57 protein-coding genes, 1 other RNA gene, 3 pseudogenes and 2 riboswitches (1 of these 63 cut by a window edge) are annotated in these 55,282 nt (G+C 65.8%); of the genes and pseudogenes, 31 read left to right on the top strand and 30 right to left on the bottom strand.

The window, feature by feature from the left end:
* Window positions 1–71, top strand: the 3' portion of a protein-coding gene (gene glgC, locus E0E39_RS08950; protein ID WP_130874431.1) for a glucose-1-phosphate adenylyltransferase. Its footprint begins 1,156 nt before the window's first position; only the last 71 of its 1,227 coding nucleotides appear in the window; its start codon lies off the left edge, out of view; it ends in the stop codon at window positions 69–71.
* 78 nt (window positions 72–149) lie between these two features.
* Here the strand turns inward: glgC and E0E39_RS08945 are convergent, their stop codons facing one another.
* Window positions 150–806, bottom strand: a complete 657-nt coding sequence (locus E0E39_RS08945) for an O-methyltransferase (RefSeq protein ID WP_130874430.1) — start codon at window positions 804–806, stop codon at window positions 150–152.
* A gap of 56 nt (window positions 807–862) precedes the next feature.
* Between E0E39_RS08945 and E0E39_RS08940 the strand changes: the two genes are divergently transcribed.
* The 5 genes from E0E39_RS08940 to E0E39_RS08920 all read left to right on the top strand — a co-directional run bounded on the left by E0E39_RS08940 (window position 863) and on the right by E0E39_RS08920 (window position 4,533).
* The gene (locus tag E0E39_RS08940; RefSeq protein WP_130874429.1) at window positions 863–1,045 is read left to right on the top strand and encodes a hypothetical protein; all 183 of its coding nucleotides are present in this window, start codon (window positions 863–865) and stop codon (window positions 1,043–1,045) included.
* A gap of 3 nt (window positions 1,046–1,048) precedes the next feature.
* Window positions 1,049–1,939, top strand: a complete 891-nt coding sequence (gene dapA / locus E0E39_RS08935) for a 4-hydroxy-tetrahydrodipicolinate synthase (protein ID WP_130874428.1) — start codon at window positions 1,049–1,051, stop codon at window positions 1,937–1,939.
* Window positions 1,940–2,094: 155 nt separating this feature from the next.
* Entirely contained in the window at window positions 2,095–2,682 is a 588-nt protein-coding gene (sigE, locus tag E0E39_RS08930) for an RNA polymerase sigma factor SigE (RefSeq protein WP_165444710.1), read from the top strand.
* Between the two features lie 3 nt (window positions 2,683–2,685).
* Entirely contained in the window at window positions 2,686–4,098 is a 1,413-nt protein-coding gene (locus E0E39_RS08925; protein ID WP_130874427.1) for a hypothetical protein, read from the top strand.
* Window positions 4,099–4,125: 27 nt separating this feature from the next.
* On the top strand, window positions 4,126–4,533 hold the full coding sequence (locus E0E39_RS08920; protein WP_130874426.1) for a sec-independent translocase: 408 nt from the start codon (window positions 4,126–4,128) through the stop codon (window positions 4,531–4,533).
* Here the strand turns inward: E0E39_RS08920 and E0E39_RS08915 are convergent, their stop codons facing one another.
* The 4 genes from E0E39_RS08915 to E0E39_RS08900 are packed head-to-tail and all read right to left on the bottom strand — an operon-like array spanning window position 4,534 to window position 7,845.
* The gene (locus tag E0E39_RS08915) at window positions 4,534–5,691 is read right to left on the bottom strand and encodes an Mrp/NBP35 family ATP-binding protein (protein ID WP_130874425.1); all 1,158 of its coding nucleotides are present in this window, start codon (window positions 5,689–5,691) and stop codon (window positions 4,534–4,536) included.
* Window positions 5,692–5,712: 21 nt separating this feature from the next.
* Window positions 5,713–6,075: a hypothetical protein gene (locus tag E0E39_RS08910; RefSeq protein WP_130874424.1), complete on the bottom strand. Its 363-nt coding sequence runs from the start codon at window positions 6,073–6,075 to the stop codon at window positions 5,713–5,715.
* Window positions 6,072–6,581 carry a DUF1003 domain-containing protein gene (locus E0E39_RS08905; protein ID WP_130874423.1) on the bottom strand — a complete coding sequence of 170 codons (510 nt, stop codon included), beginning with the start codon at window positions 6,579–6,581 and terminating at the stop codon, window positions 6,072–6,074. Before E0E39_RS08905 ends, E0E39_RS08910 begins: the two co-directional genes overlap by 4 nt.
* Complete coding sequence (locus tag E0E39_RS08900) at window positions 6,574–7,845, bottom strand: magnesium transporter MgtE N-terminal domain-containing protein (protein WP_130874422.1); 1,272 nt, start codon at window positions 7,843–7,845, stop codon at window positions 6,574–6,576. Before E0E39_RS08900 ends, E0E39_RS08905 begins: the two co-directional genes overlap by 8 nt.
* Before the next feature lie 55 nt (window positions 7,846–7,900).
* Between E0E39_RS08900 and E0E39_RS08895 the strand changes: the two genes are divergently transcribed.
* Both E0E39_RS08895 and E0E39_RS08890 read left to right on the top strand, forming a co-directional pair.
* Window positions 7,901–8,431 carry a YflT domain-containing protein gene (locus E0E39_RS08895; protein WP_130874421.1) on the top strand — a complete coding sequence of 177 codons (531 nt, stop codon included), beginning with the start codon at window positions 7,901–7,903 and terminating at the stop codon, window positions 8,429–8,431.
* Between the two features lie 14 nt (window positions 8,432–8,445).
* Entirely contained in the window at window positions 8,446–9,267 is an 822-nt protein-coding gene (locus tag E0E39_RS08890; protein WP_130874420.1) for an alpha/beta fold hydrolase, read from the top strand.
* Between the two features lie 72 nt (window positions 9,268–9,339).
* On the opposite strand, the gene E0E39_RS08885 is transcribed toward E0E39_RS08890, so the two are convergent.
* Window positions 9,340–10,797 (bottom strand): aminopeptidase P family protein, encoded by a 1,458-nt coding sequence (locus E0E39_RS08885; RefSeq protein WP_130874419.1) that lies wholly within the window; start codon window positions 10,795–10,797, stop codon window positions 9,340–9,342.
* 57 nt (window positions 10,798–10,854) lie between these two features.
* Between E0E39_RS08885 and E0E39_RS08880 the strand changes: the two genes are divergently transcribed.
* The 3 genes from E0E39_RS08880 (at window position 10,855) to rnpB (ending at window position 13,440) form a co-directional block, all read left to right on the top strand.
* Entirely contained in the window at window positions 10,855–11,595 is a 741-nt protein-coding gene (locus E0E39_RS08880) for a zinc ribbon domain-containing protein (RefSeq protein WP_130874418.1), read from the top strand.
* Window positions 11,595–13,037, top strand: a complete 1,443-nt coding sequence (locus E0E39_RS08875) for an RNB domain-containing ribonuclease (RefSeq protein ID WP_130874417.1) — start codon at window positions 11,595–11,597, stop codon at window positions 13,035–13,037. Before E0E39_RS08880 ends, E0E39_RS08875 begins: the two co-directional genes overlap by 1 nt.
* A 32-nt stretch (window positions 13,038–13,069) precedes the next feature.
* An RNA gene (gene rnpB, locus E0E39_RS08870) (RNase P RNA component class A) lies at window positions 13,070–13,440 on the top strand.
* Between the two features lie 155 nt (window positions 13,441–13,595).
* Here the strand turns inward: rnpB and E0E39_RS08865 are convergent.
* From E0E39_RS08865 to E0E39_RS08845, 6 genes and pseudogenes are all read right to left on the bottom strand, one after another.
* Window positions 13,596–13,937, bottom strand: coding sequence for a hypothetical protein (locus tag E0E39_RS08865; RefSeq protein ID WP_130874416.1), 342 nt, complete (start codon window positions 13,935–13,937; stop codon window positions 13,596–13,598).
* Between the two features lie 292 nt (window positions 13,938–14,229).
* Window positions 14,230–15,084: a type I methionyl aminopeptidase gene (gene map / locus E0E39_RS08860; RefSeq protein WP_130874415.1), complete on the bottom strand. Its 855-nt coding sequence runs from the start codon at window positions 15,082–15,084 to the stop codon at window positions 14,230–14,232.
* Between the two features lie 55 nt (window positions 15,085–15,139).
* Entirely contained in the window at window positions 15,140–15,718 is a 579-nt protein-coding gene (locus E0E39_RS16390) for a hypothetical protein (protein WP_245988260.1), read from the bottom strand.
* Between the two features lie 354 nt (window positions 15,719–16,072).
* A pseudogene (locus E0E39_RS16780) lies at window positions 16,073–16,156 on the bottom strand (DUF2510 domain-containing protein); the annotation flags it as partial.
* Window positions 16,157–16,209: 53 nt separating this feature from the next.
* On the bottom strand, window positions 16,210–17,178 hold the full coding sequence (locus tag E0E39_RS08850) for a DUF2510 domain-containing protein (RefSeq protein ID WP_165444708.1): 969 nt from the start codon (window positions 17,176–17,178) through the stop codon (window positions 16,210–16,212).
* Between the two features lie 70 nt (window positions 17,179–17,248).
* A complete protein-coding gene (locus tag E0E39_RS08845; RefSeq protein ID WP_165444707.1) occupies window positions 17,249–18,097 on the bottom strand; it encodes a DUF2510 domain-containing protein in 849 nt (282 codons plus the stop codon).
* A 128-nt stretch (window positions 18,098–18,225) separates the two neighbouring features.
* Here E0E39_RS08845 and E0E39_RS08840 point away from each other — a divergent pair, with 128 nt between their 5' ends.
* A complete protein-coding gene (locus E0E39_RS08840) occupies window positions 18,226–19,518 on the top strand; it encodes a glutamine synthetase family protein (RefSeq protein WP_207302551.1) in 1,293 nt (430 codons plus the stop codon).
* Here E0E39_RS08840 and E0E39_RS08835 read toward each other — a convergent pair.
* Window positions 19,505–19,981 carry a sterol carrier family protein gene (locus tag E0E39_RS08835; protein ID WP_130874410.1) on the bottom strand — a complete coding sequence of 159 codons (477 nt, stop codon included), beginning with the start codon at window positions 19,979–19,981 and terminating at the stop codon, window positions 19,505–19,507. The two genes, E0E39_RS08840 and E0E39_RS08835, sit on opposite strands and share 14 nt — an antisense overlap.
* Before the next feature lie 50 nt (window positions 19,982–20,031).
* Between E0E39_RS08835 and E0E39_RS08830 the strand changes: the two genes are divergently transcribed.
* The 4 genes from E0E39_RS08830 (at window position 20,032) to E0E39_RS08815 (ending at window position 26,649) form a co-directional block, all read left to right on the top strand.
* Window positions 20,032–22,953, top strand: a complete 2,922-nt coding sequence (locus E0E39_RS08830) for a bifunctional [glutamine synthetase] adenylyltransferase/[glutamine synthetase]-adenylyl-L-tyrosine phosphorylase (protein WP_130874409.1) — start codon at window positions 20,032–20,034, stop codon at window positions 22,951–22,953.
* A gap of 35 nt (window positions 22,954–22,988) precedes the next feature.
* A riboswitch (FMN riboswitch) is annotated at window positions 22,989–23,127 on the top strand.
* Between the two features lie 69 nt (window positions 23,128–23,196).
* Window positions 23,197–24,036 (top strand): ABC transporter permease, encoded by an 840-nt coding sequence (locus E0E39_RS08825; protein WP_130874408.1) that lies wholly within the window; start codon window positions 23,197–23,199, stop codon window positions 24,034–24,036.
* On the top strand, window positions 24,033–25,028 hold the full coding sequence (locus E0E39_RS08820) for an ABC transporter substrate-binding protein (RefSeq protein WP_130874407.1): 996 nt from the start codon (window positions 24,033–24,035) through the stop codon (window positions 25,026–25,028). The genes E0E39_RS08825 and E0E39_RS08820 overlap by 4 nt, the downstream gene beginning before the upstream one ends.
* A 328-nt stretch (window positions 25,029–25,356) precedes the next feature.
* Window positions 25,357–26,649 (top strand): dicarboxylate/amino acid:cation symporter, encoded by a 1,293-nt coding sequence (locus E0E39_RS08815; RefSeq protein WP_245988258.1) that lies wholly within the window; start codon window positions 25,357–25,359, stop codon window positions 26,647–26,649.
* A gap of 53 nt (window positions 26,650–26,702) precedes the next feature.
* Here the strand turns inward: E0E39_RS08815 and ptsP are convergent, their stop codons facing one another.
* From ptsP to glnA, 8 genes and pseudogenes are all read right to left on the bottom strand, one after another.
* Window positions 26,703–28,379 (bottom strand): phosphoenolpyruvate--protein phosphotransferase, encoded by a 1,677-nt coding sequence (gene ptsP, locus E0E39_RS08810; protein ID WP_130874406.1) that lies wholly within the window; start codon window positions 28,377–28,379, stop codon window positions 26,703–26,705.
* An 8-nt stretch (window positions 28,380–28,387) separates the two neighbouring features.
* Window positions 28,388–28,660 carry an HPr family phosphocarrier protein gene (locus E0E39_RS08805; RefSeq protein WP_130874405.1) on the bottom strand — a complete coding sequence of 91 codons (273 nt, stop codon included), beginning with the start codon at window positions 28,658–28,660 and terminating at the stop codon, window positions 28,388–28,390.
* A 35-nt stretch (window positions 28,661–28,695) separates the two neighbouring features.
* Window positions 28,696–29,625 (bottom strand): 1-phosphofructokinase, encoded by a 930-nt coding sequence (gene pfkB / locus E0E39_RS08800; RefSeq protein WP_130874404.1) that lies wholly within the window; start codon window positions 29,623–29,625, stop codon window positions 28,696–28,698.
* The gene (locus E0E39_RS08795) at window positions 29,622–30,413 is read right to left on the bottom strand and encodes a DeoR/GlpR family DNA-binding transcription regulator (protein ID WP_130874403.1); all 792 of its coding nucleotides are present in this window, start codon (window positions 30,411–30,413) and stop codon (window positions 29,622–29,624) included. The genes pfkB and E0E39_RS08795 overlap by 4 nt, the downstream gene beginning before the upstream one ends.
* Window positions 30,414–30,424: 11 nt before the next feature.
* Complete coding sequence (locus E0E39_RS08790) at window positions 30,425–31,471, bottom strand: zinc-dependent dehydrogenase (protein ID WP_130874402.1); 1,047 nt, start codon at window positions 31,469–31,471, stop codon at window positions 30,425–30,427.
* Window positions 31,472–33,404, bottom strand: a pseudogene (gene mtlA, locus E0E39_RS08785) (mannitol-specific PTS transporter subunit IIC).
* Window positions 33,405–33,578: 174 nt separating this feature from the next.
* Window positions 33,579–35,702: an MMPL family transporter gene (locus E0E39_RS08780; protein WP_130874401.1), complete on the bottom strand. Its 2,124-nt coding sequence runs from the start codon at window positions 35,700–35,702 to the stop codon at window positions 33,579–33,581.
* A 26-nt stretch (window positions 35,703–35,728) separates the two neighbouring features.
* Entirely contained in the window at window positions 35,729–37,150 is a 1,422-nt protein-coding gene (gene glnA, locus E0E39_RS08775; RefSeq protein ID WP_130874400.1) for a type I glutamate--ammonia ligase, read from the bottom strand.
* A gap of 216 nt (window positions 37,151–37,366) precedes the next feature.
* Between glnA and E0E39_RS08770 the strand changes: the two genes are divergently transcribed.
* The 3 genes from E0E39_RS08770 to E0E39_RS08760 are packed head-to-tail and all read left to right on the top strand — an operon-like array spanning window position 37,367 to window position 39,298.
* The gene (locus tag E0E39_RS08770; protein ID WP_130874399.1) at window positions 37,367–38,236 is read left to right on the top strand and encodes an ABC transporter ATP-binding protein; all 870 of its coding nucleotides are present in this window, start codon (window positions 37,367–37,369) and stop codon (window positions 38,234–38,236) included.
* A complete protein-coding gene (locus tag E0E39_RS08765) occupies window positions 38,233–39,072 on the top strand; it encodes an ABC transporter permease (protein ID WP_130874398.1) in 840 nt (279 codons plus the stop codon). Before E0E39_RS08770 ends, E0E39_RS08765 begins: the two co-directional genes overlap by 4 nt.
* 37 nt (window positions 39,073–39,109) lie before the next feature.
* A complete protein-coding gene (locus E0E39_RS08760) occupies window positions 39,110–39,298 on the top strand; it encodes a helix-turn-helix transcriptional regulator (protein ID WP_130875672.1) in 189 nt (62 codons plus the stop codon).
* On the opposite strand, the gene E0E39_RS08755 is transcribed toward E0E39_RS08760, so the two are convergent.
* From E0E39_RS08755 to E0E39_RS08745, 3 genes are read right to left on the bottom strand one after another with little or no spacing between them, the layout of a single operon-like run.
* A complete protein-coding gene (locus E0E39_RS08755) occupies window positions 39,260–39,862 on the bottom strand; it encodes a TetR/AcrR family transcriptional regulator (RefSeq protein WP_130874397.1) in 603 nt (200 codons plus the stop codon). The genes E0E39_RS08760 and E0E39_RS08755 overlap by 39 nt on opposite strands.
* A 4-nt stretch (window positions 39,863–39,866) precedes the next feature.
* Complete coding sequence (locus E0E39_RS08750; RefSeq protein WP_130874396.1) at window positions 39,867–40,640, bottom strand: ABC transporter permease; 774 nt, start codon at window positions 40,638–40,640, stop codon at window positions 39,867–39,869.
* Window positions 40,637–41,365: an ABC transporter ATP-binding protein gene (locus E0E39_RS08745; RefSeq protein ID WP_130874395.1), complete on the bottom strand. Its 729-nt coding sequence runs from the start codon at window positions 41,363–41,365 to the stop codon at window positions 40,637–40,639. Before E0E39_RS08745 ends, E0E39_RS08750 begins: the two co-directional genes overlap by 4 nt.
* Window positions 41,366–41,724: 359 nt before the next feature.
* Here E0E39_RS08745 and E0E39_RS08740 point away from each other — a divergent pair, with 359 nt between their 5' ends.
* A complete protein-coding gene (locus E0E39_RS08740; protein ID WP_130874394.1) occupies window positions 41,725–42,273 on the top strand; it encodes a GNAT family N-acetyltransferase in 549 nt (182 codons plus the stop codon).
* A gap of 23 nt (window positions 42,274–42,296) precedes the next feature.
* On the opposite strand, the gene E0E39_RS08735 is transcribed toward E0E39_RS08740, so the two are convergent.
* Entirely contained in the window at window positions 42,297–44,057 is a 1,761-nt protein-coding gene (locus E0E39_RS08735; RefSeq protein ID WP_130874393.1) for an ABC-F family ATP-binding cassette domain-containing protein, read from the bottom strand.
* 77 nt (window positions 44,058–44,134) lie between these two features.
* Between E0E39_RS08735 and E0E39_RS16625 the strand changes: the two genes are divergently transcribed.
* Window positions 44,135–44,440 (top strand): maltose acetyltransferase domain-containing protein, encoded by a 306-nt coding sequence (locus E0E39_RS16625; protein ID WP_130874392.1) that lies wholly within the window; start codon window positions 44,135–44,137, stop codon window positions 44,438–44,440.
* A gap of 7 nt (window positions 44,441–44,447) precedes the next feature.
* Here the strand turns inward: E0E39_RS16625 and E0E39_RS08725 are convergent, their stop codons facing one another.
* The 3 genes from E0E39_RS08725 to lipB form a co-directional block, all read right to left on the bottom strand.
* Complete coding sequence (locus E0E39_RS08725) at window positions 44,448–45,251, bottom strand: DUF4191 domain-containing protein (RefSeq protein ID WP_130874391.1); 804 nt, start codon at window positions 45,249–45,251, stop codon at window positions 44,448–44,450.
* Window positions 45,251–46,204, bottom strand: coding sequence for a lipoyl synthase (locus E0E39_RS08720; protein ID WP_425470633.1), 954 nt, complete (start codon window positions 46,202–46,204; stop codon window positions 45,251–45,253). The genes E0E39_RS08725 and E0E39_RS08720 overlap by 1 nt, the downstream gene beginning before the upstream one ends.
* 72 nt (window positions 46,205–46,276) lie before the next feature.
* Window positions 46,277–46,939 (bottom strand): lipoyl(octanoyl) transferase LipB, encoded by a 663-nt coding sequence (gene lipB, locus E0E39_RS08715; RefSeq protein WP_130875671.1) that lies wholly within the window; start codon window positions 46,937–46,939, stop codon window positions 46,277–46,279.
* A gap of 61 nt (window positions 46,940–47,000) precedes the next feature.
* On the opposite strand from lipB, the gene E0E39_RS08710 reads away from it, so the two are divergent.
* The 8 genes from E0E39_RS08710 to E0E39_RS08675 all read left to right on the top strand — a co-directional run bounded on the left by E0E39_RS08710 (window position 47,001) and on the right by E0E39_RS08675 (window position 53,296).
* A complete protein-coding gene (locus E0E39_RS08710; RefSeq protein ID WP_165444704.1) occupies window positions 47,001–48,131 on the top strand; it encodes a precorrin-3B synthase in 1,131 nt (376 codons plus the stop codon).
* A 5-nt stretch (window positions 48,132–48,136) separates the two neighbouring features.
* Window positions 48,137–48,787, top strand: a complete 651-nt coding sequence (locus E0E39_RS08705; RefSeq protein WP_130874388.1) for a precorrin-8X methylmutase — start codon at window positions 48,137–48,139, stop codon at window positions 48,785–48,787.
* On the top strand, window positions 48,784–50,280 hold the full coding sequence (gene cobJ, locus E0E39_RS08700) for a precorrin-3B C(17)-methyltransferase (RefSeq protein ID WP_130874387.1): 1,497 nt from the start codon (window positions 48,784–48,786) through the stop codon (window positions 50,278–50,280). Before E0E39_RS08705 ends, cobJ begins: the two co-directional genes overlap by 4 nt.
* Window positions 50,268–50,394, top strand: a riboswitch (cobalamin riboswitch). It overlaps the preceding gene by 13 nt.
* A gap of 33 nt (window positions 50,395–50,427) precedes the next feature.
* The gene (locus tag E0E39_RS08695) at window positions 50,428–51,105 is read left to right on the top strand and encodes an energy-coupling factor ABC transporter permease (RefSeq protein ID WP_130874386.1); all 678 of its coding nucleotides are present in this window, start codon (window positions 50,428–50,430) and stop codon (window positions 51,103–51,105) included.
* A complete protein-coding gene (locus tag E0E39_RS08690; protein WP_130874385.1) occupies window positions 51,102–51,416 on the top strand; it encodes an energy-coupling factor ABC transporter substrate-binding protein in 315 nt (104 codons plus the stop codon). The genes E0E39_RS08695 and E0E39_RS08690 overlap by 4 nt, the downstream gene beginning before the upstream one ends.
* Window positions 51,406–52,164, top strand: a complete 759-nt coding sequence (cbiQ, locus tag E0E39_RS08685) for a cobalt ECF transporter T component CbiQ (RefSeq protein ID WP_130874384.1) — start codon at window positions 51,406–51,408, stop codon at window positions 52,162–52,164. Before E0E39_RS08690 ends, cbiQ begins: the two co-directional genes overlap by 11 nt.
* Window positions 52,152–52,961, top strand: a complete 810-nt coding sequence (locus E0E39_RS08680) for an energy-coupling factor ABC transporter ATP-binding protein (protein WP_130874383.1) — start codon at window positions 52,152–52,154, stop codon at window positions 52,959–52,961. The genes cbiQ and E0E39_RS08680 overlap by 13 nt, the downstream gene beginning before the upstream one ends.
* 95 nt (window positions 52,962–53,056) lie before the next feature.
* Entirely contained in the window at window positions 53,057–53,296 is a 240-nt protein-coding gene (locus tag E0E39_RS08675; RefSeq protein WP_130874382.1) for a hypothetical protein, read from the top strand.
* 286 nt (window positions 53,297–53,582) lie between these two features.
* Here the strand turns inward: E0E39_RS08675 and E0E39_RS08670 are convergent, their stop codons facing one another.
* Together E0E39_RS08670 and E0E39_RS16620 are read right to left on the bottom strand one after the other, a co-directional pair.
* A complete protein-coding gene (locus tag E0E39_RS08670; protein WP_130874381.1) occupies window positions 53,583–54,131 on the bottom strand; it encodes a DUF1707 and DUF4870 domain-containing protein in 549 nt (182 codons plus the stop codon).
* A 408-nt stretch (window positions 54,132–54,539) separates the two neighbouring features.
* Complete coding sequence (locus tag E0E39_RS16620; RefSeq protein ID WP_281275588.1) at window positions 54,540–54,668, bottom strand: hypothetical protein; 129 nt, start codon at window positions 54,666–54,668, stop codon at window positions 54,540–54,542.
* Here E0E39_RS16620 and E0E39_RS08665 point away from each other — a divergent pair.
* Window positions 54,655–55,065: a hypothetical protein gene (locus tag E0E39_RS08665; protein ID WP_245988254.1), complete on the top strand. Its 411-nt coding sequence runs from the start codon at window positions 54,655–54,657 to the stop codon at window positions 55,063–55,065. The genes E0E39_RS16620 and E0E39_RS08665 overlap by 14 nt on opposite strands.
* A pseudogene (locus tag E0E39_RS16145) lies at window positions 55,062–55,282 on the top strand (hypothetical protein); the annotation flags it as partial. The gene E0E39_RS08665 and the pseudogene E0E39_RS16145, both read left to right, overlap by 4 nt.

The following is a 55,282-nucleotide window of genomic DNA, read 5'->3' as shown; positions in this document are numbered from 1 at the left end:
AACGCGGCTTCCACGTCTCACCCAGTGGGGTGGTCGTCGTCGGCAAGGACAAGGTCGTTCCGCGCGACTGAGAAAAGAACAGGCGAGTGGTAGTCCGGACGAAACCTCCGGGCTGCCACTCGTGCTGAGCGGACACGGATTCCGCTCGTTCAGTTCTTGACAGCCACCAACAGCCCGTTCCCCGTTGTGAGCAGGGTGGTCGTGTAACTCTCGGCCGCCTGCACCGCATCGAGGGCCTCACGGATGATGATGGTCTCGTCCCCCTCCCTGCCCGGGTTGGCGACTGTGTTGTACCAGAGCACGTCATGCAGGATCAGAAGCCCACCCCGACGCAGCAGGCGCAGAGCAGCGGCCACGTACTCGACATATTCCAGTTTGTCGCCATTGATGAAAACAATGTCGTAGGCGCCATCGCGCAGTTTCGGGAGGATCTCCAGGGGAGCGCCCGCGATCAGCCGGCAACGTGACGGCGGGTAGCCTGCTGCGTTCAGGAAGGTTCGCGCCGGCAGCTGATTGTCCGCCTCGGAATCAATGCTCGTCAGTACGCCGTCGGAGGTCATACCGGCGAGCAGCGGTAGTGCCGAGGTGCCCAGCGCAGTGCCGATCTCGACCACGGTTCGCGCTTTCACGGCCTTGGCCAGGACGGTGAGGGTGGACGCAACGCCCGGGCTGACCGGGGTGAGCCCGGCCTGAACAGCCTCCGACCGGGCCTGCTGAAGGCCATCGGCAAGGGGGGAGTGGGCCTCGGCGAAGCTCCAGCTCTCCGCCGTCGGTGCCGGGATGGGAGAATCAGCTATGTGAGTCACACGGCAACTCTACCCAGTTCGATGCCCTTATCCGCGGAAGCTCTATCCTGAACCGCATGAGTCATGTGGCGAGCGCTGAGGGACCGTGCGGCACGCGGCGGACGGTCGGTGCAACCGGCCGCTGTGTGAGGTTTGTCGATGCCGCCACATCATCGGGATTCGGCCTGGTGACGCTGACGAAAACTGGGCAGAGGAACGTCCACGACGAGGAAATCCTCGTCAATTTCGAGGAGGCCTGAACCATGTCTGCAAGTCCGGAACAGCCCATTTTCGGGCGATTGCTCACCGCCATGATCACCCCGATCGGGGCGGACGGGAAAGTGAACCTCGCAGAGGCGGCCCGGCTGGCCCGGCACCTGGTCGATGATCAAGGACATGACGGACTGGTCATCAACGGAACCACCGGGGAGTCACCCACCACCAGCGACGGCGAGAAGCGGGAGCTACTCGGTGCGGTGATCGAAGCGGTCGGGGAGCGCGCCTCGGTCGTGGCCGGGGTGGGCACCTCCGACACGCGCCACACGATCGAACTCGCGGAGCAGGCCGCCGAGGCCGGTGCCGATGGGCTGCTGGTGGTGACTCCCTACTATTCGAGGCCACCCGTCGATGCGCTCGAGGCGCATTTCCTCGCAGTGGCCGATGCCAGTGAACTTCCCGTCATGCTCTACGACATTCCCCACCGTGCCGGTATCCCGATCCCGGAGGCCTCCCTGATCCGTTTGGCCGACCATCCCGGGATCGTCGCGGTCAAGGATGCCAAGGCAGACATCTGCTCGTCCTCGGTGGTGATCGCCAACACCACGCTGACCTACTACGCGGGCGATGATGCCTACCTGTTGCCGCTGCTGGCAGTGGGGGGCGCCGGGGTGGTCGGGACGTCCACACATTTCTCGGGCCTTCGGGTTCGAGCGCTTCTGGAGGCCTTCTTCGCAGGTGATCTCGAACAGGCACGGCAGGCCAACGCGCAGCTGCTGCCGGTGTTCCGTGGGGTGTTCGCCACCCAGGGGGCGATGATGGTCAAGGCGACCCTGAACCGTCGAGGCTTCGACGTCGGGTGCTGTCGACCACCCATGGGAGCTGTCGCCCCGGACGTCCTGGAACGTTTTCTGAGAATTCTGGACACCCAACTCTGAGTGTTCCCCGGAGATGTCGCAGCGACCCGACGGCCCTTGCGATGTGATGGAAACCTTTGGGAACAAAGCCTCGTCGTCGTGCGTTGAAGGTGTACAAGAGGTGTGGAATGCTTCACACACAGGTTCCTCACAGGATGGGGTGCCAGATTGTTCCCATGGAGAGGCGAGGCGTGTTCCGCAACAAGGCGAGGCCGAATGAGTCGGATTGGGCTGCGCCCACATGGGCGGAACTCGTCCGGGACCACTCGGCGCAGGTCTATCGCCTGGCCTACCGGCTCACCGGCAATCGCCACGATGCCGAGGACCTCACCCAGGACGTGTTCGTCCGGGTGTTCAAGTCGATCCACAATTTCCAGCCCGGCACTCTCGAGGGTTGGTTGCATCGCATCACCACCAATCTGTTCCTGGACTCCGCGCGACGTAGGCAGCGGATCCGCATGGACGCACTGAGTTCTGCGCCGGAACACGTCTGGGGGCAGGACCGCAGCCCCGAGGAACTTCACACCGATGGTGCCCTGGACGCCGATGTGGCGAATGCCCTGGCGGCCCTGAAACCCGAGCAGCGCGTCGCCGTGGTGCTTTGCGACATCGAGGGAATGAGCTACGAGGAGATCTCGCGGGTGCTGGGAGTCAAGCTCGGCACCGTGCGCAGCCGGATCGCCCGTGGGCGCGCCCAGTTGCGCGATGCGCTCGCCCACCGCGCACCGAACGAGGACCATGCACGATACCTCGGGGTGTCATAGGAGGTGCGGGGAAACGACTGCCGCCGCTACGAGGACGACCTCTCGGGGTTCGTCGACAGGACGCTGCCCGAACGTCGCGTCAATCAGGTCAGTGAGCATCTGATCCGTTGTTCGTGCTGTGCTTCCGTTGTCGAGGAACTTCGGCGGGTACGCTCCAGGCTGAGTTCCTGCCAGGCGGCCACCCCCCTACCTGACTCCCTGGCCGAACGACTTCAGGGCATCGCAGGAAATGAGTGCGATCAGCCCCTTTACTTGGTCACCGAGGATGGCGCACGGCGCCGCAGCATCGGTGGGCGGCTGATCCGGGGAGGTGTGGCCGCAACCCTCGCGCTCGCGACGTTGATGATGCTTTCCCTGGCCCTGGCAAAGGAGCCCGCGGTCGTGGGGGATCCGATCAGGGCGGCGCGGGAGCAGTACTCCTTGGCCCTGACCACGATCAGCGTCGGCCAGGGCGTCGGGGCCGTGCAGTGGGCACGTGAGCGAGGAGCTCGTCCCGGCGCGGCCGCGCAGCTCACTCCCCGTTCCATCGATCTCGGTCAGGCCGTTCCGATCGACGAGAGCAACGCGATGACCCGCCTCGGCAGCAATGGCCAGAGCATCACCTACTCCGGGCGGCAGAGAGTCTGGCTCATGGACGGCGACGGCGCCCACCGGTCGAATGACGTGGAGGTCGATGTCGTTGCAGGGGAGGGAGCCAGCCTGACGGTTCTCGATGCGACCGGGGAGCGCTTCCTCTCGTGGTTCGTTCCAACGATGGGGTGCTGCTCATCGCTTGCCGGTACCGGGTGGCAGTTCTACACCTATCAGAGTTCGGACGAGATCGCTGGACGCAGCGCTTCCGTGGTCGAGGCGCATGGCGACGGGTATCTCGTTGCGCGCTGGTGGCTCGACGATGAAACGGGGCTTCCGTTGTGGGTGGAGCGCTACAACACGATGGGGCGCCCGACACTGGTCTTCGGATTCGTCAGCGTCAACATCGGGACGGCACAGCTGGCCACGGATTCCACCCAGCCCTACCCGATGGAATCCGTCTCCAGCACCAGCACCTCTGGGTGGTGCGTGGGCCTGCCGGAGTGTCCGCTGGAACTGGGAGGGCTTCCCCTGGTGGCCCATGCCAGCTCTGGTGAAGGGGAGAAATCATACCAGCGGCTGGTCTATTCCGACGGCGTCCGCACCCTGAGCGTCTCATGGAACCCGGGTGTGCTGGCGGGTGGAAACCGGGTCACTGACGACTCGCCGGGACTTCCCCAAGTGGCCGTCTGGCAGGTGGGCGAAGGCGTGGTCTCCGTCGCGACCAACGGCCCGCGAACTCTGATGGCGGATGCGTGCAGGATCCTGCCACAGATGCGGAAGAACGAGTTCGGCCTGATCGAACGCGTGGGAAGTGGCCTGGGACGACTGGTCGGGATTGGCTGAGAGCCTCCTCACGAGTAGCCTGAGCCTGTGTTCAACATCGACGCTTCCGAGCTGATCCTTCTTCTGGTACTCGGCGTCGTCATGTTCGGTCCCGAGAAACTCCCCCTGTTCGCCCGCAAGGCAGCCCGGGTGTTCGTGGCGGTCAGGAACATCGCGAACAACGCCCAGACACAGTTGCGCGAAGAACTCGGTCCCGAATACTCCGACCTCAAGATCGAGGATCTCAACCCGAAGAAATTCGTCGCCAAACACATGCGCCAGGAGATCGCGGCCATCGAGGAGGCCAGACGCGAGCTCTCCACAGCGGGCAGCACCGCGAAGGCCGCCGCCGCGGAAGCGACGACCATTGCAGCAGCGAAGAACGACCCGGTGGGTGATGCGGGCACATCAACGCCTGCTCTCCTGACAGCCCCCTATGATCCAGAGGCAACGTGATCAGACCGGGCTCACGGGAAGCATCCGCCCCAGCAGGTTCCGGCTGCGACTCGCCAGTTCCTCACCCAACTTCAACAAGGCCTGAGAAGCCGGGTGGTCCGGGGCGCTGAGCACGATGGGCTCGCCCCTGTCGCCGCCGGCCAGGAGAGCCTCGTCGAACGGCACCTGCGTCAGCAGAGGCACGTCGTATCCGAGCCGCTCACTCAGCGCCTCCGCGACGAGGGCGCCGCCGCCGGAACCGAACAGCTCGATCCGGTAGGACTTCCCGGTATCGGGGGCGGTGAACTCCATCCAGCTCATGTTCTCAACCACGCCCAGCACCCTCTGCTTGAGGATGTGGGCCATGGTGCCGGCCCGCTCGGAAACCTCGGATGCGGCCAGCTGCGGGGTGGTCACGACCAGCACCTCGGAGTTCGGGATCTTCTGCCCCAGGCTCATCGCGACATCGCCCGTGCCCGGGGGGAGATCGAGGAGCAGGAAATCCACGTCACCCCAGAAGACATCGGTCAGCAGCTGGGTGAGAGCCCGGTCCAGAATGGGGCCACGCCACGCCACGACCTGATCCCGGGACGGTTTCAGCATGCCCACCGAGATCACCTTCAACCCCTCGGCTGCCGGGACCGGCAGAATCATGTCGTCGACGACCGTCGGGCGTGCATCGCCCAACCCCAGAAGATCCGGCACGGAGTGACCATAGATGTCGGCGTCGAGAATGGCGACGCTGCGTCCCGCTTTCGCGAGAGCCAGGGCCAGGTTCACCGTGACCGAGGATTTCCCGACACCACCTTTGCCGGAAGCGACCGCGATCACCTTTGTCAGGTTTCCCGGTTTGGCGAACGGGATCTCGCGTTCCGGCTGGCCGCCGCGCAGCACCTGCCGCATCGCGGATCGTTGCTCATCGTCCATCACGCCGAGCTCGACGTGTACGCCCGTGACACCCTCGACGGTTTCCACGGCCTCGGTCACACGCGTGGTTATCTCGGCGCGCATCGGGCAGCCGGGAACGGTCAGCAGAACCCGGATGAAGATCTGGCCCTCATCGGTGGCTGCCAACTCATCGACCATGCCCAGTTCCGTGATCGGGCGGTGAATTTCGGGATCCTCGACCGTGTGCAGGGCGGCACGGACCAGAGGAAGCAGGGGGTTCTCATTCGTCACCCCTCCATACTCCCGCACAGTTCAGCTGGTTTCCAGCCCTTCCTTCTCGGCGCGGGCGGCCAGGGCATCTCCCAACAGGACCATGCTGATACCCGCCAGGGCGGGTAGCCAGATGGATGTGAGAACGGCCAGCACCACGACGGCGGGCCCCAGGATCAGGTGCACCGTCAGTCGTTGCCGGTAGGTGAAACGGTTGTGCGCGGCGGGGGCCAGGCGGAGCCGCCACACGAAGCCGTAGGCGACCAGAGTCAGAAGGGCGGCGCCGGCTCCGATCCAGAGGCCCGAACCGAGCACCCAGAGTGACCACGTGGCCACTGTCGCCATGACCATGTGCCCCGCGAGCAACACCACGGAATACCAGCTGATCGACTGGGGTCCGCTCATGGTTCCTCCCTTTTCTCGCTGACGGTCTGTTCCAGGCGTTCCGTGAGTTCACGCAGCTCGGAACGCAGCTCCGAACGGACGAAGTCGCGGGTTGCCAGCTCCCCCAGGTGCATCCGGATGGCGGCGATCTCCCGTGCCAGGAAATCCATGTCGGCGCGTGACTGGGCCGCCAGACGACGGTCCTCGTCGAGACTCAGCTTGTCCCGCACCTCCTGCCGGTTCTGTGCCAGCAGGATGAGGGGGGCCGAGTAGGAGGCCTGCGTCGAGAAGAATAGGTTCAGCAGGATGAAGGGGTACTCGTCCCAACGGAAACCGTAGATGCCGACCACGTTGAAGATCACCCACGCCCCGACGAAAACCGTCATGTAGGCGATGAACTTGCCGGTACCCATGAAACGAGCGGCGGCCTCCGCGAACTCGCCGAAGGCCTCCGAGTCGAGCGTCACCTTCGGCAGCAGCCGGCGCCGTCTCGACCGCGGTTCCGACAGGGGGCTGCGCTCAGCCATGGGTCACCTCCACGGGTTCATCCATCTGGGTGCCGCGCCAGTCGTCGGGCAGCATGTGGTCGAGGACGTCATCCACCGTCACCGCCCCGACGAGTGCCCCGTCGGCATCCACCACGGGCGCGACCACCAGGTTGTAGGTGGCGAAGAAACGCGAAACCTGCGCCAGTGGTGAGTCGGGGCTCAAGGGTTCCAGGTTGTGGTCCAACATCGTCGCCACCATCAGGGTGGGGGCGGCCCGCAGCAACTGCTGGAAGTGCACCGCGCCCACGTAGCGGCCCGACGGGGTCTCCAGCGGTGGTCGAGTGACGAACACCATCGAGGCCAGGGCCGGGGTCAGGTGCTCCTCCCGGACGTGGGCCAGGGCCTCCGCCACCGTCGCGTCCGTGCCCAGCACCACCGGTTCCGGGGTCATCATGCCACCGGCGGTGAACTCGCCGTAGACCAACAGCCGGCGCACGTCGGAGGCGTCCTCGGGTTCCATGTGTTCGAGCAGATCCTCCGCGACCGCCTCGGGAAGGTCCTTGATGAGGTCCGCGGCGTCGTCCGGGTCCATCTCCGCCAGCACATCGGCGGCACGATTCGTCTCGAGTTTCGAGATCAACTTGATCTGCTCGTCCCCGGGCAGCTCCTCGAGGGCCTCCGCCAAGGTCTCGTCGTCAAGTGCATCGATGACGTCGACCAGACGATCCGGGTCGAGGTCGTGAAGCTCCTGGGCGATGTCCGCGGGTTTCATGTCGGAGAACTTCGCCACCAGATGTTCCGGGGATCGGCCCGTGGTCAGCACCAGGTCCGGAACCTGGTTCCACTGAATGATGTCGGTGACGCGGCGGCCACCGAATCCGAAACGGCTCACCCGTGTGCGGCTCGTGATGGCGATCTGGAACAGTTCCCACTCGCGGTTGCGCACCTGAACCATCGAGACGTCGTAGATGTGGGTCGGGACATCGCGGGGAACGGGACGGTCGAACAGGTCGGCGGCCACCAGCCACTCCGTTTCACGCTTGCTGAAGCGGCGGGTGTCGACCTGACCGAGAATCGCCACCTGGTTGACTGTTATGTTGTGGACCCGGATCATGGGAACGAAGATCCGTTGCCGGGCGAACAGCTCGACCGCCAGGCCACGTACCCGCGGTGCAAGGTTTCCGGTGCGTAGATGGAAAACCACGTCCTTCACACGCCCCACCTGATCGCCCGTCGCGTCGACCACGGGCAGGCCGATCAGACGGGAGATGAAAACCGCTGATTCCTTGGCGCTCATGAACATGAATCTACACTTGAGCAGCGCGTGAGCGCTTGCCGGACACCGACCAGGAGCCAAGATGACCCCCGCTGTTCCACCGCGACGATTCACCCCGATCGTCTCCACCAGCAGGTTGTTCGAACTGGATTATCCTCAACGCGTTGGGAGCTACGGCACTTACGAGGAGGCCCAGGCCGCGGTTGATTTCCTGTCGGATTCGAAATTTGCGGTGGCCAACCTGATGATCGTGGGAACCAACCTGAAATCAGTGGAGCGGGTGACGGGGCGACGTACCTGGGGATCCGTCCTGATCCAGGGAGCCATCTCTGGTTTCGGCACCGGGATCGTCGTGGGTTTGATGTTCTACCTGTTCATGCAGAGCGAGAGTACGTTCCTGTCGCTGATCCTTGCCGGGCTCGGGCTCGGGGTCACCTTCGGGATGCTCTCCGCGGCCCTGGCCTATGGGCTGAGTGGGGGACGCCGTGATTTCGAGTCGATGCGTCAGGTGGTCGCCACCGGCTACGAGGTGTTGTGCGAGCACAAGGTTGCGGATCGGGCACGTGAGCTGCTCGCCACGTGGCCCGGCCACAAATCCGCCGGGATTGACTGAGTAGGGTTCTGGGCATGGACTTGACTTGGGATCTGTACAACCCCGCCAGCCGCGCTGATCGTGTTCTCGTGGTCGCTCCCAGCCTTGGTGGGAATTGTTCGCACCAATGGGCGAAAGTGGCGGAGCTGCTGACGAGTGATGCCCGAGTGGTGTTCGTCGACTACCCCGGACACGCGCTGGGTGAGGTCTGGGACGATGCGGACGAGCCGACCCTGGACGTGGTCGCATCGGCCATCATGGACGTGATTCGCGAGGCCCGGAAACGGGTCGGAGAGCTTCCCGTGATCTTCGCAGGGCTCTCCATCGGCGGGGCGACGGGTCTTCACCTGGCCCGTGATCACGCAGATGAACTGGCCGGGGTCGCGGTGCTGTGCTCGGCGGCCACGGTGGGGGAACCTGACAGATGGATCGAACGTGCCGAGCAGGTGGAGACCTCCGGAACCCAGCAGCTGGTGGAGGAGACCTCGAAACGCTGGTTCACCCCGGCCTTCAAGGCCGCCAATCCTCGCGTCACGACCGCCATCATGGAGGGCCTGGCGGCAGCCGACGACCATTCGTACGCGCAGCTTTGCCGTTGCCTGGCCCATCACGACCTGCGAGCCGACCTGACCGACATTCGGTGCCCGCTGCTCCTGATCGCGGGAGAACGCGACAGTTCCACACCGATCGCGAACCAGGAACTGGTCGCTGAAACCGTGCCCGGGGCACAGCTCTCCGTGATCCCGGAGGTTTCCCACCAGGTCACGGTGGCGGCCCCGGACACCACGGCCAATCTGTTGCGCGCATTCATGGACCGGGTGGCACGGCAGCCCAGGAAGGAACTTCCCGACGACTGACGAGACGCACCTTCCGAACCTGGGAAAGGCCCGCCTCGATGGGATGATTCCACCGAGGCGGGCAGTTGGCGGTCAGCCCTGCAGGCGGGCCAGCCAGGCCTCCACGTCCCTGCTCGCGCGGGGCAACGAGGCTGACAGGTTCTCGGGATCACCCTCGGTGATGAGGATGTCGTCCTCGATGCGCACCCCGATGCCGCGGTACTCCTCGGGAACGAGAAGGTCGGTCGACTTGAAGTAGAGCCCCGGCTCCACCGTGATCACCATGCCCGGCAGCAACTCCGCGTCGCGGTATTTCTCCCGGCGGGCGGCGGCGCAGTCGTGAACGTCCAGACCCAGGTGGTGTGACGTGCCGTGCACCATCCAGCGCCGATGATAGCCACCCTCGTCGGCGAGGGTTTCCTCGACCGAGCAGGGCAGCACGCCGATCTCGGCCAGGAACTCCGCGATCACCCTGATGGCCGCGCGGTGCGGATCCAGGAAACCGTTGCCCGCCCGGCAGGCCGCGATGCCGGCCTCCTGGGCCGCCAGAACCACTTCGTAGACGCGACGCTGCGCATCGGTGTAGTGATCGTTGACCGGCAGCGTGCGCGTCACGTCCGCCGTGTACAGCGAGTTGACCTCGACCCCGGCATCCAGCAACAGCAGATCGCCGTTCAGGATGTCGCCGTCGTTGCGGATCCAGTGGAGGGTGTTGGCGTGGTCACCGCCCGCGGAGATGGTGTCGTATCCGACGTTGTTGCCCAGATGGCGGGCGTGCAGGCTGAAGATTCCCTCCACCCAGCGTTCGCCGCGGCCGCCTGCAACGGCGGTCGGGAGTTCGCGAGCAACCGCCTCGAAACCCACCCGGGTGGCCTCGCAGGCACGACGCAGTTCGTCGATCTCGAAGTCGTCCTTGACCAGACGTAGTTCGGAAAGCGTGCGGAACAGCTCCGCGTCGGCGTCCTGCGCCTGGCCGCCACGCAACTCGTCGATGAGGGCGGTGATTTCCGGATCGGCCTCACGCACCACCCGCAGCCCGACAACCTCGGAAAGATCCTCCCTCAGCCGGCGCAGATCTCGGCAGGGGAAGCCGACCCGGGAGGTCATTTCCTCCAGCGAGTCGCGTTGGCCGACCCACATCTCTCCGTACCGGCTGGAGGCGTAGAACTCCTCGTCCGTTCTGGGGCAGCGGGGTCGGAAGTACAGGCAGACATCGGTGGGGGAGACCACGGCGACCGCATCGGGCTCCCGATCCTCCCCCAACCCGGTCACCCAGGCGAAGGTGGAGTGGGGACGGAACCGGTAGTCGCAGTCGTTGGAACGAACCTTGTACGGCCCGGCCGGGATCACGAGGGTCGCGCCCGGGAAGGCCTCGCGCAGCGACGCCCAGCGTGCGGGGGTCCAGTCGGCGGCCGCCAATCGTTCGGGTGGAACCTCCGAGTAGGGTTCCCAACCCGAGACGATGAACTTCTTGAAGGCCTCCGAATAAGGAGACTTGCGGTTGTCTGTGCGATCTTTCGCCTCGTGGCTGCCCACCTGCTCTGTACTCATGGGTCAAGAGTCTAAATCCCCGGTAGATTGGCGTTCCAGAACGTTGGAAGGAAACCCATGCTCGCAGACCCCGCTGACCAGCAACGCCTGCTCACCCTGGCTGAACTCGACTCCGAGATCGGGCGTTTGCAGCACACCGCCAAGAAGCTGCCGCACCACGCCCGCATCGCTGAGCTGATGAAGAATCGGCAGGCCATCACCGATGATCTGGTGGCCGTCACCACCCGGGTGGGGGATCTGGAGCTCTCGGTTCGTCGGGCGGAATCCGACCTGACCCCGGTGAGAACCCGGTTGGACAGGGAAAGCAGACGGGTTGAGGACGGTTCCATCACGGACCCGAAGGTGCTTCGGGAGCTCATGGAGGAGGTGGAGCGCATCAAGCGGCGGATAACCGAACTGGAGGATGCCGAGCTCGATCTGTTGGGGCAGCTCGAGGAGGCCACCGCTGAACGCGATGAACTTGCCAGCCGGAAGAAGGAGGTCGAGGAGACGATGCGTGCCGAGGTCGCCGTTCGTGACGCCGAGGTCGGCAAGTTGAGCGCAGAAGCAAAGGCCATCACATCCAGCCGGACATCCGAAGCCGGGAGGCTTCCGGCCGCGTTGCTGGCCCTCTACGAGAAGATCCGCGCGCACAGCGGGCTCGGGGCGGCCAGGCTGTATCGTGGCCGGTGCAGCGGATGCCAGCTGGAAATCACCGTCTCGGATCTCGACACGTACCGCAAGGCGCCGGAGAACGAGGTTCTCAGATGCGTCGAGTGTGACCGGATTCTAGTTCGGACGGCTGATTCGGGCCTTTGATGCCGAGCCGCGAACTCAAGGTCTCCCCGGCGCCTCCCCACGATGTTGTAGAGGGACTCGATCTGCTTCGCAGCAGGCTGGGGGTGACGGTCGGTTTCCCCAGCGAAGTGCTCGCCGAGTCGGAGAACCTCCGGAAGGACCCTCCCGATTTCCCTCGGCACGTCGACCGGACCAGCGTGGAGTTCGTCACGGTTGACCCCGCATCCTCGAAGGATCTGGACCAGGCCGTTCGGGTCGAACGGAACGGATCGGGATACCGGGTGTACTACGCCATCGCGGATGTCGCGGCGTGGGTGAGACCGGGATCCGCCCTGGAGGCCGAGGCGAAGCGACGTGGGGAGACGTTGTACGCGCCCGGGGCCAGGGTGCCGCTGTATCCCGATTCCTTCTCGGAGGGCGTCGGATCCCTGCTGGCCGATGGTAGACCCCGTCCGGTGGTGCTGTGGACCCACGATCTGGACGCTGATGGGGTGTCCACGGGGGTGGGCGTCGAACGGGCCCTGGTTCGTTCGCACGCGCAACTCTCCTATGAGGAGGTCCAGGCGGATGCGAACGCGGGCCGGGTTCACCCGAGCGTCGCATTGCTGTCCGTCGTCGGCGAACTGAGGCAACGCCTCGAGGCCGAACGTGGGGGTGTCTCCCTCAACCTGCCCAGCCAGGAGATCATCGCGGAGAACGGAACATGGCTGACGAGGTTTCGTTCGCCGCTCCCGGTGGAGAGGCACAACGCCCAGGTCTCGCTCCTGACCGGTATGGCTGCGGCCGAGCTCATGGTGGGTGCAGCGGTCGGGATCCTGAGAACCCTGCCGGCTGCTGCCCCTGAGGCGATCGATCGCCTTCGTCTCAGCGCCGGGGCGCTGGGGGTCGACTGGCCCGTCACGCAGCCGTACCCGGATTTCGTCCGGGGTCTGGAACCGGGGGAGCCCGCGGAGCTCGCGGTGCTCGCCCGCTGCACATCGCTGTTCCGGGGAGCCGGTTACCGAAGTTTCGATGGGTCGTTGCCCGGCGACGACCTGGGACACGCCGCCCTGGCGGCCCGCTACACCCACGTCACCGCGCCCCTGCGGCGTCTGGTGGACCGCTTCGCGTCCGAGACCTGCGTGAGCATCGGGCTGGGGGAGTCGGTTCCCGGGTGGGTGCGTGAGAACCTCGCCGGGCTGCCGGAACTGATGGCGGCCAGCAACCGCCGCGCTCGGGCCTGGGAACATGCGGTGGTGGATCTGGCGGAGGCGTTGGTCCTCCAGGCGCGGGTGGGGGAGGTCTTCGACGCTGTCCTCATCGATGTCAATCCGAGGTCCGGGATGGGAACCTTCCAGATCGCCGCCCCTGCGGTGGAGGCGAAACTGTCCGCGGAGGGTCGTGAACCCGGCCGGGCGGTTCGGGTTCGGCTGGAAGAGGTCGATCTCAGCGAGGGCAGGACGGTGTTCTCCCATGCCGCTTGAGGAGCGATGGAGAGCTAGACTTGCCTCCCGGACGAGTCGGCCGGGTGATCGCGGCCCGGGAAACCGGGCTGAGGAAAGTCCGGACTCCGCAGAGCAGGGTGGTGGGTAACACCCACCCGGGGTGACCCGCGGGACAGTGCCACAGAGAACAGACCGCCCGGCCCAGCGGCCGGGTAAGGGTGAAACGGTGGTGCAAGAGACCACCAGTGCGCCGGGTGACCGGCGCAGCTCGGTAAACCCCACCCGGAGCAAGACCAAGAAGGCCGGTTCGCCGGCCGCGGAAACCGCCTGAGCGCTGCTCGCGCGAGGTTTCCGGGTAGGTTGCAGGAGCCCGTCGGCAACGGCGGGCCTCAGATGGATGATCATCGTCAGACAAAATCCGGCTTACAGGCCGGCTCGTCCCCGAACGGCACGGTGGTGAGCCCTTGGCATCACGTGGTGGAAGCGCCGCACGGCGGGGCGGCCAACGACCGGGGCCTCAACGTTCTCGGTGCAGGTGATGTCGGCAACCGGCGTACGGGCCGGCCGCCTGACCGGCCAGCCCGTAGCAGTCGAGATTCACTTCTCACTGACCAAATGGCTGGAGCACTCCTCACGTACCTGGTAGACGCTCTCGAAGCCGTCCTCGGAGACCTTGCCGTTCAGGTCGACCTTGCCGTCGGCGAGTTTCTGGAGAGCTGAGTCGTTCAGGCTGTCATAGGTCTTCTCGACTATGCACCCGGCGTAGTTGTTGATCGCGTCCTCGTTGGTGACACCACCTCCGTTGTCCTTGTAGGACTTGGCCACTCCCGCCTTGACGGCATCCTTGCTCGGTTTTCCTCCACCGCAACCGGTCACACCAAAAACGATGGCGGCCGCGGCCAGAACGGCCACCGACCTCTTGAGCAGTTGAGATTTCACGCTGTCGCTTCCTTTCCCGGCGCCGGGACGGCACCGCAGAGCAGCAGGTTAGTCTCCGGCAGGGTCGTTCCGGCCCCGGCCATCAGCAGCGGTAAATGCCGGTTTCCCACTCGTCCCGGGATTGCCACGGTAAACCGATGCGGCGCCGGGACATCTTCGTCGTTGGAGGGCACCACCATGCCCCCCGATCGCGACAGGGACCGTACCGGGGTTGACGGGAGCGACTCATCACCTCACGTTCACATCTTTGGACATGTCGGAGAACTGACCCCTCCGCCACACAGCCGGACGGTCAACCACGGGGGGCCGTGATGATCTCGGCTCCGGTATCGGTCACCACCAGCGTCTGCTCGAACTGGGCGCAGCGTGAGCCGTCGAGGGTGATGACGGTCCAGTCGTCCTTCCAGACCTCGGACTCGGGGGAACCCAGGGTCAGCATCGGTTCGATGGTGAAGGTCATTCCGGGGCGGATTCGGGTGGAATAACGGGGCTCGTCGTAGTGGAGGATCACCAGCCCCGAGTGGAAGGCGGTGTGGACGCCGTGCCCGGTGTACTCGCGCACCACCCCGTAGCCGAAACGCTTCGCGTAGGACTCGATGACGCGTCCTATCACCGAGGTGGATCGCCCTGGTTTGACAGCCTTGATGGCACGGTTCATGGCTTCCTGGGTGCGTTCCGTGAGCAGGCGCGACTTCTCGTCCACGTCACCGCAGAGGAAGGTGTAACAGTTGTCGCCGTGGACCCCGTTCTTGTAGGCCGTCACGTCGATCTTCACGATGTCACCATCCTCGAGGGGCCGCAGATCCGGGATGCCGTGGCAGATTACCTCGTTCACGGACGTGCAGCAGGACTTCGGGAAACCCCGATAGCCGAGAGTGGACGGGTAGGCGCCGTGATCCAGGATGTAGGTGTGGACTATCCGATCCAGTTCGTCGGTGGTGACTCCGGGTTGCACCGCCCTACCGGCCTCGTGCATCGCTTCGCAGGCGATTGCTCCGGCCTCCCGCATCGCCTCGATGATCTCCGGGGGCTGGACGTCGTCGCCCTCGTAGCGTTTCGGGGCCCGTTTCCCGACGTACGGAGGCCGCGCGATCGTTGCCGGGACCTCCAGGCGGGGGGTGATCTGGTGGGGGGTTACTGGACTCACGCGGCCACAGTATCAGCGACTAGATCGCTGAGTCCTGCGGCCCGTGAGCGAGTGGTCAGGATGGCAGCCTCATGTCCTGGAAAGCGGCCCAGATGGCGTCGTAGCTTTCCGCGTCCTGTTTCGTCACGTCGAGTAGGTCGAGCAGGGCAACATGCATGACCCCATCGCGTAGGCAGGTGAAAACAGAAACGTAATTCTTCTTAAGGCCGGGGAATCGGTCGGGTGGAAGATCGACTTCGATGCTCAGCCAAGCTGCATTTGCCTCGGGCATGTACCTGACATCTTCGATCCGTGTGGTTCTGCCCCCAGCCAGGTAGGATGCGACGAGCACTGCCGAGTGGAGTACCTCTGTGAATCCTTCATCTGCTTTCAATGTGCCGAGAGTCACCGTAGACCCGGGAGTTTGAGCACCGGCCTTGAATGCGTCGTATTGCTTGGCGAGGGTGTTTCCTTGATAGATGTATTTTTCAGTAGCGCCTTCTTGCCCTGTCGTTGAGAAACCTTTAATTTCAGGGATACTGAGACCGGGCTCGGCTTGGGAGGTGAGACGTCCGTCTCTTATCTCGCTCTTAGCCTCTCCCCCTGTCGCTGTTTCAGGGTTGGGGATAACAGGTATGGGATCGCCTATCTTCAAACTTTCGGGGTTCTCCGTGCTGGTCGGGTCTGCTGCGATCTGCTCCGGGGTCCGGGGGCGTCCGTCCCCCAGTGAGGCCTGGGTGGTGTGGACCGCCGAGGGAGCAGGGTCGGCCGCTGGCGAGGAACCCGATTCAGTTGGTGAAGTCGCCCCAGCAGTTGTCGAGGGGGGCTGCCCACCGGGTGAGTCCGGGTGTGGGGCCGAGCTGCTCTGATTGACGTTCGTCGACAACCACCAGCCGCTCCCGACGAGTAGACAGAGCACCAGCACCAGCACGCTCCATAAAACGGTGTTGCTCCGCCGGATGGACGTCGAGGGGAGCAACACGGGGCGCGCATCCCCGTCCTTCGTCCTGATCTGTTCCGTCCACTCGGCGCCGTTCCAGAAACGTTTTTGCGTATTGTCCTGCGGGTCCGGGTACCAACCTGGTTCTGACATGGTCCTCATCCTATGTGCCGGGGCAGTCACCACCCCGGGACGACGATGTGTGTTTATGAGTTCAGGCTGAGCTCGCCCAGAGCGGCGTTGACGGCTCCCAAGGTGGCAGGGTCATCCTGAGGAACGAGAGAGAGGACCACCTGCTTGCGCGACTTCTCCGGGTAGATCGCCACCGCAAGCGTGTCACCCGCGCCACCGGCTCTGCCCTCGACCGGGACGTGAACCTGGAGAACGACGGTGCCGTCGTCCCGGTTCTCCGTGATCCGGGTCACCTCGGCGGCGGGCTTGTTGTTGTAGAACGTCGGGCTGGCTATCACGCATTGGATGACCCGGACCGCGCTGCTGACAGCGCCGTCGAAGCCATCCTCCTTCCTGAGGGTGCCGACGGTCACGACTGCCTGCCCATCGTGACCCGGGTAGCTCTTCGTCATCGAATTCGACTGATGGATGAAGCCGTAGCTGACCGGTGAGGGGGAGAAGTCCTGTATAGCCGGATAACTGAGCCCTCCCGGTGACATGATGCGTCCTCCGGTCAGCACCCCTTGGGCATCGTTGGCAGTTGCCGGACAGTTGCTCTCCCCGCGCAACACATCGCCCACCTTGACTCCCGCACCGGAACTTCCCGAGGCATCGGGGGTCGTCGAAGCACCGGGGGAGGCCCCCGAGGCCGTGCTCTGTGATGCGGGAGAACCGGGTTGGCTCGTTGGCTGTGGCCTGTTCAGCAGCAGCAGCAGACCGCCCCCGATGAGCAGGGTGATGACCATGCCCATGGCCATCCACAAAACGATGTGCCGGGATCTCCTGGGCGATGAGGACGCGGCGGTCGAGGGGATGTGGGCCTGCGGGTAACCGGACGTCTCGGAGTACGTCTGTGGTTGCGTCGGGTAACCGGACTCTGGCTCGGGTGGTGTGGCCGATGAAGTTGGTGGGTTCTGCACGTGCACGGTCCAGCGGACGCCGTCCCAGTAGCGTTTGCGGTGGGGATTCTGCGGATCTGGATACCAACCGGGGGGAGCAGCCATGGGATCCATGGTAGAGGGAGACTCGGATGCTGTCGGGCGAACCCACGAAAGGCGGTTCGCCGTCATTTCGTCAGGAGCGGCTCAGGGAATCCAGGCTTCTTTTGACCAGTTCCTTTCGGGAGGAATCATCGATGGGAGCCTGGGTGTGGAAGAGGGTGACGGTGTCGGTGACTCCTTGATCCAGGATGACCACCACCACCTCGTCGCCGAGCACTTCGTAGTAGCCGGGTTCATTCCAGAAGTTGGCCCGGATCAGCCATCCCTCCACGCCGTCCGTGGTGCGATAGGATTTGTCCTCCAGGACCTCGACCCGTTCCAGATGGCTGTAGTAGTAGGAGGTTGACAAGCAGCTGATGAGTTGCTTGGCAGCGGTACGGGCGTCCGCGCTGTAGTCCTTCTTCGACAGCTGCCCGATCGCGGTCACCGCCACCCAGGAACCTGCCACAGGATCGTCCTGTCCGGAACGCTCCGAGGTGAAATCAATGAAGTGGCCTCCGTTCTCCCGCCAGCCGGGCACCCCTTGGTATTTCACGCCTCCGGAGAAGAACCAGCCGTTCTGGGAGGTTCTCGAGCTGACCTCCCGCACTATGGGGCATGCGATGGGGCGTCCCTGACCGTCGGCCGGCTGGGGAGACGTGGGGGTCTCGGAGGGTGCGGTTTCATCCCACTGACGGCCGGTTGGACGGGCCGAATTCGTGTCCGTGGGGGCGCTCCAGGGATTACTCCTCCACGGCTGCCAGAGGATGACGGAAACCACGATCAGGAGAGTGAGGATTCCTGCCCCGAGAATCCACGCGCCGCTCCGGAACGGGGAGCCTCCCTCGGTCTTCGCGGTGGCGAGGTCTTCCCAGCTTTCTCCGTTCCAGTAACGGGGGTTCTCGGAACCGTCGGGATCGGGGTACCATCCGGGCGTCGCCATGAAACCCATTATGAGGCTCCGGTTGAACACGCTCATTCGGGGTTTCCGGCAGGGCGTGGCCCCGGAAGCGAGGCGGGCTGCGGCACACTAGTGCCATGGACAGGCAGACAGAGTTCGTGCTGCGCTCGATGGAGGAACGAGGCATCCGGTTCGTGCGCCTCTGGTTCACCGATGTGCTGGGATCACTGAAGTCGGTGGCCATCGCACCCGCCGAGGTCGAGGGAGCCATAGCGGAGGGAGTTGGTTTTGACGGCTCGGCCATCGAGGGATTCGCCCGGGTCTACGAATCGGACATGGTCGTCCATCCGGACCCGTCGACCTTTCAGGTGCTGCCGTGGCGGCAGACCGATGGTGGCACGGCCAGGATGTTGTGCGACATCCAGCTGCCCGACGGTTCCCCGAGTTTCGCGGATCCCCGGCACGTGTTGAAACGCGCGCTGAAGAAGGCCGCCGACATGGGGTTCACCTTCTACATCCACCCGGAGATCGAGTTCTTCCTGCTCGGCCGGCTCAATCCGCCGGTTCCCCTCGACGACGGCGGCTACTTCGACCACACCACCCTCGGCGACGGAACCGATTTCAGGCGCGACGCCATCACGATGCTGGAGCAGATGGGCATCTCCGTGGAGTTCAGCCACCACGAGGGATCACCGGGGCAGCACGAGATCGACCTTCGCTACGCGGATGCCCTGACCATGGCGGACAACATCATGACCTTCCGGGTCGTCATCCGGGAAGTTGCCGTCTCCCAGGGCATCCATGCCACGTTCATGCCGAAACCCTTCACGGAGCACGCCGGATCCGGCATGCACACCCACATGTCACTGTTCGAGGGGGACACCAACGTCTTCCACGACGGCGCCGACGAGTATAGGTTGTCGAAGACGGCCCGGCAGTTCGTCGCGGGGCTGCTGAGACACGCCCCGGAAATCACCGCCGTGACCAACCAGTGGGTCAACTCGTACAAACGCCTCATGGGAGGTTCGGAGGCGCCGACCTGTGCATGCTGGGGCCGGGCCAACCGGTCCGCTCTGATCCGGGTTCCACAGTTCTCGCCGGGCAAGGCCAGCTCGGCCCGCATCGAATACCGCGCCCCGGACCCGGCCTGTAACCCCTACTTGGCCTTCGCGCTCATGCTGAACGCCGGGCTCGCGGGAATCGAGAACGAATACCCGTTGCCGGAGGAGACCGAGGACGCGGTGTGGCGGCTGACCGAGAAGGAACGCCGGTCGATGGGAATCAAGTCCCTGCCGCGCAGCCTCGACGAGGCGCTGCGGGTGATGGAGGGCTCGGAACTCGCGGCGGAGACGCTCGGGGAACACGTCTTCGACTACTTCATGCGAAACAAGCGTGCCGAGTTCGAGGCCTATCGCAGGCAGGTCACCGCATGGGAGGTCGAACGGCACATCAGGGTGTTGTGAGCGGAAACGCCGCAGCCACCCGCTCCGCCTGGGCTCCAGACACCTTCACATCGGCCTCCGCCCAGCAGAGCCGTCCGGTTGCCAGACCCAGAAAGGTTGAGGGCTCCATCTCCACCACGTTCGGGGGTGTTCCCCGGGTGTGTTTCGGGCCGTCCCCGAAACTCACCTGAACCGCGGCCCAAGGGGGAACCCGTACCTCGATCGCGGCACCCGGGTGAAGTTCGCCCAGCCGTGCGCAGAAGGCGCGGCAGCAGGCAGCCGTCAAGGTGCGCCCCAGAGCCAGGCCGTGTCGGCCCGCGGAATCCGCTGCCCTCAGCAACACCCTTGTCAAATCCGGGGCATGTCGGTTCAACTCGCCGTCCAGGGACAGCCCCAAGGTGGTGGCCTCGGCGGAATCCACGGCGGCCAGGCACTCGCGGAGATCCCGCAACTCTGCGATGGTCTTCTCGTCGGCGCTGAACATGCGGCAATCCTAGACGGGGCCTGGGGGGTGCGGGTCGTTAGGGTGGACATGTGAACAGGGTCAGCACCACGGTGGGTGAGTTCGCGAGACGTGGTTTCGAACATCCCGGGAATGCCGCGAGGACGTGGCAGGACTGGCGTGAGCGGCTGGACTCCGAACCCCCGGTGCCCTTGCACGCGTTCAGTCGCGCCGCCGACAGGGATCAGGCCCTGGAATGCATGGTGGGCATCGGTGAGCGGGAGCCCGCCCTGCTCGCACGAATCGCAGTCGCCCCGGAATGGCTGGAGCGGGCGCTGCTCGTGCTCGGAGGTTCTTCCGTGCTTGCGCGCTTCCTGGTGAGGAATCCCGGAGAGCTCGAAGCGCTCGAAACCGCTCCCGGGCCACGGAGAGAGGGCTGGAAGGAGTACATCCGGTCGCGGGCCGTGGATGAATCCGGTCAGGTCGACGCGGATCTGCTCCGGCGGGCGAATCATGCCGCCCTGGTGCAGATCGCGGCCAGGGACCTGGCCAGCGAGGATCCTCTGTTTCTTGTCGATGACATCGCAGCCGAACTGAGCCACGTCGCGGATGCGGTTCTTGAATGCGCTCTCGAACGTGCGCGAGCCGAGGTGCCCGGATCCTCCTCGGTGCGGATAGCGGTGGTCGCGATGGGAAAGGCCGGGGCCGAGGAACTCAACTACATCTCAGATGTCGATGTGATCCACATCGCCGAGCCCGTTGACGGTGGTGACCACGACGAGGCCATGCGGCTGGGGACGAAAGTGTGCGCAGCCATGGCCCGGATCTGTTCGGCACACACATCGGAGGGCACCATCTGGCCGGTCGACGCCGCCCTGCGTCCCGAGGGCAACGCCGGTCCTTTGGTGCGCAGCCTCGCTTCCTGTGCCGCCTACTACGGCAAGTGGGCGAAGAACTGGGAGTTTCAGGCCCTCCTGAAGGCGCGCCCCGCTGCGGGGGACCGGGAGCTGGGACAGGCTTTTTGTGACATGGTGTCTCCTCTGGTGTGGGAGGCGGCGCAGCGTCCGGGATTCCTGCCGGACGTGCGCGCCATGAGGAACCGGGTCATCTCCCTGATCCCCACCAAGGAGGCCGACCGGGAAATCAAACTCGGTGTCGGGGGGCTGCGGGACACCGAGTTCACCGTGCAACTCCTGCAGCTCGTCCACGGCCGGGGTGACGAACGGGTGCGCGCGCGCGGCACCTTCGAGGCGCTGCGCGCCCTGGTCGCCTTCGGCTACATAGGACGTGAGGACGGCGCCGACATGGCCACGGCTTACCGGTTCCAGCGGGTCCTGGAACACAGGGTTCAGCTCCGCAGGCTGCGTCGCACCCACCTGGTGCCGGACGATGAACCGGGGTGGACCCATCTGGCCCGCACCACCGGTAGAACTCCCGACGAGGTCAGGGACATGTGGCGCGGAAGCACCCGTGCGGTGGAGAAACTGCAACAACGCATCTTCTTCTCCCCCCTGCTCGATGCCGTGTCCGCCATCCCCACAGCAGAGCTGCGGCTTTCCACGGATGCTGCCCAGGAACGCCTGCGGGTGCTCGGATTCGAGGATGCCCGCGCGGCTCTGGGACACATCCAGGCCCTGACGAACGGCTCGACCAGGGCGGTCGAGATCCAGCGACAACTCATGCCCGCCATGCTGGGCTGGTTCGCCGAGGGTCCGAACCCCGACTACGGCCTGCTCGCCTTCAGGCAGCTCTCCGAGGCGCTGGGCACCAGCTCCTGGTATCTGCGGGCGTTGCGTGACGAAGGGTGGATGGCGCAGCGGCTTGCTCACATCGCATCCTCCAGTCGATACGTGGTCAACCTGCTGATGCGGGCTCCCGAGATGGTGCAGATGCTCGCCCGCAGCGAGAACCTGGAGCTTCGACCACGAGAGTTGCTCTCCAGGTCCATGAGCCGGGACATCGGGCGTTCCTCTGACAAAGCCGCCGCGGTGGCCTCGGTCCGGGCACTGCGTCGGTCCGAGTTGTGCCGCATAGCCCTGGCCGACGTCCTGGGAGCCGCGGACGTCACCACGGTGGGACTGGCGCTCAGCGACCTCGCGGGAGCCACCTTGGACGCGGCACTCGAACTCGCCCGCCGGGAGGTGGATGCGCCTCCTGTCGGGGTGATCGGGCTGGGACGCTGGAGCGGCTGTGAACTCGGCTACGCGTCTGACGTCGACGCGATGTTCGTCATCCCTGACGGAACCGGGGTCGAGGAACAGGCAGCGGCGATTCGGCTCGTTCGTTTGGCGTGCGATCTCGTTGAGAAACCCGGGCCCGATCCGGCAATGGTGGTGGACACCGGTCTGCGTCCCGAGGGGAAGGGCGGACCACTCGTGCGAACCGTGTCCTCCTACCTCGCCTATTACGCGAAGTGGTCCTCCGTTTGGGAGGCGCAGGCCCTGTTGCGGGCCCGTCCCGCGGCGGGGGAGCAGGAACTGGCCTCCGCCGTGCTCGGGGGGCTGGGAGGGCTGCGGTACCCGGACGGGGGTCTCAGCGCCGCGCAGGTGGCGGAGATCCGTCGATTGAAGTCGCGGATGGAGACTGAACGCATTCCCAGCGGTATGGGTAAGGAACGTCACCTCAAGCTTGGTTCCGGTGGTCTGTCGGATGTGGAGTGGGCCGTGCAACTGCTCCAGCTTCAACATGCCGGGGCCCGGCCCGCGTTGCGCACGTCCTCCACTCTCCAGGCCATTGACGCGGCGGAGGGACTCGAGTTGCTGACCGCCGAACAGGCCACCGACCTGAGACAGGGATGGTTGCACGTCAGCCGGGTGCGCAACGCCATCATGTTGGTGCGTGGCCGGCCCGGTGATGCCCTGCCCGTCGACTACCGGGAGCAGTCGGCCGTCGCCGAACTGTCTGGATACGGCCCGGGCCAGCGCTCCAGGCTCGTCGACGACACGATCCGGGTCATGCGACGCGCGTCCAGGGTGGTCAACCGGGTGTTCTGGGACGAGATGCCCGAGGAGTGAGCTCGCGGCCCTGTCCGGGATGGGATAGGGTGTTGCCGACGCATCCGGGGTCGGTGAAAGTCCGAACCGGCGGTGACAGTCCGCGACCCTCGCGGCCCAGTTTGAACGGGCCAACAGGTTGATCCGGTGAAACTCCGGGACCGACAGTGAAAGTCTGGATGGGAGGAGCGCGTCGACGGTCCACACCGGCAGGGATGTGGGCGCTGTGCGTGCACCCCGGGCCGAGAAAGGACCGAGGTTTTCTTGACCGAGCAGCAAACGCGACGTGGCCGGCTCGTCGCCCGGGCCGGGCTGTGGTCCGCCTATCCCGCCCGCACCCGGCCGGTTTCACTCGTAGCGCGTGTCCTGCCCCCCCTCGTGGCCGTGCTGGTGGCGCTGCTCACCTGGTGGCTGCTCACCCGGGTCACCCCTGCGGTATTGCTCCCGGACCCGGTGGCCGTGGTCTCTCGTGCCGCCCGCTGGGTGGGTTCCGGAATCGCATGGCGCTACGTCGAACCAACCCTGGTGGCGGCGCTTCTCGGATCCGCCCTGTCCATTGCCGTCGCCCTGCCGCTGGGATTCACGATCGCCCACTCACGGCTGCTCGCGGCCGTCGCCGAACCCTTCATAGCCTTTTCCCAGACGGTTCCGCTCGTGGCCGTCGCACCGCTGCTGGTGCTGTGGATCGGGTACGGAACCATTCCCGTCGCAGTCCTCTGCTCGGTGATCGCGTTCTTCCCCATGGTCACCACCACCGTCGTGGGATTGCGTGGCCTGGACATGCGCGTGATCGAGACCGCTTGGCTCGACGGGGCGGGAGCTTGGCGGCGCCTCGTCCACGTCGAGGCTCCGATGGCCGCTCCTGCCGTCCTGGCCGGGGTGCGCGGGGGAGTGGTGCTGTCCATGACCGGCGCGATCGTCGGTGAGTTCGTCATGGGTGGACAGGGGCTCGGAGTCCTGCTCACCCAGTCCCAGCAGGCGGTGGACACCGTCGGGGTTTTCACTGTCCTGGCCCTACTGGCGATCATCGCAGCCGTTCTCGTGTCCCTGATGGGTCTCGTCGAGCGCGTCGCCAACCGAAACCTGCAAGGAGAACACCCATGAAACCGAACCGTCGCTCTTTCCTCCTCGGTATCGCCGCCCTCGGCGGGACGACCCTGGCCGCCTGTGGCGGGCAGGCGGGGCAACAGAACACCACCACGAACGGGACGACCATCACCGTGGGGCTCACCTACATTCCGAACATCCAGTTCAGCCCCTTCTACGTAGCCGAATCCGAGGGACTCTTCAAGGACGCCGGAATCAGCCTGACTCTCAGGCACCACGGAACCCAGGAGGGCCTGTTCACCGCACTGGCGGCGGGAGAGGAACAGGTGGTGTTCGCATCCAGCGACGAGGCCGTGGTCTCGGCCGCAGGGGGAATGCCTGAGCTGCGTACCTTTGCCACCTGCTACCGGCAGTACCCGGGGGTGATCCTCGGCTCCGGTGACATCACGGATCTTTCCGGTCTCGCCGGGAAAACCCTGGGGGTGCAGGGGCGGTACGGAGCAGGTTGGTACACAACCCTCGTCGCGCTGGACCGTGCAGGTCTCAGCGAGGACAAGGTGGGCATCACCGAGATCGGGTGGACACAGGTAGCAGCCCTTACCACCGGCAAGACGGATGCCGTCGTGGGGTTCAGCAACAATGAGGCCATTCAGTTGAAGGCCGCGGGGTTCCCCTACAACCAGCTCGACGTGGTCGACAAGGAGAAACCGAACCTGGTCGGTCCCGGGCTGATCACTCGGGAGGGCGTCCTTCCCGTTGAGCAGCTCGGATTGATCACGGGGGCTGTCCTCGAGGCGGAGAACCGGATACTGAGCAACCCGGAACTGGCCATCAGGGCCACCGAGGCGCAGGTCCCCGCCCTCGCGGAGGAAGCCCAGCGGAAACAGGCGGAAGCAGTCCTTGAAGCCACCAGCAAATTCTGGATCGGACCTGACGGGAAGGCTTTGGTGGCGGTCGAACGGGATGACTTCATTCGTATGGGTGAGTTCCTGAGCCGGGTGGGAATCATCGACTCGGTCCCCGATGGCATGGTGCTGGAAGTGGGGTGAAGCCTCCGCCTTGTCTCCGACAGTTGTAGACAAGGCCCGGAACAGGCTCTTGGTGTGGGTCTGTTTTGGTTTCCAAGGTGCTGTGTGGCAGTCTTTCGAGCATGTTCCTGCCGCTGACCACCCGTGCGTGGGTCGATCTGCGTCTGCAGGCGAGCTGCAACTGTTGAGTCCTGCGACTCCAGTAAACCTTGTCCCCGGTTTCATCGTGGTCCAGCGATCTCGTGTGCCGGATCTCTAGATTTCCCATCAGGAGTGATTCTTGTCAGAAGTAGTATCTGAAGCCCTGCCCGATACCGATGCCTCGGTTCCGCCAAAGCGACAGGGCCCGTTGTCACGTTTCAGCGTTCAGATCGTTCTCGGTTTCGTGGCCGGTGTGGTGTTCGGTGGCATTGCCATGGTCATTGGCCCTGATGAAGCGGGGCCGAACTGGCTCACCATCACCTTGACCCAGATCGGGAACGCCTACGTCGTGTTGTTGAAACTGCTGGTGACACCGCTGGTATTCACGGCCGTCATATCCTCCATCGCACGACTTCGGGAGGTCGCCAACGCTGCCCGGCTGGCGGTCGGTACCCTGATCGGGTTCGCTGTGACGGCGTTCGCTTCCGTGGTGGTCGGCATCCTGGTCGGGGTGATCTCTCGTCCCTGGCTCACGGCCGGTGTCAATACCACGGCCTCTGAGCCGGACCGGGTCGGTTCCTGGACGGCTCTCCTCATGGGATTGATTCCCGACAATTTCCTTGGCCTCGAGATCGACCTCGGCGCCAAGGATGGCGTGATGAACGCCACTCCCGGCTTCAACGTGCTCCAGATCCTGGTGCTCTCCATCGTCCTCGGGATCGCTGCGCTCAAGGTCGGGGATGCTGCGAACGGTTTCGTGAACTTCGCCGAGTCCACTCTCGCAGTGGTGCAGAAGGTGCTGTGGTGGGTCATTCGGCTGGCGCCGATCGGAACGGCGGCCCTGATCGGCAAGGCCATTGCGTCCTACGGCTGGAGTTCGATGGCGTCGCTGGGAGTTTTCATCATCGCCCTCTACGCGGGACTGGTCCTCGTCTGGGTCCTGGTCTACCCCGTGGTGCTGAAGCTCAGCGGCGTGCCAGTGGTGCAGTTCTATCGCAATATTTGGCCGGTCATCACCCTCGGTTTCGTCACCCGCTCGTCGATGGGCGTGATGCCTGTCACCGAACAGGTGACGGAACGCAATCTGGGCGTACCCCGCAGCTACGCGGCCTTCGCCGTGCCGCTGGGAGCGACCACCAAGATGGACGGTTGTGCCGCCGTCTATCCTGCGCTGGCAGCCATCTTCGTGGCCCAGTTCTACGGAAGGGAACTGAGCTGGAGTCACTACCTGCTCATCATCGCCGTCTCGGTGCTGGGATCCGCCGCCACCGCGGGGACGACCGGAGCCACCGTTATGTTGACCCTCACTCTTTCGACGCTGGGGTTGCCGCTCGCAGGAGTCGGCCTGCTGCTCGCGGTTGAACCCATCGTTGACATGGGGCGTACCGCATTGAACGTGACCGGGCAGGCACTGGTTCCCACGGTGGTCGCCAGGCGCGAGGGCATTCTGGATCAAACGGTTTTCGATGCCGACCCCGCCTTCGATGGTGTGAATGCCTGAATGGTGAATGGTGTTGTGCGCGCGTTGCGCGAGTACAACACCATTCCATGTGCTCAGAGGCCGAGAAGCTCGCGCAGCTCCGGGTGGGTCAGAGCGGCGACGGCAGCCCGGGCCCCGGTGGCGTCCACGCAGTCCCTGGCGGCCTCCGCCATGGCGCGGCAGGTGGCCAGTTCGTGCAGGCCGAGGGCGAACCGGACCAGGGGCATCCGGCCGGGTGACATGGAGAGCGAGGAGACCCCCAGGCCGGTCAGCACCAGGGCCATCAGCGGGTCACCCGCCGACTCGCCGCAGACCCCCACGGGCCGCTCATTGATCCGGCCACCCTCGCAGGCCGCCGCCACCAGGTCGATCACCGCGGGCTGGAACGGGTCCAGGAGATCCGCGAGTTCCCCGACCATCCGGTCAGCGGCCATGGCGTACTGCGCCAGGTCATTGGTGCCGATGCTCGCGAAATCACAGCCAGCAAGGAGGTGACGGGAACGCAGCGCGGCGGACGGCACCTCGATCATGATGCCCGCCACGGGCAGCCCCGCTTCGTGGGCGGCCTCCACGAAGGCCCGTGCCTGATCCGCCGTGGCGATCATGGGGGCCATCACTTTCACGCTCGCACCGGTGCGGCGCCGCGCCTCCGCCAGAGCGGCGAGCTGGTCCCTCAAAAGATCGGGGCGTTCCTCCATCAGACGGTAGCCCCGGCGGCCCAACGCGGGGTTGGGCTCCGGCCCCAGATCCGCGAACGCAAGTGGTTTGTCGGCCCCGGCATCGAGGGTGCGCACCGTGACGGGCCGGGTCCCGAAAGGCGCCAGTACCGCCTCGTACAGGTCCGCCTGCTCCGCCACACCGGGCGCGTCCTGGGCGTCCAGGAACACGAACTCGGTGCGGAACAGACCAACCCCTTCGGCGGCCGTGAGCGCGGCGGCCCGGGCGTCGTTGACGTCCCCTATGTTGGCCAGCAGCGCCACCGGGTGCCCGTCGGAGGTGCTGCCCGGCGAGGTCAGCTCATTGAGCTGCGCCAGGCGTTCGCTCCGGGCCCGCAGCCTCGTCTTCACGGTCTCGTCGGGATCCAGCACCACGGCCCCGGACTCGCCGTCGAGGGCCACGGTGGTTCCATCGGGGATCTCGAGCGCCCCGGCCACTTGGACGGCAGCGGGCAGGCCACGCTGCGCCGCGAGGATCGCGGTGTGACTCGTCCTGCCTCCCTCAGAAATGATGATGCCCAGCACCAGTTCCGGGGAAAGCATGGCGGTTTCCGCGGGAGCCAGGTCCTCGGCCACCACGATGCTCGGTTCCGTGAGCTCGGGAACCTCCGGAACCGGGCGGCCCAGGAGAACCGCCTCCGCCCGGAGCCCGACGTCACGCAGATCAGCGACCCGCTCGGCGAAATACCCGCCGATGGCCTCGAACTGCTCCGCATAGCTGGCGACCGCGGCCTGCAGCGCATGAGCGGGGCCGGTGCGTCCGTCGAGGTTCTGCTCGACGGCATCGATCAGCCCCGGGTCACGGGCGATCATGGCGGCGGCGGCAACCATTTCCGCGGCGTCCCCCTCCAGCTTCGCCGCCTTGGCGTCGAGATCATCCGCGACGACGGACAGGCTATCCGCAACCCTTGTCAGGTCCTGTTGCGGATCCGCCGAGCAGGGTTCGGTCGCGGGCAGGGGCTGGGGTGGCCGGACGATGACTACCGGGCCGATGGCGTTGCCGGGGGAGACCCCGATTCCGGTCAGGGTGCGCATGGTACTGGTCATCCCTTCGCGTCGTGATCCACGGCGAGGAAGGCCACGAGCTCGTCGAGGAAGGCGTCGCCGTTCTCCGCGTCGCAGGAGAGCTCGACCTCCTCCCCGCACTTGACGCCCAGGGCCATCACCGCCAGCATCGATGCCGCGTTGACGGGTTTCCCGCCGGGGCGGGCGATGGTCACGGGCAACCCGGAGCGGGTGACCTTCTGGACGAACAGGCTCGCCGGGCGGGCGTGAAGTCCGACGGAGGAGGCGATGATTGCGGTACGGGTGGTCATGGGTTTTTCCTTGTCTGTGTTCGGGTTGTCCGTACTCAGCCGGTGAGCACGGTGTTCAGGTCTGGTTCGGGAGTGCTCGTGACCGCCACGGCTGCGATCTCCTCAGGGCCCGGCATGGCGCTGCCGGGCAGGGCAACCGCGGCCGCCCCCCACGCGACTCCCCGGCTCAGCGCGGTCGCCGGGTCTCCCCCCGTGGTCAGGGAGCTGAGCACCCCTGCCAGCAGGCAGTCGCCGGCGCCCACCGTGGAACGCGGCTCGGTGACGGTGGCCTTGGCGTGGTGGACGACATCGGGGTCCACCCACAGGGCGCCGTCGGAGCCCAGGCTCACCACGACCACTCCGATCCCGCCCGCGACCAGTTCGCGGGCGGCGTCGACCACGGCGCTCAGGGTGGGGAGTTCCCGGCTGGTCAGCTCGGAGAGTTCCTCCCGGTTGGGTTTGATCAGCCAGGGTCTGGCCGCAACGGCGGCGGCCAGCGGGGCCCCCGACGTGTCGACGACGACCCTGCCGGGGTGCCGGGCGATCATCCTGGCGAGGAACGAGTCGTCCGTTCCCGGCGGTAGGCTGCCGCACAGAACCACGGGGCCGGTTGCCCCACCGGCGGTTTCGCCGAGCCGTTCCACCTCGTCGGGGGACAGCGCGGGCCCGGGTTCGTTCACCTTGGTGGTGACCCCCGTGGGGTCGACGATGGCTATGTTCGTCCGCGTGGTCCCCGCTATGGGGACGGCGTCGAAGGGAACCCCCGCGTTCTGCAGCAGGCGGGCCAGCAGTTCGCCGTCCGGACCGCCGAGCGGCAGCACGGCGCGGGCGGGGTGGCCGTTGCGGATCAGGGCGTGGGCCACGTTCACCCCCTTGCCTCCCGGGTCGATGCGGCTGCTGGCGGCTCGGTTCACCTCGCCCGGCAGCAGGTTCTCCACAAGCACGGTGCGGTCGATGCTCGGGTTCGGTGTCAGGGTGACGATCATGCGCGGGCCACCTCCATGCCTGCGTTGTCGAGTGCCTCGGCGGTTTCGTCGTCGAGGCGGGAATCGGTGATGAGGAGCGAGATCTCCTCGATGCCGGCGAAGCGCTGGAAATGGCTCAGCCCGGCCTTGCTGGCGTCCGCCAGCACGATTCGGCGCCGGGAGGCCGCAACCATGGCCCGCTTCGCATCGGCCTCTGCCAGGTCCGGGGTGGTCATTCCCCGCTCCAGGCTGAAACCGTTGGTGCCTAGAAAAGCGACGTCTATGCACGTCTCGTTCAGAGCCCGTTCCACCCAGGACCCCACCGCGGCGCCGGTGCGGGTTCTGACCTGCCCCCCCAGCAGGTGCAGCTGGAGATCGGGGTGGTCCGAGAGCACGGCCGCTATGGCCACCGAGTTGGTCACCACCGCCAGCCCCAGGTCCTTCGCAAGCAGCCGGGCCAGCGCCAGGGTGGTGGTTCCGGAATCCAGCAGGATGGTGCCCTGGCCGGGCAGCTCCGCCAACGCCCGTTCTGCGATGCGTTGCTTCTCACCCGCCCCGACCCCGAGGCGCTGCAGGATGCTTGGTTCCCGGTCGGTCTGGGCCACGGGCAGGGCCCCACCGTGGACGCGCCTCACCAGGCCCCGTTGTTCGAGGGCGGTGAGGTCGCGCCTCACGGTTTCGGGGGTGACACCGAGCCGCTCCGAGATCTCCGTGACGTCCACGCGCCCCTGTGAACGGGCTGCGTCGGCGATGGCCTCCTGCCTTTCGGCGGCGTAGCGGATCCGGGAGGTCGGGGCGGTGGTGTTCATCAGGGCTCCTGTCAGGGTTCCACGGTGACCTTGATGGCCTCGCCGCGCTCGACGATCCCGAATGCGTCCATCACGTCGCTGAGCCTGATGCGGCGGGTGATGAGGTCGGCCACGGGCACCTCACCACTGGCAATGTAATCCAGGGCCCGGCGGTTGTGCTCGGGGGACGAGCCGTTCGCTCCGTGGATGTGCAGCTGACGGTAGTGGACGAGGTTGGAGTCCAGCGTGATGGTCGGGTTCGTCTTGGGAAGTCCGCCGAAGAAACTGATCCTCCCGTTGCGGGCCGCCATCGAGACCGCCTGTTCCTGGGTGATGTTCGCGGGGGTGGCGGTGATGATCACGTCCGCGCCCCGCCCGTCGGTGAGTTTCATGATCTCCTCGACGATGTTCACCTCGGATGCGTTGATCACGACATCCGGCTGCACCGCGTCGGCCGACATCTTCAGCCGTTCGGAGTTGATGTCGACCAGGGTGATGCGCCCGGCCCCGTGGACCCCGCGGGCGATGCGCACGTGCATGCAGCCGATGGGTCCGGCGCCGAAGATCACCACGTCGTCGCCCGGTTCGATCCCGAGCTGCTCCTGTGCGTTGATGGCGCAGGCGAAGGGCTCGGCCGCGGATGCCTCCGCGAAACCGACCCCGTCGGGGATGCGGTTCATGCCGTCGACCGCCAACACCTCACGGGGCACGATCATGTACTCGGCGAAACCTCCGTCGTACTGGTAGCCCACGGAGGTCTGGTTCTGGCAGACGGCCATCCATCCCTTCCGGCACTCGTGGCACTTCCCGCAGGGAACCGCGGCTATGACCTGGACCCGGTCGCCGGGTTTCCAGCCGCCGGCGACACCGGGGCCGACCTCCACCACCTCGCCCGCGATCTCGTGCCCGATGATGCGGGGCGGGGTCAGGTTCTGGTGCCCGTTCTTGCGGATCTTCACGTCGGTTCCGCAGGTCGAGCAGTTCTTCACCCGGATTTTCACCTCGTCGGTTCCGCAGGTGGGTTCCGGGACGTCCTCCAGGCGCAGGTCCTCTGGGGCGTGGAAACGCAGGGCGAGCATTCAGTTCTCCTTTCCGAAGGCGCCGAGCAGGCGCAGGACGTCGTCAGGGTTTGTGGTGGTGCGCAGCTGGGCTGCGGCGTCGGGATCCATCAGCACCTCGGCGAGGGCGCCGAGGATCTCGACGTGTTCCTCGCCGCGGCTGGCGATCGGGATGCAGACGAAAACCCGTTCGCCGTCCCAGTCCACCCCGCCCGGGAACTGCAGGAAACCGAGGCAGGTGCGCTGGATGTGTTCCCGTGATTCGTTGGTGCCGTGTGGGATCGCGACCCCCTCCCCGAGGTAGGTGGGCACCTGGTGTTCGCGTTCGAACATGGCGTCGGCGTAGGGCTGGGTCACGGCTCCGACGGCGACGAGCAGGGAACCGCACTGCGTGATGGCATCGGTTTTGTCGGTGGCGTTCAATCCGAGGCGAATGGTCGCGCGGGACAGGATCTCAGACAAGGTTCTCTCCTGATTTGATGGCGTTCTCAACGCGGGCGAAGGCCGGGTCGCCGAGGAACTGCTCGAAGGTGATGACGACGGCGTTGGGGGCGATGTTGCGGGCCCGGTCGGCCAGGCCCGACTGGCACATGATCAACTCGGTCTCCGGGCTGACCTCGTTGACGGGGGAGTGGGACACCTCGACGCCGTAGGGAGCGAGGCGCTTCTTCATGGAACTGGCCACCATGACGCTGGAGCCCATCCCGGCGTCACAGGCGATGACCAGTTTTTTCACGTCGCGGCCGTTGAGCACGCGGGTGCCGGTGGCCGGGGTTCCGGCTTCCTCCTCGGTTTCCTCGGCGGGGGATTCCGCGGCATCGGACGGGTTCCGGGTCTCGGCCGCATGCTCTGGCCCGGATTCCCCGGAACCGGCCGGGGCCTCGGGTGCCTCGGTGTTCCGGCCCCGCCCGAAACCGAGCAGCAGGGCGGCGACGAGGAAACTGACCACCGTGGCGGCGATCACGGCAGACAGCACCGCGAAGTACCCGCCCCGGGGCGTGACCGCCAGGTAGGCGATGATGCTGCCGGGGGAGGCCGGGCCGACGAGACCGGCTCCCGTGATGCTGCCGACGAGCAACCCGCTCACACCACCCGCTATCGAGGCGACGATGAGAACCGGCTTGGCCAGGACGTAGGGGAAGTAGATCTCGTGGATGCCGCCGAAGAAGTGGATGATGACGGCGCCGGGAGCGGTGCTGCGCAACGCTTTCTGGCCGAAGAACCACACCGCCAGCAGGACACCCAGGCCGGGTCCCGGGTTCGATTCCACCATGAACAGGATGGACTGCCCCACCTCCTGCGCCTGCGCCGCACCCAGGGGGGACAGGACACCGTGGTTGATGGCGTTGTTCAGGAACAGCACCTTCGCGGGCTCCACGACGACGGAGGCCAGCGGAAGCAGGCCGTTGTCCACCAGGAGCTGGACCCCCTGGCCGAGCAGGTTGACCAGGAAACCGACCACGGGCCCGATCCCGAGGCGGGCCAGGGTGGCCATGATCATGCCGATGATGCCGAGGGAGAAGTTGTCCACGAGCATCTCGAACCCGTTCGCCACCCGGCCGTGGATCGTGCGGTCGAACTGCTTGAGGACCCACGCGGCGAGCGGCCCCATGACCATGGCGCCCAGGAACATGGGGGTGTCGCTGCCGACGATCACGCCCATCGTCGCCAGGGCACCGACGACCGCGCCGCGTTGCCCGTGGACCATCCGGCCACCCGTGTAGCCGATGAGGACGGGAAGCAGATAGGTGATGATCGGGGTCACCATGGTGGCCAGGGTCTCGTTGGGTGCCCACCCCTCCGGTATGAAGAGGGCGGTGAGCAGGCCCCAGGCGATGAATGCACCGATGTTAGGCATGATCATCCCGGCAAGGTGACCTCCGAAGCGCTGGACGCGGGCACGGAAGCCACTGCCCTCGAGATTCTTGTTGACACGCGCATCCGGTAGGGACATGCGAATCACCCTTTCTGACTCCGATGTCTGAATGTGTGGTTTCGAGTGGGTTTCGAAGCCGATACCAGAACAATACGGGCAGATGCGGAGGGAGTCAACCTCTAAAACGGGTGGAAACAGAAATAACTTCGGACTGTTTCGGATCGAAACGGGCGGATCCAGCGAAGGGGCTGGTCAGGGCCGGTTCCTGAGCAGCCGGGACGGCCACCACGCCGCGGGGCCGATGTCCTGGACCAGGGCGGGGACCAGCAGGGTGCGCACGACGAAGGTGTCCAGCAGCACCCCGAAGGAGACGATGAAGGCGATCTGCAGCAGGAACAGGATCGGGAGGACGGCCAGCGCGGCGAAGGTTGCCGCCAGTACCAGGCCGGCCGAGGTGATGACCCCGCCCGTGACCGCCAGTCCGCGCAGCATGCCCTCGCGTGTCCCGTGCACCAGCGCCTCCTCACGCACCCGGGTCATGAGGAAGATGTTGTAGTCGATGCCCAGGGCCACCAGGAAGACGAACCCGTACAGCGGCACCGACGGGTCGGCTCCCGGGAGGTTCAGGACGTGATTGAACACGACGGCAGCAACCCCCATGGCGGTCCCGAAGCTGAGGGCCGTGGTCGCCACCAGCAGTACGGGGGCCAGCAGGCTGCGCAGCAGCAGGACGAGGATGACCAGGATCACCACGAGCACCAGCGGTATGATCAGGGCCCTGTCGTGTTGTGTGGTGGTTCTGGTGTCCAGATCGGTGGCGGTGGCGCCTCCGATGCGTGCGGTCCCGGACAGGTCCGCCCGCAGTTCGCGCACGGTTCCGATGGCCTCGTCGCTGTCGGCCGGGGTGCTCAGGGTGGCCAGCAACATGACCTCGCCGTCGTCCACCGTGGGAGCCGGGGGTGGTGTTCCCGGCCGTCCGACGGGCTGGATTCCCGCCGTCGTGACGGGTACGGAGCCCGAGGGTGAGGCCTTCGAGACGACGCTGACGGAGGCCACGCCGTCGTTGTTCAGCAACCGGTTCGCCACCGTTTGCAGGTTGTTCTCGGCGGTCAGGACATAGGCGGGGGAGCCGGCGCCGCCCGGGAAGTGACGCGACACAACCTCCTGGCCGGTCCGGGCGTCGGAGGCTCCCAGCACGAAACTGCTGACGGGAACCCCGTCCGCCTTGAGGCTGGGAATGAAGGCGGCCCCGATGCCCAGCAGGATGATGCAGGCGATCCATACCGCGCGGGGGCGTTCCGAGACGAACCGGCCGGTTCTCGCGTACACGCCGGTGTGGGTCTGCTGCTCATCCGTGCGGTCGGGGTCGAAACGCGGTACCCGGGGCCAGTAGGAGGCCCGGCCCAGGAGATGGGTGAGGCTCGGGAGCAGGGTCAGCGAGGCGAGTACCGCGAAGGTCACGCCTATGGCGGCAACCGGTCCCAGGGAGCGGTTGGAACCCAGGTCGCTGAACAGCAGGCACAGCAGCCCGGCGATCACGGTGCCGCCGGAGGCGAGGATCGGCTCCAGGACACCGCGCAGCGCGGCCCGTGTGGCCTCCGTTCTCGATTCGTGGCGCCGCAGCTCCTCCAGGTACCGGGCCGTGTACAACAAGGAATAGTCCGTGGTCGCGCCTATCACCAGGATGAAGAGGATTCCCTGGGTCTGCCCCGTGATGGTCAGCACACCCCATTTCGCCAGCCACCAGTTGGCCAGGAGCGCGACGGCGAGGGCGAACACACTCGTCAACAGCACCACCAGTGGAAGGAGCACGGCTCGGTACACGACCACCAGGATCACCAGCACCAGCCCGAGGGCCACGAGCAGCAGCAGGCCGTCGATCCCGCTGAAGGCCCGCGAGAGATCGCTGGTGAATCCCGCCGGACCCGTCACGTGGAAGTCCAACCCTGCAAGGTCGTGTGCCGAGATTGTTTCCCGGACCGAACTGACCGTCCTGGAGACGTTTGCCGTCGCGTCTATTCCGATGAAGACCTGGGCGGCCATGGAGTCCTCGGAGGTGATCGGTGGGGAGACGGCGGCCACGCCATCCATGGCCCCCAGGTCCTGCCCGAGGGCCATGATGGCCCGCCTCTGGGCTTCCGTCAGAGGATTCTCCCCGGCGAACACGGCGATGGCGGGAATCTGATCGTTGCCCACGAAATCGCGGTACCTCTGCCCGACGACGGTTGCCTCAGCATTGGTGGGAAGGAAGCTCGCCTGGTCGTTGCGCGCGACCTCGCTGACCTTCCCGAAGAACGGACCACCTATCCCACCCGCCAACAGCCAGCACAGGATCAGAGCGATTGGAGTGATGAGACGGGTCGTTCGGGTTCTCATGGGGTGAGCCTACGGCTCACGGGTACTCAGAGGGCGTAGTAGAGCTCGAATTCGTGTGGATGTGGCCGAACGGCGATGGCCTGGATCTCCGCGCGTTTGAGCTCCACCCACGTTGCGATCAGATCGGGGGTGAAGACGTCTCCCGCCAGCAGGAACTCGTGGTCCGCCTCCAGGGCCTCCAGTACCGCGCTCAGGCTGGCGGGCACGGTTGGGACCTCGGCGTGCTCCTCGGGGGGCAGCTCGTAGAGGTCCTTGTCGATGGGGGTGGGGGGCTCGATGCGGTTCTGGATGCCGTCCAGTCCTGCCAGCAGGATGGCGGCGAAGGCCAGGTAGGGGTTGCTCGACGGGTCCGGGCAGCGGAACTCGATGCGCTTGGCCTTCGGGTTGGAGCCGGTGATCGGGATGCGGATGCAGGCGGAACGGTTGCGCTGCGAGTACACCAGGTTGACGGGGGCCTCGAACCCCGGGACCAGCCGGTGGAAGGAGTTGACGCTCGGGTTGGTGAAGGCCAGCAGCGCGGGCGCGTGCCTGAGGATGCCGCCGATGTACCAGCGGGCCATGTCCGACAGGCCCGCGTAGCCGCTCTCGTCGTAGAACAACGGTTTCCCGCCGCTCCACAGCGAGGAGTGGACGTGCATCCCGGAACCGTTGTCCCCGAAGATCGGTTTCGGCATGAAGGTGGCGGTCTTGCCGGCCTCCCAGGCGGTGTTCTTGACGAGGTACTTGAACTTCATGACGTCGTCGGCGGACTTCAGCATGGTGTCGAAGCGCCAGTTGATCTCGGCCTGGCCGGCTGTGCCGCACTCATGGTGGGCGCGTTCAACGGTCAGACCCGCGTTCTCCATGTGACGTACGATGTCGTCACGCAGGTCGCCGAAGTGATCGACCGGGGCGACGGGGAAGTATCCGCCCTTGTATTTCACCTTGTAGCCCCGGTTGCCGCCGTCCTCGACGCGGCCGGAGTTCCAGGCCCCCGCCTCGGAGTCGATGTGGTAATAGGAGGCGTTGGGGGTGGAGTCGAAGCGGATGTCGTCGAAGACGTAGAACTCGGCCTCGGGGGCGAAGAAGGCGGTCTCCGCGATGCCCGTCGAGATCAGATATGCCTCGGCCTTGCGGGCGATGTTGCGCGGGTCGCGGGAGTAGGGCTCCTTCGTGAGGGGATCGTGGACGAAGAAGTTGATGTTCAGGGTCCGCGACCGGCGGAAGGGATCGACGAAGGCGCTGGTCGGGTCCGGGAGCAGGGCCATGTCCGACTCGTGGATCTTCTGGAACCCTGCGATCGAGGAACCGTCGAAACTCAGACCCTCGGTGAAGACCTCGGGGCCGAAGGAGCCGGCCGGAACGGTGAAGTGCTGCATCACGCCCGGCAGGTCGCAGAAGCGGCAGTCGATGGTCTCGATGCCCTCCTCCTTGACGAAGGCCAGGAGCTCCTCGGCGCTTGTGAACATGAACCCTCCAGTTGTCTTGTGAACTGGGACCACCCTATGGGGCCCAGATTGCCCAGATCTTCCGCCATCGTAACGGCGGTGTTACAGCACAGGGGATGGGCTCTGCCGGTTCCCGGGGTTCGTGCCGGACGGTCCTCGCGGTGGCTGTCTTGCCGGGAGCGAATCCAAGATAGTATGGAGATGCTATGATATATAGCATTCCTGCTATGATATCTGGTGTCTTCGCTGCTGAGGGAGGGCGTGATGGACGTGGTTGTGGCCGAGCAGGTCGAGTTCGCCTACGGAAGCCTGCCGGTGCTCCGGGGAGTGGATCTTGTGATCCGGCCGGGTGAGGTCGTGTTCCTCCTGGGGCCCAACGGGGTGGGCAAGACCACCTTCGTCGAACTGTTGCTCGGTTTTCTGCCGCCCGATTCCGGAACGATCCGGGTGCTGGGCGTGGATCCCGGAAAAGCGGGTGCCGGGTTCTGGGGCAGGATAGGCCTCGTCCAGCAGAGCTGGTCCGATCACGCCCGGTGGCGGGTGTGTGATCACCTGGAATGGGTGCGCGCCATCCAGGCCACATCGGGGCGGCCCGGTTCAACCGTCGACGAGGTGCTGCGCATGGTCGGTCTGGGGGACAGGGCAGGGGCCCGGCTCGGGCGGCTCTCGGGAGGCCAGCGCCGGGCCGTCGACCTCGCTGCCGTCCTCCTGGGGAAACCGGAGCTGCTGATCCTCGATGAACCGACCGCGGGCCTGGACCCGGCATCCAGGGCCCGGGTGCATGACCTCATCCTCGAGCGCGTCGACGACGCCGCCACGGTGCTGATGACCAGCCACGACCTGGCGGAGGCCGAACGGCTCGCGTCAAGGGTGGTGATCATGGGTCGGGGCCGGGTCTTTGCGAACGGCACCGTCACCGAGCTGCGTGAGCGTTTCTCCGGCGCCGCCCAGGTGACCTGGCGCGAGGCGGGCGAACGCCAGGTCCATGTCACCAGCTCTCCCGAGGGGTTCGTCAAGACCCTCGATCTCGACGCCATCTCGGATCTCACCATCACCCGTCCCAACCTTGAGGACGCGTACCTGGCCCTGACCAAGGAGGGGAAATGACCCGCGCCGCCCCTCCCATGTTTCTCGCTGTTCTCCGTGCCTCTCTGGTCCAGGTCCGGGGGGAGCTGCGGCCGGCCTTCATCGGTGCGGGTATGTTCACGGCGTTCCTGCCTGCACTGTTGGTCCTCTGGCTGTCCCGGCTCAATCTGACAGGGGGTACGGGAACGGACTCGCTCACGGTGGCTGGTTTCGTCGGCTCGTGGAGCTGCATGATCGTCATACAGGTGGGGACGGAAACCTACATGGACCGGGTCGGGGGTGCCCTGCTGCGCGTTCGCGTCCTGCCACACGGACCGATGGTGTGGACCATCGGAAAGACCGTCTCGACCATGGCGATACTCGTCGTGAGTCAGGTGATCCTTCTGGTGCTCGGGATGATCCTGCTGGACGGTTTCCCGCTCGGCTGGGGACAACTGATTCCCGCCATCGGCCTGGCGATCGTCGCTTCCCTGGCGGCGGCGCCCATCGGATTCCTCTCCGGAGCGGTGGCGCGCGGTCCCAATCTGCAGATGTTCTCCTATGTGCTGGTGCTCGCGCTGCTCGGAACCAGTGGGGCGGCCATACCGCTGGTGGCGCTGCCCGGCTGGGTGCAGGTCATCCAGCAGGCACTCCCGTTCTACTGGTCCGGACACCTGACCCGCTGGGCGCTCGTCGGCGACCCCGCCTGGGAGGTGGGCGGTTCGTTCCGGCCGCTGCTCGCCTTCGGCGTGTTGGCCGTCTGGGTTCTCGTGGGATTCCCGGTGGCTGCGGCCCTGGTGCGTCGCGGGTTCCGCAAGGAGAGGATCGGTAGGCTTTCGCGCATGCAGACCAACATTCGTTCCCTGACGGGAGGATGACTTGGGGGAGGAAAGGGTCTTCAACCGTATTGCCGTGATGAGGGCGGATCGCAGGGTGAGCCGCCGAGAACTCGCCGAGGCGCTGGGCGTCCACTACCAGACCGTTGGCTACCTGGAACGGGGAGAGTACTCGCCGTCGCTGCACCTGGCGCTCAGGATCGCCAGGTTCTTCGAGGTTCCCGTGGAGTCAGTCTTCTCCCTCGACGATTTCCCCAGATTGCAGTGATCCCGTGATGTAGTGCTGGAGCACGGGACCGACCAGGTCGGCGACCTCGTCGGTGGGAAGGCTCGCCAGCGGCTCGATGCCGACGATGTGGCGTGCGATCACCAAACCGGCCATCTGGGATCCGATCAGGGAGGCCCGGAGCCGTCGCTCCGGGTCCGGGCCTTCGATGTGGGAGAGGAATCTGTTGAACAGGGAGCGTGTGACGAACTCGCGCAGCATGCCCTCGTGGCCCACCAGGACCCGCCGCACCACCGCCTTCAGAGCGGGGGCGGCGGGTGAGGTCCAGACCTTGTCGGCGGCGCGCACCAGCTGGCGTCCCCAGTCCTCGGGTGATTCCGATACGACCAATGCCTCCAACTGTTCCGGGTGGATGGCGGCGTTCAGCACCGCCTGGAACAGGCCCTCCTTCGAGCCGAAGTAGTGGTGGATCAGGGCGGCATCGACCCCGGCCTCCTTGGCGATGGTGCGGGTGCTGACCGTCTCGAAGGACCGGGAAGCGAACAACTTCGCGGCCGCCTGCTGGATACGCAGTTTGGTGCGTTCCGACTTCGAACCCCCGGGCAAGCGATCACCTCGTCTTTCTCGGCATGGAGGCCGCGGCGATGAGCAGGGCGGCGAAGATCACCCCGGCCAGGGCGGCGAACCGCCACCAGCTGTCCGAGCCTAGCTCCGGATTGGCCAGCACGTCGCGCACGACATCGACCGCCCAGGTCATCGGCAGCCAGCTCGCGATGGTCTCCAAAGCGTCCGGGAGCTGCTCCTTCGGAACGAGCAGGCCGCAGAGAAACACCTGCGGGGCTATGAAAACCGGCATGAACTGCACCGCCTGGAACTCGGTTCGGGCGAAGGCCGAGGCCAGCAGGCCGAAGGCCACCCCGATCACCGCCCCCAGGAAGGAGAGCAGGAGCAGGGCCCAGGCCGGGCCGGTCAGTTCGATTCCCAGCGGGCCCAGCAGCAGGGCCACCAGGATGCTGCTCTGCAACACTGCCAGCAGACCGAACACACAGGCGTAGGAGACCAGCAGGTTCAAACGCGTCAGGGGAGTGGTGAAGATCCGCTCCAGGGTCCCGGAGGCACGTTCCCGGAGCATGATCACCGAAGTGACGATGAACATCATGAACATCGGCAACACGGCCAGCATGATCGGCCCGGTCGTGTCGAAGACGTGGGGCTGCCCGGGCGGCGTCGGCAGGTCGCAGAAGACGTAGTAGAGCAGGGTCAGCAGCAGGGGCGGGACCAGGAGGATCAGGGCGATGGCGCGCGGGTCGCCCTTCAGCTGCGCGATGATCCGGGCCACCGTGGCGAACGGTGCGGGCCGGCCGATGGCGCGGGTATTCATCATGCCGCCTCCTCGATCAGGGCCACGAAGGCGTCCTCCGGGCTGCTGGTTCCCGTCCTGCGCTGAAGATCGGCCACGGGCTCGTAGGCCAGGAACCGGCCGTCCCGCATGAACAGCACGGAATCGCAGCGGGTCGCCTCGTCCATGACGTGGCTGGAGACCAGCAGGGTGGTTCCCTGCTCCGCCAGGTCGCGGAACAGGATCCACAGGGCCTGCCTGGTCAGGGGGTCCAGCCCCACCGTCGGCTCGTCGAGGATCAGCACCTCTGGATCACCCACCAGCGCGCAGGCCAGGGAGGCCCTGCTCGCCTGCCCTCCCGACAGCTGGTCGATGCGGCGACGCTCCAGGCCGTTTAGCTGCACCCTGTCGATCGCCCGGCGCGCCGAGTCGCGCCCGGCTCCCAGCAGACGTGCGAAATAGATGGTGTTGGCCATCAGGGACGCGTCCGAGTAGATGCTCACGGCCTGCGAGGTGTATGCCACCTTCCGGCGCAACCTCGGATGCCCGGCCGGCAGTCCCAACAGCGTCGCCGAACCCGCGGTGATGTGCTGCACCCCCATGAGGGTGCGCATCAGGGTGGTCTTACCGCAGCCCGAGGGGCCCAGCAGCCCCGTGACGGAACCGCGGGGCAGGGAGAGGGAAACCTCGTGCAGGATCTCGTTGCGACCCCGCCTGACGACGAGCCCGGAGGCGGAGATGGCTGTTTCATCAACTGATGAGTTCATCATGTGGTGAATAATACATGTCCGGGTGGCCGGAGATCGCCTGGGACAAGGGGCCGGCTGCCGAGGCGTGCTGGGTGGTGGTCCGCCGTCGCGTTTCGGTCTGGTCTCGGTGGTGTTCCGGCCGGTGTCACCCACTGCGGACCGTTGTGAAGACAATCGCATGACCGCACTCCTCATCGCCTTCGACGCAGAACACCGCGGTGCACGCAGTCGCGGATGGGCGCAGCAGCGGAGCGATGTGCCAGCCTCGGCAATATCATGAGCCCCGATGACCGGGGTGCCGTTGTTCGTACCCGGGGCCTTCAGCATTTTTGGGGTGGCTCACTGCACCGAGGAGATACGAACTATTCGGAGGATGATCGATGACTGGGATGAGACTTCGTCCGCTGGGGGTCAGTGACACGCCACGGGTCCTGGAGGCATTCACGTCAGCCGATGACATGGCCCGGCAGGGGCGGGTCACCGATATACCGGAAGCAGAAGCATACGTCGCCAGGCTGCTCGCTCCCGGCGGCCGGCATCTGCCATACGCAATGGTCGGGGACAGTGATCTGCTGTTCGGGCTCGTTGCCCTGAGCCTCGATTCCGGGAACCGCAACGCGTGGTTCTGGTACTGGACCCATCGCGCGGTGCGGGGGCGTGGCTGGACGGGCCGTGCGGCGGCCACCGTCGCGAACTGGGCCCTGGCCTCGGGCATACTGCATCGCCTGGAGCTCGGACACCGGGTCAACAATCCCGCGTCCCGGGGAGTGGCGCTCGCCGCGGGGTTCGTCCAGGAAGGAGTCGAGCGGGAGAAATTCCTGGTCGGCGGGAAGCGAATCGACGTCGTGACCTACGGACGCCTGGCGAGCGACCCCACCCCACGAACCGAACCGCTGCCGATCGCCGTTGTTCCGCACGGTGGACGGTGACATCGGCCGGTGTCCCTCCGGGATCACTCTGCCGCCGACAACCAGGCGTCCTCCAACTCGTCCTTGCGCGCCCGGGCGGCCCGCAGGTCCGAGTCCAGCGCGGCGAGCCTCTCGAAATCCGTTGCCGAGGCCGTCATGGCGTCATGGATGCGCTCGATTTCGGACTCCACCTTCGCGAGCTGCGACTCCAGGCGCGCCAGCTCCTTCTTCCGGGCGCGTTCGACCGCTGCATCGGATCGGGGCCTGTCCCCGGTCGGGGGAACGGATGCGGGGGAGTTGTTCCTCGCTTCGCGGCGCCGCTCCAGGTACTCATCCACACCTCCGGGCAGCAGCACACACGAACCGTCCCCCAGCAGCGCCCACGAGGTGTCGGTGACGCGCTCCAGGAAGTAGCGGTCGTGGGAGACAACGATCAGGGTGCCGGGCCAGGTGTCCAGGTAGTCCTCGATCACGGTGAGGGTGTCGATGTCGAGGTCGTTGGTGGGTTCGTCGAGGAGCAGGACGTTCGGTTCCTCGAGCAGCAGCCGGAGGAACTGGAGGCGGCGGCGTTCCCCGCCGGACAGGTCGCCGATGCGGGCAACCAGTTTGTCGCCGGTGAAACCGAACTCCTCGAGGAGGTTGCCGGCCGAGGCCTCCCTGCCGGTTGCCAACCGCGTCGCCTGTTTCAGACGGGTGACGGACTGCAGCACGCGGTCATCGTCGTCCAGTTCACCGACGCTCTGCGACAGATAACCGACCCTGAGCGTGACGCCGCGTTTGATCTTCCCGCTCCGAGGGGCCCTCAGGCCGGCCAACAGATCCAGCAGCGTGGTCTTGCCCGCGCCGTTGACGCCCACCAGCCCGATGCGGTCACCCGGGCCGATGGACCAGGTGAGCCGGTCCAGCAGCGTGCGGTCCTCGACGGCGTAGCCGACGTTGTTCAGGTCGAAGACGTCCTTGCCGAGCCGCGAGGTGGCGAACTTCTCCAGGGCCAGCCGGTCGCGTGGCGGCGGCACGTCGCTGATGAGGGCCTCGGCTGCCTCGATGCGGAACCTCGGTTTCGAGGTGCGGGCCGGGGCCCCGCGCCGCAACCACGCCAGTTCCTTGCGCGCCAGGTTCCTGCGGCGCGCCTCCGATGCCGCGGCCTGCCGCTGCCGCTCGACCCGAGCCAGCACATGCGCGGCGTAACCGCCGTCGTAGGCGTCCACTACGCCGTCGTGAACCTCCCAGATGCGGGTGCACACCGCATCCAGGAACCAGCGGTCGTGGCTGACCACCAGCATCGCGAGCCCCGCCGCCGTGCGGGAACGCAGATGGGAGGCGAGGAAGGCGATCGCCTCCACGTCGAGATGGTTGGTGGGTTCGTCCAGCACGATCAGGTCGTGGTCGCCGAGCAGCACCTCGACCAGCCCCACCCGCCGCCGTTCGCCACCGGACAGGGTCTCGACGGGGCGGTCCAGGTCCACTCCCGCCAGCAGCGCCTCGACGATCTCCCGCCGGTCCGCCCGGGCCGCGTAGGTGTGGTCGGCGGCGCCGTCGAGGACCACCTGCCGGATCGTCTCACCGGGGGAACCGGCCTGGTGCTGGGTCAGCACCCCGATGGAAGCGGAGTTCGAGATCGTCACCCGTCCGGAATCGGGGACCAGGTCTCCCGTCAGGATGCGCAGCAGGGTGGTTTTTCCGTCCCCGTTGCGGCCGACCACCCCGATCACCTCACCGGCCCCGATCCCGAGGCTCACCCCGTCCAGCAGCACGCGGGTGCCGAAGGCGTGCGAGACGGATTCCAGATTGACCAGATTTGCCACGTCCGGAAAGCTACCAGTGAAAACCGTGGGATCCAGCCACCGATGCTTCCCGCCGTTGCCTCCTGGAATTTCGGGGCATGGGAACCGACCACTTCGCCGGCGATTCACGCACGAATCGGGAACGGATGCTCGCGGGTGACCTGTACATCGCCGATCATCCGGAGAACACGAGGATCGCCAAGCGCGCCATGCGGTTGTGCCACGAGTACCACCTGGCCGTGATCGCGGATGATGAACGAGAGGCCCGGGAACTGCTGGACGTCGCCCGGATCACCATCGGGGACAACTCCGTGATCGGTGCAGGTTCGGTCGTGACGCGCAGCATCCCGGCCGATGTCGTTGCCGTGGGCAATCCGGCCCGGGTCCTTCGGGCCATCCCCTGAGAGCCCTTCACCGCCCCCGGATCGCCTGCCGGGCCCCTTTCATGCCGCTTTTGCCGGTGGGCATGGGGCCCTTCGGCATGGGAAGCTTCGGTCGCATCGCGTCGAGCGCCCGGAGTCGGTCCTCCACCTCGGTGATCTTCGACGTGCTCAGGGACTTCGGGAGTTTCTTGATCTGGTCGGCGAGCTGGTCGAGGGGCACCTGTCCGCTGCCCCTGCCGACCACGAAGGTGATCACGTTCACACCGTAGGCGACCTGCTCGTGTTTCTTCTTCTCGGAAGCGAGCAGGGTTTTGAGACCTTTGGAGTTCCCCTCGCCGATCAGCACGAGGCCACCGGGACCGATGGCGCGGTGCACCACGTTCGCGGAGTCGCGATTGCGGGTGACCGCCACCGCGATGGTGTGCTTCCACTTCTTCCCGAGCATGTTCAACGCCAGCTCGGCGGAGCCCGCCTGTCCCTCGTAGCGGCTGAAGGCCGCGCGTTTGATGCGTCGTGTGAACACGAACAATGCTGCCAGCAGACCGACGGCAACACCCAGTATTCCCCACAGGATGGGGGACTGGAGCACGAACCCGAGGATCAGGATGAGGGCGAACGGGACGAGGCCTGCGGCAAGCAGGATCCACGGCAGCTTGGGGTCCTGTTGTTTCGTTAGTTTGTAGGACTCCTTGATCTGGCGGATCTGGCCCCAGTCGGCCGGATTGGTGGAGTTCCTGCGGCGCAGTTTCTCGGCGCGTGCCCTCTCCTTCTGCCTCTGCTTCTGTTCCTTCTGTCGCTGGGCCAGTTCCTGGGCCCTCTCACTGCGTGCCATCACCTGATACCAGCCTTCCGCGCGGCCTTCTTGCGTTCTTCCATGGCAGTCCTGTAGAGCCTGCCCGCCCGATAGGACGAGCGTACGAGGGGACCGGAGAGCACACCGGAGTAGCCGATCTGTTTCGCCTCCTCGGCGAGCTCGTCGAACTCTTCGGGGGGTACCCAGCGGGAGATCGGGTGCAGGGTCGCGTTGGGGCGCAGGTACTGGGTGATGGTGATCAGCTCGGTGCCCGCCTCGTGCAGGTCGACCAGGGCCTGGGAGATCTCCTCGCGGGTCTCACCCATTCCCAGGATCAGGTTCGATTTCGTCACCAGTCCCGCGTCGCGGCTCATCCTCAGCACGTCGAGGGAACGGTCGTAGCGGAAGGCCGGGCGGATGCGTTTGAAGATCCGCGGCACGGTCTCCACGTTGTGGGCGAACACCTCGGGCCGGGTGTCCAGGACCTGGCCCACCAGGTCCGGTTTCGCGGAGAAGTCGGGGGCGAGCATCTCCACCCCGACCCCCGGGTTGACCGCGTGGATCTGGCGGATGGTCTCGGCGTACAACCAGGCGCCCTGGTCGGGCAGGTCGTCGCGGCAGACCCCGGTGACGGTGGCGTAACGCAGCCCCATCCTCTTCACCGAAGCGGCGACACGCATCGGTTCGGCCGGGTCGTAACCTTCGGGTTTCGCGGATGTGATCTGGCAGAAATCGCAGCGCCGGGTGCACTGGTCCCCCCCGATCAGGAAGGTGGACTCGCGATCCTCCCAGCACTCGAAGATGTTGGGGCAGTTCGCCTCGCGACAGACGGTGTGCAGATCCGCTTTCTGCACGATCTGCTGCAGGTCCTTGTAGTTCGGGCCGGTGCGGGCGGTGGTGCGGATCCAGCCGGGTTTGCGCTCGATCGGGGTCTCGGCGTTCTTGGCCTCGATGCGGAGCAGTCGACGTCTATCCGGATGTACAGCGGTCACCCGGGGGATGATACCTGCTGAGGCGCTGGCCGCGTGGCTCATCCAACCGCTTCGTGGGTTCGTGCGCCCGGCTCACCCGTGGCTGAAGACCGTCAGGTGCCTGCGTAGATGGGGCTCCAGATCGTGGGCCACCGTGGAGACAACCCAGTTCCCGGGTAGTTCCTCCGCCAGGGACGTGACCCCGGCATCGCTGATGCCGCAGGGAACGATGTTGCCGAACGCCTCCTGGTTGGGGAGCACGTTGAGTGCGAAACCATGCATCGTGGTTCGCCTGGCGACCCTGATTCCGATGGCGCAGATCTTGCGTTCCGGACGACTCCCGGAAGCGGACAGCCAGACCCCGGTCCTGCCCGCAACGCGCCGCCCGTCCAGGCCGTAACCGGCCAGCAGATCGACGACGGCGTCCTCGAAACGCCGGATCGGATCCACCACCCCGACGCCATCGGGCAGGGGCAGGATCGGATACCCGGTGAGCTGGCCGGGGCCGTGCCAGGTGATCTTCCCGCCCCGGTCCACGTCCACCACCGGGGTGCCGTCGAAGGGACGCTCCTCGGGCAGTGTGGCCCGTCCCGCCGTGTAGACGGGGTCGTGTTCCAGCAGGATCACGTGTCCGGGTCGCTTCCCGGCCGCGACCTCGGCGTGTACCCGGCGTTGGTAATCCCAGGATTCCTGGTAGTCGCTGCGGAAATGCTCGGGGCCCAGGCCGCGGTACTCGAAGGTCAACATCGCGGACATCGTAGCCCCGGATGACACCCCGGGATGCCGTGCTTCGGACCGTGCAGGCAGAATGGCAGGCATGATCCGAACCGTTGAACGTGACCGTTGTCCCGGCCTCCTGCGCCCCTACCACACCGTGGACGGGAACATGGTGCGCCTACGGCTACCCGGCGGTTTCGTCCAAGCGGATCAGATCGTCGCCGTCGCAAAACTCGCCGCGCAGTACGCGAACTCGGAGATCCAGATCACCAGTCGCAACAACCTTCAGGTGCGTGCCCTGCCCGAACCGATTCCGGCGCCTTTTGTGCGCGACGCCTTCGCCACCGGGCTCATGCCATCCCCGGCGCACGAGCGCATCCGCACCGTGGTGTGCTCACCCCTGACATCCATCGCCCCCGTCAACGCCGACCTCTCCGCGGCCGTGCGTGAACTCGACGCCGCCATCATCGCCGACCCCGAACTGCCCAACCTGCCGGGGCGTTTCCTGTTCGTCTTCGACGACGGCTCCGACGACGTGCTGGGTGAGGCCTTCGACCTGGGCTACCGCGCCCTCCCCGACGGTCGGGGCGTGGTCTTCGTCGGAGGCTGCGAGGAGGCGCGAGAAATCGCGGCCACCGAGGCCGTTCCGACCCTGATCGAGCTGGCGCATCGTTTCCTCGCAGTCGCCGATTCGGGGGAGAAACCCGCCTGGCACGTGCGCGAGTTGACCAACCCCGAGGCCCTCCTCGATGGCATCGGGAAAGAGATCGAGTTCCAGCGCCCCGAGGCCGAACGTCCCCTCAGCTACGGGGTGCACGCGGGAGCGGCAGTGGTGGGTGTTCCGTTGGGGTTGCTGACCCTGCCCCAGGCCGAAGCGTTGCAGCGCGTCGCCGCCGACTGCAGCGAGGGACGACTCGTTTTCACCCCATGGCGTGGAGTGGTGGTGCCCGGAGCCGCGGATCGTCTCGTGGAGTTGGAGGCCGCAGGCCTGATGACCCGACCCGAATCCGTGTGGATGACGCTCACCGCCTGCTACGGCAAACCGTGCAACAACGCGCAGGTCGACACCCGGGCCATCGCGGAGGATGTGGCAACCGCTCACCCGACGCCGTTCCACCGTCTCGTGCACATCTCCGGCTGCGACCGGGTCTGCGGCGAGCCCGGCGGGGAACACGTGGCTCTCATCGCCCCAGCGGGTGTCGATGCCGTTCTGGCCGCGGCCGACAGGTGACCGCAATGGTGAGAAGACCCGCGAGACGCTACCCATACGAAACCAATGGCTCCGCCATCTACACGGAGTCCTTCCGCATCATCCGGGAAGGGGCTGACCTGACGGCCTTCACCCCTGAGGAATCCCAGGTGGTGGTGCGCATGATCCACGCCGCCGGTGATCTCGATCTGCCCCGGCACGTTGTTTTCCATCCCGATCTGGTGTCCACCGCGCGCGAGGCCCTGCGTGGAGGAGCACCGATTTTCGTCGACGCGAACATGATCAAGGCCGGCATCACCCGCAGGCGTCTCCCCGCCGACAACGAGGTGCGCTGTCTGCTGCGCGACCAACAGGCGGCAGTGCTGGCCGACGAGTGGGGAACCACCCGGTCTGCGGCCGCGGTGTCGCTGTGGGGGGATGACCTCGAGGGTGCGGTGGTCGCCATCGGAAACGCCCCGACGGCGCTGTTCCATCTGCTGGAACTGATCGCCGACGGCGGTCCCCGTCCCGCGGCGATCATCGGCGTACCCGTCGGTTTCGTCGGCTCGGCGGAGTCGAAACAGGCCCTTGCGGATTCCGGCTTCGGGGTGCCGTGGCTCGTGGTTCACGGACATCGTGGCGGGTCGGCGTTGGCCGCTTCGGCGATCAACGCCCTGGCGAGCGAGTCCGAGCTGTGACCGGAGTCCTGTGGGCCGTCGGCGTGGGACCCGGCGATCCCGAGTTGCTCACCCTGAAGGCCGCCCGCCTCATCCACGGGGCCAGCGCGGTCGCGTGCTTCTCCGGGCCGGGACGGGAATCCATTGCCCTTCGCGTCGCGCGGGAACAGATCGCGGACGGAACCCCCGTCGTCACCTTCGAGTATCCCGTGACCACCGGTGTCACCGATCACGTGCGGGGGTACGACGGAGCCATGGCCGATTTCTACGACGCCTCCGCCGCTCGGCTGCGGGAACTCCTCGAGGCCGGTGACGTGGTGTTGCTGGCCGAGGGGGATCCGTTGTTCTTCTCCACGAACATGTACCTGCTGGACCGCTTGAAGGATGTGGATTGCAGGGTCGTGCCGGGGGTCACGTCCATCCAGGGGGCGACGTCGGCCGCGGCCACCGCACTCAGCCGTCACGAGGACGTGGTGACGATCCTTGCGGGCACGATGAGCGAACCGGAACTTGCCTGGCGGCTCGCGCAGACCGACGCTGCGGTGGTGATGAAGCTGGGACGCAACTTCCCGAAGGTGCGTGCCGCACTGACCTCCGCGGGTCTGCTGGAGCGGGCGATCTACGTGGAGAGAGCCACGTGGGAGGAGCAGCGGGTGCTGCCCGCCGCCGACGTCGATCCTGTGACGGTTCCCTATTTCGCCGTCATCGTGGTGCCCGGTCGGGATCGTCGCGCCGATGACGCGGGGCGACACGTCCCCGATGAGCCCGCGGCTGGTGAACGGGGGGCCACGCTGTCGGTGGTCGGGCTCGGGCCCGGCCCCGAGAAGTGGCTCAGTCCCGAGGCCCGAGAGGTGCTCGCGGGAGTGGGGCACGTCTTCGGCTACGCGCCCTACGTCAGGCGTGTGCCCGCCAGGCATGGACTCATCCTGCACCCCTCGGGAAACACCGTGGAGGTGGAGCGGGCACGGGAGGCGCTGGACCTGGCCTTGACAGGACAGGACGTCGCCATCGTCTCGGGTGGGGACGCCGGCGTGTTCGCCATGGCCGCTGCCACCTTCGAGGCCGCCGAGGATCCGCGCTACGCGAATGTGGAGATCCGGGTGGTGCCCGGCATCACCGCCGCCCAGGCGGCTGCCGCACTGGCCGGGGCCCCGCTCGGCGGTGACTTCGCATGTCTGTCCCTGTCCGATCGGCTGAAACCCTGGGAGATCGTCGCTGACCGACTGCGGCACCTGAGCAGGGCGGATGTCGCGGTGGCCATCTACAACCCACGTTCCGCGGCCCGTCCCGACCAGCTTCACGCCGCCAAGGCCGTGCTGCTCGAGGAACGTCCCCCGGGGACCGTTGTGGTGCTGGCCCGCGATGTCGGACGGGCTGAGGAATCGTGCACCGTGACCACCCTGGGCGATTTCGATCCGGACCGAGTGGACATGAAAACTCTCGTGATCATCGGGTCCTCCCTGACCCGGGCAACTGCCACAGGCAGGGTGTGGACGCCACGCTTCGTCCGGTAATGTGAGGTGTGAAGCGTGGGTTAGTCACGAGGAACCCGGTGCAAATCCGGGACGGTCGCGCCACTGTGAGCCAAACCAGGTGAGTCAGGAACTCGTCCCACGCCCCGTCGCGGAACGCATGATTTCGCAGAAGGGATGTGTCTCGTCATGCACATCGCAGAAGGATTCCTGCCTCCTTTGCAGGCAGCTGCCTGGTTCGTGGCCTCGACGCCGTTCGTGGTCCACGGGGCCAAGGCCGTTGTGAGGCAGGTGCGAAAGGATCCTGATTCCAAACTCCTGCTGGCGGCGGCCGGTGCCTTCACCTTCGCCCTGTCAGCGGTGAAACTGCCCTCGGTCACGGGTTCGTCCTCACATCCGACCGGGACGGGGGCCGGGGCAGTGCTGTTCAAACCTCCGGTCCTGGCCTTCCTCGGCACCATCGTCCTGCTGTTCCAAGCGATCCTGTTGGCGCACGGCGGCCTCACCACCCTCGGGGCGAACGTCTTCTCCATGGCCATCGCGGGACCGTGGTGCGGCTATCTGATGTGGGTGCTGTTCAAGAAGGCCAACAAGATGGTGGCCGTGTTCCTCGCCATGGCCGTCGCCGATCTCAGCACCTATGTCGTCACGAGCTTCCAGCTGGCCATCGCCTACCCGGGCACCGAGGGCGGCTTCGGGGCCACGCTGGTGAAGTTCATGTCGATCTTCGCCCTGACCCAGATTCCGTTGGCCCTGGCCGAGGGCGTTCTCGGTGTGTTCCTGTTCTCCTTCCTGACCAGGGTCGCATCGCCCGAGCTGTCGAAGCTCGGTGTGCTCTCCCGCAAGGATGCGGAGGCGGCGTCATGAAACTGAACAAGTGGGGAGTCGTCGCAGGACTCGTTGCCCTGGTCCTGTTGTTCTGCATTCCGTTCTACACGGCGCCTGCCGAATCCGAGTTCGGCGGCACCGATTCGGCCGTGACCGACATCCTCGAGGAGAACGGCGCCACACCCTGGTTCCAACCCATCGCTCCGCCCGCGGGTGCCGAGGTCGAATCGGGTCTGTTCGCCATGCAGGCCGCCCTCGGATCCGGGATCATGTTCTACTGCCTCGGCCGCATGGCCGGTAGACGCAAGGCCGAGAAGGAAGCCGGGAGGTCCGCGTCCGTTGAGGATTAGCGGCCTGGACGATGCTGCCTGGGACAGTCCTTGGCGAGTCATCCCGGTCGGTCAGAAGGTGGGGCTGTCGCTGCTGCTCGTGCTGACGGCGTTGCTGGCCCATCCGTGGCCAACCGCAGTTCTCGTCGCAGCAATGGCCGTCGCCGTCCTCGCAGTCGCCAGGATTCCGGCCCGCATGGTTCTCGCCGCCATGACCGCTCCCGCGGTTTTCATCATCCTGGGAGCGGTCTCGGCGACGCTGACGATCGGCGCTTTCGAGGGACCCGGCTGGCGTTGGGGATGGCTGGGAATCCGGGAAGCGGACATCACACTGGGGATCGGTCTGCTGCTGCGAGCGACGGCTGGAACCCTGGGAGTGCTGGTGCTGGCCATGACCACCCCCATGGTGGACCTGCTCAGCTGGCTGAGGAAACTGCACGTTCCTGCCGTCCTGATCGAGATCGCCTCACTGATGTACCGAATGATCTTCACCGCGTGGAATTCGTTGGTCCTGGTGCGCCAGGCCCAGCTACAACGGCTCGGTGGCGCAGGTCCGGTGAAGCGGCGGTTCGCCGAGACGGGACAGCTGGTCGGTGCGGTGGCCGTGCGGACCTGGTCGGCCTCCACCCGTCTGGCCGATGGCCTGGCCATTCGGGGACACGAATCAACCTTGACCACCCTGCCTTCCAGACGCGGGAACCGACATCTCCCGGTCTGGGTGTTGGTGGGAATGGTCCTCGTGTGGGGAGTTGCGTTGTGGACGCGATGAGACTGGTCGCGACGGGAATCGTCGCGGGTTTCGAGGGGCGTGAGGTGTTGCGGAACCTGCGTCTGGAGGTTCCCGCGGGGGCCCGGCTGGCGTTGCTCGGTGCCAACGGCTCGGGCAAGACCACCCTGCTGCGCACCATTGCAGGTGCGCACCGGCCGGCGGCCGGGCAGGTTCTCCTCGACGGGGATCCGGTGCGTTTTGACCGTGCTGGGCTGAGGGCGCATCGTCGTCGCGTGCAGTTGGTGCTGCAGGACCCGGACGACCAGTTGTTCTCTGCGGATGTGCGGCAGGACGTGAGTTTTGGTCCGTTGAACCTGGGACTGTCCGAGACCGAGGCCGCCGAGGCCACGGATTCGGCGATATCCGCCATGGGCATCGAGCACCTGGCCGATAGACCCACCCATCAACTCAGCTACGGGGAGCGGAAACGCGTGGTCATCGCCGGTGCGTTGGCGATGAACGTGGATGTGTTGCTGCTTGATGAACCGACGGCAGGTCTGGATCCCGCGGGAGTCGAGGCCCTGCTGCAGACGCTGGAGGAGATCAATGCGCGGGGAACCACACTGGTGTTCTCCACCCACGAGGTGGACAACGCTTTGGCCTTCGCCACCCATGCCGCGGTGATGACTGACGGCAGGCTGCGTCAGGGCGGTCCCGTGGAGCTGCTCAGCGACGCCGGGCTCCTGGCGGCCGCCCGCCTGCGTCAACCGATTCTGCTGCAACTGTCCGCGGCACTGGGGTGGAAAACCCCCGCCACCAGCGTCGAACAGGTCAGGCAACGCTGGTCCGCAGGCTGAAACGAACCCATCGCCGGGTTCACGGGGTTGCTGCGATCCAGGTTCGCGGTGCCCGAACACGAAGCGAAATAATTTCACAAGAAATGGTTGTTCTCATGAGAAGAACGAAAGAGCTTGAATCAACGTCCTTGGAAGCTCCTCGAAAAACCTCCAGGTTCAAAGTTCTGAGAGGGGAAGGAGGGTCGACCATGGAATGGGATGGTATGGATCCCGAACTTGGGCGGATCGACGAGAACCTCGGAGGGTATCTGGCAAACCCCATGTGGTTGCCGGGTCATCTCTTCGAAGGGGCCGAGAGGCCGGAAGCTTGGATTCCCAGTGCACTTGAAAGCTGATGAAGATGCTTGGAAGCTTGTTCACGGCTTCCCTGAAGCTGGTTGAGCCGGACCGCGACGAGGAAACGGTCCACCTCGAAACCACCCGGCAGTCACACAGCAGAACCTGCTGCGATTCCCCGGACACGGCAGCCGGGGTTTCGAGGCGCCCTGCTCGCTGGTGCTGCGGGTCAAATCAGCTCGGATCGCACTCTACCAATAAGCCTCATGGCGTCGGGAACTCGCCAAGTTGATGGCGCTTGGAACGAAATGATTGCCTTGGCTGATTGCTGTTCAAGAAGCGATTTCAGTACGTGATGGGACGGAATCCCGTGATCTGGGTCAAGGGATTCTCCCAGTCCTCGCCCCGGCTCGCCTTGACGGCGCTGATGATCGTGAGTGCCAAGCAGCCGACGGACCACAGAAAAGCCGGAATGCCGAAACCTATGATGCTCAGCAACATGGTTACCGCAAACCCGGCAACGGCCAAGATTTGATAATTCAGCGCTTTCGCCGCTTCGCGATTGACCGCCGAGTTCTTCTGTGTCATCAGCCAGGCCAGGCCGGGGCCGATCGGCCCCGAGAACAGACCGGAGAAGTGGATCAGCGCAGCCATATCGGTGGAGGATGTGGTGGGTCGGCGAACAGCTGTGTGTGACTGTGTCGGTGCCAGCGGCCGTGGCGGGATGGGCAGGTCCGCGACGGCCAGGCGCAGCTGCTGATGCGAACTGGCCTCGAGAATCAGATCCAACCGGTGCTCCAGTTCCGGCTCGTTGATGCGTCCCTCGGCGTAGGCGCGTTGAACGAGCTGGATGGCGTTCTCCCGGGCGGTGTCGCTGATGTTCGGCGTGGTCATGTAGTCCAGTGTCGCGCTGCCACCGTGACGGCGCCATTGGGGTCAGCCCCGGTTCGCCCCTGTGGAGCCCCTGAGGGATCCTGCGACGAGGCACCCCGATGCGGTTGCGTCCGATGAGGGAGTCCGGCGGAGACGAAACCACCCGTTCCGCTCCCTGATGCCGGGTGAATCGGCTCGTGGGGCCCTTAACTTTTGGTCAGAGTTTCGTCTGGTGTCCTGTGGGGTTCTGTTGTTGGTTCTAGTGTCGTGGGATTCCCGGGTTGGAGATGCTGGTTCGGGGTTGTGGCACCAATGGAGGTGTTGGGTGATGAGTGGTTGTGTGGGGCGGGCCGTTGTGGTGGGGGTGGCGGTTGTTGTGTTGGTGTGTTCGTGTAGTGGTGGTGGTTCGGGGTCCGGGGGTGCTGGTGTTCAGCAGTCCTCCTCGCCGGTGGCGACGTCGTCGTCGCCGGTTGTGACGTCGTTGCCGCCGGTTTCGTCGATGCCGGTGAAGCCGCAGCCGTCGGAGACCTTCACTTCGGAGCAGTTGGAAGCAGCCAACACGGTAATCGAGTTCATCCGTATCTCGGATGAGGTGTTCGGTAATCCTGATGCTGACCCGAAGCCTTTGGAGGAGATCACCACGGGGCAGAGCCAGGACATACAGATGAGCACTCTCGCTGAGTACCGCGAGAACAAGCATGTGCAGACCGGGGCCACGGTTGTTCACATTACGGGTGCGTCGGAGTCGGTCGAGGTTGATGGCATGCGGATGGTGGATGTGCAGATGTGCACGGACGTCGGACAGATTGATCTGATCGACTCGCAGACGGGCAAGAGCGTGGTGGTGCCGGGACGGCCGCGGTATCTCCAGTGGAATGTGACCGTGGTCAAGACCGAGGATGGCTGGAAGTTCGGGGATGCCACGAACGAAGACGCCTTGGGGTGTTCAGCATGAAACGCCTCGTCGCCATCACCATGATCGTGGCCTGTTTCCTGACCACAACCAGCTTCGTGGAACAGGCCAACGCCGAGGGCAATATCCGATGCGGCCAAAAAGACAGATACTCCGGTTCCTGTTTGATTGAGATCAGGGTGCCGGGGTCTGGTGGTCAGCCCGGTCGTCCGGGTCGGCCCGGGGGGTCTGGGCGGGTTCCTGGTGCCCGTCCCACGGG

This window comes from [Pseudopropionibacterium] massiliense, from assembly GCF_900607225.1.
Classification (GTDB): domain Bacteria; phylum Actinomycetota; class Actinomycetes; order Propionibacteriales; family Propionibacteriaceae; genus Arachnia; species Arachnia massiliensis.
The sequence above is the reverse complement of the archived record's forward strand: the minus strand, read 5'-3'. Positions and strand labels throughout refer to the sequence as shown.

Excerpts from the sequence above, each read along its gene's own strand:
- E0E39_RS08940 (WP_130874429.1), top strand. The coding sequence starts at position 863 with ATGAGTCATGTGGCGAGCGCTGAGGGACCGTGCGGCACGCGGCGGACG.
- dapA (WP_130874428.1), top strand. The coding sequence starts at position 1,049 with ATGTCTGCAAGTCCGGAACAGCCCATTTTCGGGCGATTGCTCACCGCC.
- sigE (WP_165444710.1), top strand. The coding sequence starts at position 2,095 with ATGGAGAGGCGAGGCGTGTTCCGCAACAAGGCGAGGCCGAATGAGTCG.
- E0E39_RS08910 (WP_130874424.1), bottom strand. The coding sequence starts at position 6,075 with ATGAGCGGACCCCAGTCGATCAGCTGGTATTCCGTGGTGTTGCTCGCG.
- E0E39_RS08905 (WP_130874423.1), bottom strand. The coding sequence starts at position 6,581 with ATGGCTGAGCGCAGCCCCCTGTCGGAACCGCGGTCGAGACGGCGCCGG.
- E0E39_RS08900 (WP_130874422.1), bottom strand. The coding sequence starts at position 7,845 with ATGTTCATGAGCGCCAAGGAATCAGCGGTTTTCATCTCCCGTCTGATC.
- E0E39_RS08895 (WP_130874421.1), top strand. The coding sequence starts at position 7,901 with ATGACCCCCGCTGTTCCACCGCGACGATTCACCCCGATCGTCTCCACC.
- E0E39_RS08890 (WP_130874420.1), top strand. The coding sequence starts at position 8,446 with ATGGACTTGACTTGGGATCTGTACAACCCCGCCAGCCGCGCTGATCGT.
- E0E39_RS08885 (WP_130874419.1), bottom strand. The coding sequence starts at position 10,797 with ATGAGTACAGAGCAGGTGGGCAGCCACGAGGCGAAAGATCGCACAGAC.
- E0E39_RS08880 (WP_130874418.1), top strand. The coding sequence starts at position 10,855 with ATGCTCGCAGACCCCGCTGACCAGCAACGCCTGCTCACCCTGGCTGAA.
- E0E39_RS08875 (WP_130874417.1), top strand. The coding sequence starts at position 11,595 with ATGCCGAGCCGCGAACTCAAGGTCTCCCCGGCGCCTCCCCACGATGTT.
- E0E39_RS08850 (WP_165444708.1), bottom strand. The coding sequence starts at position 17,178 with ATGGCTGCTCCCCCCGGTTGGTATCCAGATCCGCAGAATCCCCACCGC.
- E0E39_RS08845 (WP_165444707.1), bottom strand. The coding sequence starts at position 18,097 with ATGGCGACGCCCGGATGGTACCCCGATCCCGACGGTTCCGAGAACCCC.
- E0E39_RS08840 (WP_207302551.1), top strand. The coding sequence starts at position 18,226 with ATGGAGGAACGAGGCATCCGGTTCGTGCGCCTCTGGTTCACCGATGTG.
- E0E39_RS08835 (WP_130874410.1), bottom strand. The coding sequence starts at position 19,981 with ATGTTCAGCGCCGACGAGAAGACCATCGCAGAGTTGCGGGATCTCCGC.
- E0E39_RS08820 (WP_130874407.1), top strand. The coding sequence starts at position 24,033 with ATGAAACCGAACCGTCGCTCTTTCCTCCTCGGTATCGCCGCCCTCGGC.
- ptsP (WP_130874406.1), bottom strand. The coding sequence starts at position 28,379 with ATGCGCACCCTGACCGGAATCGGGGTCTCCCCCGGCAACGCCATCGGC.
- E0E39_RS08805 (WP_130874405.1), bottom strand. The coding sequence starts at position 28,660 with ATGACCACCCGTACCGCAATCATCGCCTCCTCCGTCGGACTTCACGCC.
- pfkB (WP_130874404.1), bottom strand. The coding sequence starts at position 29,625 with ATGATCGTCACCCTGACACCGAACCCGAGCATCGACCGCACCGTGCTT.
- E0E39_RS08795 (WP_130874403.1), bottom strand. The coding sequence starts at position 30,413 with ATGAACACCACCGCCCCGACCTCCCGGATCCGCTACGCCGCCGAAAGG.
- E0E39_RS08790 (WP_130874402.1), bottom strand. The coding sequence starts at position 31,471 with ATGCTCGCCCTGCGTTTCCACGCCCCAGAGGACCTGCGCCTGGAGGAC.
- E0E39_RS08780 (WP_130874401.1), bottom strand. The coding sequence starts at position 35,702 with ATGAGAACCCGAACGACCCGTCTCATCACTCCAATCGCTCTGATCCTG.
- glnA (WP_130874400.1), bottom strand. The coding sequence starts at position 37,150 with ATGTTCACAAGCGCCGAGGAGCTCCTGGCCTTCGTCAAGGAGGAGGGC.
- E0E39_RS08765 (WP_130874398.1), top strand. The coding sequence starts at position 38,233 with ATGACCCGCGCCGCCCCTCCCATGTTTCTCGCTGTTCTCCGTGCCTCT.
- E0E39_RS08760 (WP_130875672.1), top strand. The coding sequence starts at position 39,110 with ATGAGGGCGGATCGCAGGGTGAGCCGCCGAGAACTCGCCGAGGCGCTG.
- E0E39_RS08750 (WP_130874396.1), bottom strand. The coding sequence starts at position 40,640 with ATGATGAATACCCGCGCCATCGGCCGGCCCGCACCGTTCGCCACGGTG.
- E0E39_RS08745 (WP_130874395.1), bottom strand. The coding sequence starts at position 41,365 with ATGATGAACTCATCAGTTGATGAAACAGCCATCTCCGCCTCCGGGCTC.
- E0E39_RS08740 (WP_130874394.1), top strand. The coding sequence starts at position 41,725 with ATGACTGGGATGAGACTTCGTCCGCTGGGGGTCAGTGACACGCCACGG.
- E0E39_RS16625 (WP_130874392.1), top strand. The coding sequence starts at position 44,135 with ATGGGAACCGACCACTTCGCCGGCGATTCACGCACGAATCGGGAACGG.
- E0E39_RS08725 (WP_130874391.1), bottom strand. The coding sequence starts at position 45,251 with ATGGCACGCAGTGAGAGGGCCCAGGAACTGGCCCAGCGACAGAAGGAA.
- lipB (WP_130875671.1), bottom strand. The coding sequence starts at position 46,939 with ATGTCCGCGATGTTGACCTTCGAGTACCGCGGCCTGGGCCCCGAGCAT.
- E0E39_RS08710 (WP_165444704.1), top strand. The coding sequence starts at position 47,001 with ATGATCCGAACCGTTGAACGTGACCGTTGTCCCGGCCTCCTGCGCCCC.
- E0E39_RS08705 (WP_130874388.1), top strand. The coding sequence starts at position 48,137 with ATGGTGAGAAGACCCGCGAGACGCTACCCATACGAAACCAATGGCTCC.
- E0E39_RS08695 (WP_130874386.1), top strand. The coding sequence starts at position 50,428 with ATGCACATCGCAGAAGGATTCCTGCCTCCTTTGCAGGCAGCTGCCTGG.
- E0E39_RS08690 (WP_130874385.1), top strand. The coding sequence starts at position 51,102 with ATGAAACTGAACAAGTGGGGAGTCGTCGCAGGACTCGTTGCCCTGGTC.
- E0E39_RS08675 (WP_130874382.1), top strand. The coding sequence starts at position 53,057 with ATGAGAAGAACGAAAGAGCTTGAATCAACGTCCTTGGAAGCTCCTCGA.
- E0E39_RS08670 (WP_130874381.1), bottom strand. The coding sequence starts at position 54,131 with ATGACCACGCCGAACATCAGCGACACCGCCCGGGAGAACGCCATCCAG.